Source organism: Streptomyces echinoruber (genome assembly GCF_014651135.1).
GTDB lineage: Bacteria > Actinomycetota > Actinomycetes > Streptomycetales > Streptomycetaceae > Streptomyces > Streptomyces echinoruber.
Map to the genome: position 1 here is coordinate 69,708 of NZ_BMWH01000003.1, position 57,671 is coordinate 127,378.

Sequence of the window (57,671 nt, forward strand, 5' to 3'; positions counted from 1 at the left end):
CCCCCCCCCCCCCCCACCGCCTTGTCCGCATACGTTCGTCCCGCTGCGAGCCGTCGGACCAACGACGGCTCCCCACACGGGAGATCGGGGGTGCACTCGTGCGCATCGGACTGGTGACGGAGGGTGGCTATCCGTACGTGGGCGGTGACGCCGGACCCTGGTGCGACCGGCTCGTGCGCGGGCTCGGGCAGCACGAGTTCGACCTCTACGCGCTCAGCCGCAGCCGGCGGCAGGAGGACGAGGGCTGGGTGCCGCTGCCGCCGCACGTCACCCGGGTACGCACCGCGCCGCTGTGGACCGCCGAGGACGACGGGGCAGCCCCGGGCCGACGCGCGCGCCGGCGCTTCACGGAGTGCTACGGCGAACTCGCGCAGGTGGTGTGCGCCACGCAGGCGGCGAGCGCGGGCCAGGAAGCGAGAGCCGGGGAAGCGAGAGCCGGGCAGGCGGCCAACGCGGGGCAGGCGGCGAGCGCCGGAGAGGCGACGAGTGCCGGAGAGGCGGCGAGCGCCGGGCACCCGGCGCACATCGGCCGTACGGCGCCCGGCGTCCCGGCCCGGGAGAGGTCCGCCGATCTGGCGGACCGTTTCGCCAGCGCGCTGTACGGCCTCGCCGAGCTCGCCCGCGACACCGGCGGACTCACCGGCGCCCTGCGCTCCGAGACCGCCGTACGCGCCCTGGAGCACGCCTGCCGCGCACCCGGCGCCCAGCGCGCCGCCCGCACGGCGCGCGTCCCCGACCTGCTCGCCGTCGCCGCCCACCTCGAACGCGCCCTGCGCCCCCTCTCGCTCGACTGGTACGAGGACGACGGCCTCGGCGCCGTCGACCTCTGCCACGCCACGGCCGGCGGCACCGCCGCCCTGCCCGGCCTGCTCGCCCGCCACTTCACCGGCACACCGCTGCTGGTCACCGAGTACGGGGTGCGGCTGCGCGCGCACTACCTCGCCTCCGGAACCGACGGCACTCCGCCCGCCGTACGCGCCCTGCTCACCGCCTTTCACAGCCGGCTCGGCGCGGAGGTCTACCGCCGGGCGGCGCTCATCACCTCCGGCAACGCCCACACCCGCCGCTGGCAGGAACGCTGCGGCGCCGACCGCGCCAAGCTGCGCACCGTCCACCCGGGCATGGACGCCGCCCCCTTCGCGGAGGTCGGCGAGCAGCCCCAGGACGGTGACCCGGACACGCTGGTGTGGGTCGGCCGCGTCGAACCGGCCAAGGACCTGGTGTCCCTGCTGCACGCCTTCGCCGAGGTGCGCCGGCAGCGACCGGCGGCACGGCTGCGGATCGTGGTCACGGGCACGGGCGCCGAGGGGGAGACCTACCTCGGCCACTGCCGGGCCCTGGCCGCGCAGCTCTTCCCGGACGAGGCCGACGGCCCGCACGCCGTCGGGGACAATCCCGTCTCCTTCGAGGAACTCGGCGGCCCGGAGGCGCCCACCTGCGCCGACGCGTACGCCGCGGGCGCCGTCGTCGTCCTCTCCAGCGTCGTCGAGGGCTTCCCGGCCGGCCTCGTCGAGGCCATGTTCTGCGGCCGCGCCACCGTCTCCACCGACGCCGGCGCGGTCGTCGAGGCCGTCGGCGGCACGGGCGTCGTCGTGCCGCCGCGCAACCCGCGGGCGCTCGCCGGGGCGTGCGTGGCACTGCTGCGCGACCCCGAGCGCCGTGCGCGCCTGGGAGCCGCCGCGCGCGCCCGGGCGCTCGAACTGTTCACCGTCGAGCAGAACATCGCGGCGTTCCACGGCCTGTACCTCGAGACCGTCGCGCGCTGCCCCGTCCGCCGGGCCGCCCTGGACCACGACGGCGAGCCCCTGCCGTTCGCCGTCCCCGCCGAGGCCCACGTCCCCGGCCACTGGGCGGCGGGGCCGCAGGAGAGGGCGGTCCCGGGCGGCGGGATCGCGGCGGTGCCGGGGGACGGGACCGCCGCGGTGCCGGATACCGGAGCGGCCGCAGCCACGCCGGCCCGGGAGGCGGCGCGATGAGCGGGATGAGCGGGCCGGGCGAGCCGTACCGCCCCGGCGCCCCGGCCGGCGCCGGTCCCTGGGACACGCGATCGGAGGCGTGGCTCACCGGGGAAACCGGTGAGGTCAGTGAGGCCGGGGAGACCGGGGAGGAACCTGCGGTGGAGGACGGCGCCGGGCGCGAGGAAGCGCGGTCGCACGGCACCGGCGGAGGCGCGGGCGACGGCGTACGTGCCGGCGCCCACGCCGGACGCTCCGGCACGTACGCCGGGCGCACCGACGTGGGCGCCATCGGGGAAGGCGTGAACCGGACGGACGCCGAGGGCCCGGCCGACGATGCCGGCCGGGCCGCGGAGACAGCGGCCGGGCAGTTCGCCGAGGCAACGGCCGGACAGCCCACCGAGACGGCCGCCGAATCCGGGACGCCGGGCCGCGCCCCCGCCGCCCGCCCCCGCACCGCCCGCCCCCCGGCCACCCCGCGCCGCGCCGGCGCGGACCCGGTCAAGACCCTGATCCACCGGCACCGTGAGCTGTGCGAACGTGCCGTCGACCCGCTGGAGATCGCCGCCGGCCTCGAGGCCCACGGCCTCACCGACCGCACCGCCGCCCGCTTCCGGCACCGGGACGTGTTCTCCCTCGCCGAGGAGATGTACGCGCGCGTGGCGGCCGGCCCGGAGGAGCCTCCGGCCCCCGAGGCCGCGCCCGCACCCCGCGTCCGCGCCGACTGGGCGGTCCGCTCCCTGCTGCCCGGCGCCCTCGCCACGGCCACCGTCGCGGCGCTGCACCTCACTCACGGCCGGACCCGTCTCACGGCCGCCGCCGTCGGCGTCCTCGCCGTCGCCGTCGGGCTGCGCGCCGCCCTGCGCCACGGCCCGCTCGGCATCCCCGGGCGGGCACCGGCCGGCTCCCGCCCGGCGGGAACCGGCACGTGCACCACGTGGCTGCTCGCCTACGCGCTCCTCGGCGACGGCCTCCTGCGCGCCGCCCTCGCCGGTGGCCCCCACCACCTCCCCGACGGCACCGCGGACGGACCCTGGCCCCTGGTCACCGCACCCGTCCTGGCCCTCGCCCTGGCCTGCGCTCCCGCCGCCTGGTGCGCCCACCTCCTCACCGCCCACGCCCGGCGCCGCCTCGCCGCCAGCCGCAACCTGGAGGACTTCACCGCCGGCGCACGACCGCTGCTGCTCGGCACCGTCGCCCTGTTCCTGGGGGCCTCGGCGGGCCTGCTCGCCCTGTGCGCGGCAGCCCTCGACCAGCCCTTTGCACACACCGAATACACCGAGGCATACGCCGAGACCCTCACCCTGGGCGCTCTGCTGCTGCTCGCCCGTCTCCTCGTCGTCCACGGCTTCGCGCACGCCCCGGCCGTCGCCCTGACCGCCGCGGCCGCCGCCGAGGCGACTGCCCTTGCCGTGGTGTTCGCCGCCCGCCTGCCCGGCTGCGCCGCCCTGGCCGTCCCCGTCCGGACGGTGACCGACGCCTGCGGCACGGGCGCCGTCCCGACGCTGGCCTGCGGCGCCGCGGCCCTGGCCCTGCTGCTCCACGCGAGCCGCAGCCTCACCCGCGCCTCCGCCCACACCCGCCACACGGAGGACGACGCATCGTGACCCCCGCCACCCGCCGGGCCCGCACCGCACCCCGCAGGGCCCGGGCCGGGCACGGACGACTCGGAAGCGCACCCGGGAAACGGGACGCAGGGCGCCGGTCCACGGCGGGCGCCTCGCGTCCCCGCCCGTCGGCGCCTCCCCGCCCGTCGGCGCCTCCCCGCCCGTCGGCGCGTCCCCGCCCGTCGGCACATCCCCGCCCGTCGGCACATCCCCGCCCGTCGGCACATCCCCGCCCGTCGGCACATCCCCGCCCGTCGGCACATCCCCGCCCGTCGGCACATCCCCGCCCGTCGGCACATCCCTGTCCCCTCCCACCCGCCCCCGGCGAGGCGCGCCCCGCCCCGCCGCCGCGGGCAACCGCATCACCCCGTTAAGGAGAACACCCAGATGATCACCTCCCGACCCGGAGACACGGCCCCGGGAGCCGCCCGATGAGGGTTCTGCTGATCGGAGCCAACGGCTTCCTCGGCCGGTTCGTCGCCGACCGCCTGCTCGCCGACCCGGCCGTCCAGCTCACCGCGCTCGGCCGCGGCGACGACGCCGACGTCCGTTTCGACCTCGCCACCGGCAGCCCCGGCGCGCTCACCCGCTTCCTCGACGCCGTCCAGCCCGGCGTCGTGATCAACTGCGCCGGCGCCACCCGCGGCGGCGCCCGTGAGCTGATCCGGCACAACACCGTCTCCACGGCCACCGTCTGCGAGGCCCTGCGCCGCAGCGGCTGCGGCGCCCGCCTGGTGCAGCTCGGGTGCAGCTCGGAGTACGGCCCCAGCCAGCCCGGTTCCTCCACCGCCGAGGACGCCGTGCCCCGGCCCGGCGGCCCCTACGGCGTGAGCAAACTCGCCGCCACCGAACTCGTCCTCGGCTCCGGCCTCGACGCCGTGGTGCTGCGCGTGTTCTCCCCGGTCGGGCCGGGCACGCCCGCCGGCTCGCCGCTCGGCCGCCTCGCGGAGGCGATGCGCCGCGCCATGCAGTCCGGCGACGGCGAGCTGAAACTCGGCGGCCTGGGCGCCCAGCGCGACTTCGTCGACGTCCGCGACGTGGCCCGCGCCGTGCACGCCGCCTCGCTCTCCGCCGCGCAGGGCGTCATCAACATCGGCTCCGGCCGGGCGGTGCGCCTGCGCGACGCCGTCGCCGTCCTCGCACGCGTGGCCGGATACGGCGGTGCGCTGCACGAACTGGACGGCCCGCCCGGCGGCCACCACCTCCGCCCCGTCATCGGCCACCCCCGCTCCGACCCCGACCACCCGGCCCCGGTCGCCCACCCCTACCCCGACGGCTGCGGCAGCTGGCAGCAGGCCGACGTGCGCACCGCCCGCGACCGGCTCGGCTGGCGGCCCCGGATCAGCCTCGAGGAATCCCTGGCCGACATCTGGATGGAGGCGGCATGCCGTATGTGACCTCCACCGCGGCCGGCACCGCGAGCACCGACGTCCGCACCGGCTTCGGCGTCCCGGGCCTGGCGCACCCGCTGCTCGCCCCCGCCGAGTGGCACGAACTCGCCCGCCCCGGCACCCCGCTGCACTGGGTCGTCCTCGACGTCGCCACCGGCCCCGGCGCCCACCCCGATCCGCACTGCCTGGAGGCGGCCGGCCGGCTCACCAACGCGGGCGTCCGCGTCCTCGGTCACCTCGATGTGACGAACGGCACCCGGGACCTGGCCGGGCTGGTCTCCGACGCGCACCGGTATCTCGACTGGTACCGGGTGGCCGGCTTCTACCTGGACCGCTGCCCGTCCACCCGCGCCGCCCTGCCCGGCATCCGGCGCGCGGTCACCGTCCTGCGCACGCTCGCCGGTGACGGCGCCCACATCGTCCTCGGACACGGCCGCCACCCCGATCCCGGATACGCCGGGTGCGGCGACCAACTGGTGACCTTCCGCGGCCGGTGGAGCGACTACCGCTGGTCGCAGACGCCCGAGTGGATCGCCGACCACCCGCCCGAGCGCTTCTGCCACTTCGTGCACGGCCTGCCGCGCCCCCACCTCGACGAGGCCCTGCGCATCGCCCGCTGGCAGGGCGCCGCGACGATCTACTTCACCGACCGCACCGGCCGCGGCGACCGCGCGGACCCGTGGACGGATCCCTGGGAGACCATGCCCGGCTACTGGGACGACCTTGTCTCGCGGCTTGGACCAGGTGTCTCGGAATGAAGAAGGCCGTGGCAGTGTTACGAGGAGACCAACCGTAGTGATCGACCGACCAACGGAGTCCCCGTGTCGCTGCCACCCCTGGTCGAGCTGGCTGACGAGCTCACCGTAGACGAGGTCCGCAGGTACTCCCGCCACCTGATCATTCCCGACGTGGGGATGGACGGACAGAAGCGGCTGAAGAACGCCAAGGTGCTCTGCGTGGGCGCCGGCGGCCTGGGCTCGCCGGCGCTGATGTACCTGGCCGCGGCGGGCGTGGGCACGCTCGGCATCGTGGAGTTCGACGAGGTCGACGAGTCGAACCTGCAGCGCCAGATCATCCACAGCCAGTCCGACATCGGTCGCTCCAAGGCCGAGTCCGCACGGGACACGGTCAAGGGCATCAACCCCTACGTGAACGTCGTCCTGCACGAGGAGCGCCTCGACGCCTCCAACGTGATGGACATCTTCAGCCAGTACGACCTGATCGTCGACGGCACCGACAACTTCGCGACCCGCTACCTGGTCAACGACGCCTGCGTGCTGCTGAACAAGCCGTACGTGTGGGGCTCCATCTACCGCTTCGACGGGCAGGCCTCCGTCTTCTGGTCCGAGCACGGCCCCTGCTACCGCTGCCTGTACCCGGAGCCCCCGCCCCCCGGCATGGTCCCCTCCTGCGCCGAGGGCGGCGTCCTGGGCGTGCTGTGCGCGTCCATCGGCTCCATCCAGGTCAACGAGGCGATCAAGCTCCTCGCGGGCATCGGCGAGCCGCTGGTCGGCCGCCTGATGATCTACGACGCCCTGGAGATGCAGTACCGCCAGGTCAAGGTCCGCAAGGACCCCAACTGCGCGGTCTGCGGCGAGAACCCGACCGTCACCGAGCTCATCGACTACGAGGCCTTCTGCGGCGTCGTCTCCGAGGAGGCCCAGGCGGCCGCCGCCGACTCCACGATCACTCCCAAGCAGCTCAAGGAGTGGATCGACGACGGCGAGAACATCGAGATCATCGACGTCCGCGAGCCGAACGAGTACGAGATCGTCTCCATTCCGGGCGCCAAGCTGATCCCGAAGAACGAGTTCCTCATGGGCAACGCCCTGGAGAAGCTCCCGCAGGACAAGAAGATCGTCCTGCATTGCAAGACGGGCGTCCGCAGTGCGGAAGTCCTCGCCGTGCTGAAGTCGGCCGGCTTCGCCGACGCGGTCCACGTGGGCGGCGGCGTCATCGGCTGGGTCAACCAGATCGAGCCGCACAAGCCCGTGTACTGACCCGCGTACTGATCGGCCTCCCCGCCGACCTCAGCGGGACATCGGAAGCCCACGGCTCCGACCGGTTCGGACGATTGGTTCGGACACCGTGGGCTTTCGCCGTCGTCGGCCGGCGACGGGCCTCCTCGCACGGTCCGGAGACGGCCCGAAGACGGCCCGGTCGGCCATGATCCGCCGAGGCCGGGCCGTGCCTCATCATTTCCGTCATGACACTGACCTTCGGACCCGACCGGCAGACCCGCGCATTCGAGTGCGACTGCTGCCACGCTCCCATCGAGCGGTCCTGGAACTTCATTCACTCGGACGGTGCGCCGTACGCGGTGTACTTTGCGAGCTGCTACCACCACCGGGACCGGGATCACGACGCGTGGATAGACGTGATCTTCGGAACCTGGGGTGCCGGACCCGACCAGTGGGACGATCATGTCTCGTTCGCCTGCCGGGTCGGTCCTGTCGTCGGCCAGGACGAGCCGGCCTCCACCCTGGTCATGGCGGGCCTTGCGCACCCCGACGGCCCGCTCTTCGGCCGCAAGCTCGACCGCGAGGCCGCCTTGGGGCATCCACGCCTGCCGGAGTTCTGGCAGGTGTCGGACTTCATCCTGGAGAACGACCCGCTGGTGCGAGGCCACATCTACGGGCGCTGAACGGCTGGACGACCGCTCGACCACCGCCGCCCCCTCCCACAGCCGCCGCCACCGCAGCGCATGGCAGGCGCTCCGGGGGAGGAAGAACGGGAACGCGTCCCGGGAACCGAGCCGTCCCGGTATGCGTGGTCTCGGGCCGGTGTGCCTCCCGGCCCCACGGATCGGTAGCGTCCTTCAGTGTCCGCGTTCATACAACAACTCCCCGCTCTGACAGGAGTTGTCATCGGTTCCCTGGGGTCGTACCTGGCGTGACGCTCAGCGATCGCTCCCGGTTCCGGCGTGAGCAGGCCGTCCGTCGGGAAGACCGACGGCTGACCGCCTGCTCGGCCAACGCTCCGTCCCGCCCCCAAGTCGCCGCCGACGAACGGAAACTGAGAAGGCTCGCCCGGCGGCCGCTGTCAGGGGCCTCCCGCAGTCTCCGGCCATGAGCATGATCGGCGAATACCTGCGCTCGGAGCGCCCGAGTGAGGGCGCCACTGGTACGACGGTCTGACGTAGTTCTTCGAGGCCGCCGCTGCGACGGATACGGATGACGCAATGCTCGTGTGGCTGGATTGAAGAACACGCCCGTTGAAGTTGAGTTGGCCGCCGTCGAACGGGTGCGGCATCTTGTCGCCCTCGGTCTCGTTCGGGGCCCAGTCGACTGCGAGCAGACGCCCGATGGGCGGAGTGATGCCCGACTCCTCCTGGACCTCGCGGATGGCAGCGTGCAGCCTGGACGTCCCGGCCGCTGCGGCAGCGGACGCCCCCGCTGCGGCCGACCCCGCGCGGAGTGAAACCCACCAGGTCGTACCGCTCGCGCAGCCGCGCCACCGTTGGGGCGTACGACGGCAGTGCCGGCACCCCGGGGGCGCCAAGGCCGCCGAAGTCGAACCGCAGCGAGCCGATGCGGTGGCCGTCGGTCGCCCGGACGTGGATCAGGGCGACGCCGATCGTCAAACCCGTCGGTCGCGTCCAGCCCAGCGGTACCTTCAGCGTCGTGCACCGCCACTCCGGCCTGGACGCGGGCGAATTGGCCGCGGTCCCGCACCGTCTCCGGGCGAGGTGCTGCCGTGTGAGCGGGGCGGGCGGCCGGGAAGGTGAGGGCGTGCCGGCAGTCGGTGGCGCTGTCGGCGGCGCGGACTCCTTCCTCCTCGCGTCGCGGCCCGCCCCGGCCGGTCCGCCGCCGCGGCCGGCCGGCAGCATCAGGGCCGCGAGTGCCGCCGTCCACCGCAGGAAACGCCTCATGCGCACATCCCCCCTCACGCGCTGCCCGCACCGGGTCGGCGGGAAGCGGTCAGGCCATCGTAGGGGGATCGCGCCGCGGCCGTGGTGGCCTGTGGATAACGCTCTGAGCAGGGGCTTCGGTGTCTCGGTGGTCAGGAGCAGACGGTCTTGGCGGGCGGTGTCCGGCCCTGGAGCAGATAGCGGTCGACCGCGTTTTGGACGCACGGGTTTCCGCTGTTGTATGCGCCGTGCCCCTGCCCCTTGTACGTCAGTTCCACGCCGACGCCCCGGCCCAGCGCGGCCGCCATCCTCCGCGCGCCCTCGTACGGCGTCGCCGGGTCGCCGGTGTTGCCGATGACGAGGACGGGCGGCGCGCCGGGGGCGCTGACGTCGGGGTGGTCGGCGGCGCCGGGCACGGGCCAGTCGGTGCAGGCGAGCAGGCTCCACGCCAGGTAGGGGCCGAACAGCGGGGAGGCGGCTTGGAATGCGGGGAGCTTCGCCCGCACCTGCCCGACGTCGTAGCGCGGCCTGTCGTCGGCGCAGGTGATGGCGGTGTTGGCGGCGATGATGTTGCTGTACTCGCCGTTCTGGTCGCGGCCGTTCATCGAGTCGGCCAGCAGCTGGAGGACCTCGCCGTCGCCGTTGTACGCCTGTTGGAGGCCCGTGGTGAGGTATTGCCAGAAGTCCTTGGAGTACAGCGCCTGTGCGATGCCGCTGGTGGCCGCGGTCTGGGTCAGCCGTCGTGGGAAGACGCCGGGGATCGGCCGGGCGTCGAGGTTCTTCAGCAACGTGGCGATGCGGCCCTCGACCTCCTGCACGGTGTCGCCGACCGGGCAGCCGCCGGCCTGCGAGGTGCAGCTGCGGGCGAAGTTGTCCAGGGCGTGCTGGAAGCCCTTGGCCTGCGCGAGCGAGGCCTGCTCAGGGGCCTGGGTGGGGTCGACGACCGCGTCGAGGACGGCGCGGCCCACCCGCTTCGGGAACAGGTGGGCGTAGACGCCGCCGAGTTCGGTGCCGTAGGAGATGCCGAAGTAGTACAGCTTGTCGTCGCCGAGCACGTGCCGCATCAGGTCCATGTCCCGGGCCGCGTCGGTGGTGCGCACGTGCGGGAGGATCTTCTGGGAGTGCTTCTCGCAGGCGGCGTTGAACGTTCTGGTGTTCTTCAGGAGTCGGCTGCGTTCGGCGGCGTCGTCGGGGGTGGCGTCCTGCTGGAGGTAGGCGTCCAGCCGGGCGTCGCTCTCGCACTCCACGGGCGCGCTGCGGCCGACGCCGCGCGGGTCGAAGCTGACCAGGTCGTAGCGGGTGCGCAGCTTGTCGTAGTCCCGGGCGAAGGAGGGCAGGGTGGCCACGCCCGAGGCGCCGGGCCCGCCGAAGTTGAACACGAGGGAGCCGATGCGCGGGCCCGGGCCGCGGGCCTTCGCGCGGATCAGTGCGAGGTCGATGGTGTCGCCCTTGGGCTTGTTCCAGTCCAGGGGCGCCTTGAGCGTGGCGCACTGCCATGTGCCGCCGTGCGGCAGCGGGGAAGGCGAGCCGCCGCCCTCGGCCTGGTTCGGGGCGGGGCAGTCCGTCCAGCTCAGCTTCTGCTCCATGGGGTCCCCACCGCTGTCGGAGTCGTCGCTGCATCCGGCCAGCGGGCCGCACAGCAGCAGGGTGGTCGCGGCCAGGGCGGCGGCGCGCGACTGGAGGCGGGAGCGCGGCCGGAGGCGGGGGTGCGACCGAAGGCGGGGGCGCGGCCGGAGGTGGGCGTACGGCCGAAGGCTGGGGCGCGGCCGGGGACGGATCGGCATGCCGCCATCCTGCGCCCGCGGCCGCGAGCCCGCACGCGCACGGAGTGAGGGCCGTCGAGCAGGCGCAGGACGAGACCAAGCAGCGCGAACCCGCAAGCGCGCGGAGTGAGGGGTGCGGGGCGCGCGGGCCGTCCGAGGGACCGCGGCCGCCGCCCCCGCACGCCGGGTGCGGTGCGCTACAGAGCGCCCTTGCGGGTCAGCTGGTTGAACGCCACCCAGCCCGGCAGCACCGGCAGCCACAGCGTCAGCAGCCGGAACAGCAGGACGGCGGGGGCGGCGACCTCCTTCGGCAGGCCGACGGCGATCAGACCGACGGTCAGGGTCGCCTCGACGGCGCCCACGCCGCCGGGGGTGGGGGCGGCCGAACCGAGCGCGTTGCCGGCCAGGAAGACGACGGCGACGCTGGCGATGCTCAAGGAGGTGGAGCCGTCGCCGAAGGCGCGGATCGACGCGTCCAGGCACATCACGAAGGAGGCGGTCAGCAGCAGGGTGCCGCCGATGCCGCTGATCAGCTTCTGCGGCCGCTGGAGCACGTCCAGCATGCGCGGCACGACACCCGCGAACAGCGACCTGACGCGCGTGGCGACGAACTTCCGCAGGAACGGCACGGAGGTCACCACGAGCACCAGCACCGCGACCGTCAGCAGCCCGGCGATGACGGTCCGGGACGGCGACAGGGACGGTGTCTTCTCGGTGCCGGTCAGGTAGCCGAACGACAGCAGCATCAGGATGTGGCAGCCGAGCCCGAACAGCTGCGACGCGCCCACACTCGCCACCGCCAGCCCGGGCCGCACCCCGGCGCGCTGCAGGAAACGCGTGTTGAGGGCGACACCGCCGACCGCGGCCGGCGCGACGATCTTCACGAAGGATCCGGCGACCTGCGCCGCCACCGTCCGTGGCAGCGGCACCCGCTCCGGCACGAAGCCCAGCAGCGCCATGGCCGCCGCCACATAGCTCAGCGCCGAGAACAGCACCGCCGCGGCCACCCAGCCCCACTGGGCGTTGGCGACGAGCGGGCCGAACTCGATGTGCGTGAGCTGCGTCAGCAGGAAGTACGCGCCGATCGCGCCCGCGATGAAGCTGATCAGCGTGCGCGGCCGCACCCGCTCCAGGCGGGCGGGCTCCACCGGCGCCTGCGGCCTGATCCGCAGCACCTGGCGGCGGATCTGGGTGAGCAGGTCCTCCTCGCGCGCCTCCTCCAGGGCCTCGTCGATGGCCCGCTTCTCGGCCCGCGCCTGCGCCCGCAAGACCTTCTTGTCGGGCTTCCCGCCGGGTTTTCCGGCCGTGTCCCCGGCGTGCTCCTGCGCCTCCTCCAGGCGGGTCAGCTTGACCTGCCGGGACGCCTCCAGCACCGCCTCGCGCTCCCGCTGCGCCCGCTCGCGGGCCAGCCGGCGCAGCTCCGCGCGCGTGGCGCGGGTCAGTGCGATCGGCTGCAGCATGGGCAGGCAGTCCGCGACGGCGTCGGGGCCGAGGACGCCCACCGCGGAGGCCACCGCACGCTCGGCACCCACCCGCAGGCCGAGCGTCACCAGCAGCTGGGCGACGTCCATGCGCAGCAGCAGGTCGCCGGCCGCGATCTCGCCGCCGCGCAGCTCGGTGAGGATCACCCTGCCGGAACGATCCACCAGGATCGCGTCACCCGCGAGCCTGCGGTGCGCGATCCGCCGCGACTGCAGCGCCTTGACCTGGTCCCAGGCGTTGCGCAGCAGCTCGTCGGTGATCTCCTCGTCCGGCAGCGAGTCCAGGGTGCGGCCGCCGGTGTGCTCGTAGACCAGCATCACCGCGTCGGGGCCGAGCTCGGAGGTCGCGATCAGCTTGGGCGCGTTCGCCCCGGCCGCGATGGCCGCGTACGCCAGCAGCGCCTCCTGCTCCAGCGCCTGGCGCAGCGACTGCAGGCTGCTGCGGGTGGCGAAGCCGCGCAGGGTGAGGTTGCGCCAGGCACGGTAGAAGAAGCCCTGCGCCTGCTGCTCGCGGTCCACGACCGTGACGTCGAGGGGCGGGCCGTCCTCCAGGGTGACGAAGTAGCGCCGGCCCCGGTCGCCGCTGTCCATGGTGTCCGGCGTCTCCTCGCGCGCGGCGGACACGGGACGGAAGCCGACGGTGCGCAGGCCCGCCATCAGCGTCCGCCCGGTGGGACGGACGTTGGGCGACCCGACGGCGTACAGCGTGCCGTAGGCGACCGTCCAGCCGATCAGCACCGTCAGGATGATCGAGAACGGTGTCGTGTAGCCCGTGACCAACATGGAGAACGCGTCCAGGAGCAGCACGATCCACAGCGCCGCGCGCCAGCGCGGTCTGCGGGACATGCCCACGGCCGTCATGTACGCGATCACCGGGGCGAGGTAGCCGTGCACCGGGTCGGTCAGGGCGTGGGTGTCGCCGGGGGAGGGCTGGGTGAGCGCGTCCTGGATCGACTGCGGGGCGGCCTTGGCGACCCACAGGTCGGTGGCGAGCGTCACCCCGTGCGCGAGGACCGCCGCGAGGACGCCGTCGGCGATGCGCAGCCCGTCGCGTTTGATCAGCCGTTCGATCGCGAAGGCCACCGGCACCAGCAGGATGGCGATGCTGGACACCAGTCCGGCGAGCTTGATCAGCAGGTCGGGCGCCTGTCCGGTGCCCTTGTTGATGTCCTGCTCCAGGCCCGAGGTGGTGCCGTGCGCGAACGCGGCGATCGCCAGCAGCACGCCGACGGCGAGCACGCCCACCAGGAGCCGCATCAGGTCGGAGGGACGGTGCACGCGCGCGGCGAGCAGCGGCTCGTCGCCCTCGACCTCGTCGACGACCTCTTCCGCCTCTTTCGCCTCTTCGGCCTTTTCCGCCGCTTTGGCTACTTCTGTCTCTTCAGCCTCTTTGGTTTCTTCGGTCTCTTTAATCTCTTCGGCTTCTTCGCGGTTCTCCTCGGCGTCCCTGGGGACCGCGGCGTCCCCGGGGTCCGCGGGGTCCGCGGGCCCCGCGGCGGTCCCTTCCCCGCCCCCCGTCGCCTCCGGGCCGGTGTCCGGGCCGGTGTTTGGGCCGGCGGTGTCCGGGCGCGACGAGGCCCCAGAGGTGCCCTCCGCGTCCTCGGGGTGCACACCCTGCTGCTTCATCGTCTCTTCTTGATCTCGTATCACCAGTCACCGCCCGCACGATGGTGGCATGCCGCACCGGCACACGGGGGCGTCAGGGTGCGAATGCGAGGGCGCACAGTCTGCCGGAAGCGCCGCCCCGGGGCGAGGGCCACGCACGGTAACGACTCCATCACACTGTCGGTGGGGTGCGGCAGGATGGGACGGATGAGGGACGAGAGCCTTGCCGGCGGGCCGCCGCCGGCGGACGCCCTGCCCGCGTACGCCGAGCGGGTGCTGGAGGTGGCCGAGCTGATACCACCGGGGCGGGTGATGACGTACGGCGACGTCGCCGAGTGGCTGGGGGAGGGCGGCCCCCGGCAGGTGGGCCGCGTGATGGCGCTGTACGGCGGTGCCGTGCCCTGGTGGCGGGTGGTCCGTGCGGACGGTGTGCTGCTGCCGGGGCACGAGCTGCGCGCGCTCGGTCACTACCGCGCCGAGGGCACGCCCCTGCGGGAGGCGGGCCGCGCGGCCGAGGGCCACCTGCCCCGCATCGACATGAGGCGGGCCCGGTGGGACGGGGGTCGGCAGGCGGCGGACGGTCACATCTGACAGCTTCCGCCACCGGACCGGGCCGTGGGGAGCCGGTGACCCGTCCGGGTGAACGGGGTGACGAACGGCACCGGCGGGGCATGTCGTACGTTCGTGGGTCGAGGGACGGGCGTGGTCCCGGAGCCCCGAGGGAAGATGCGGAACCCCCGCTTCCGCCGTGTTCGCCGGCGTAGCGTCGGCTGCACGCGTCCCCCTCGTCCCGCGGCCACCGCCCTTCCCACGCGGCCGACCGGCCACCCGTCTGCGGGCGCCCCGCGCCGGCAGCGTCAGACCCCAGTACACCCACCAGGACCGGCGAACCACGTGAGCTCCTCTTCCTCCCCCAGGCACCTGCCGCACCCCCCGGTGCGGCAGGGGAACCGTGGCGCTTACCGACTGGTCCGTACCCCGCCGGCCCGTCCGGATCCCCTTCGTCTGGACGCCGCACAGCGCGCCGTGGTTGACCACGACACCGGCCCGCTGCTCGTCCTCGCCGGTCCCGGCACCGGCAAGACGACCACGCTGGTGGAGTCGGTGGCCGCCCGGATCGCCCGCGGCGGCGACCCGGAGCGCATCCTGGTGCTGACGTTCAGCCGCCGGGCGGCCGTCGACCTGCGCGACCGCATGGCCCTGCGCATCGGCGCGGCCCGCGCCCCCCAGGCGACCACCTTCCACTCGTACTGCTACGCCCTGGTCCGCGCCCACCAGGACAGCGGCCTGTTCGCCGAACCGCTGCGGCTGCTGTCCGGACCCGAGCAGGACGTGGCCGTCCGGGAACTGCTCGCGGGCCAGCCGGAGCTGGAGCGCCTCGGCCTGGCGCACGTGCGCTGGCCGGACGACCTGCGCGCCTGCCTGACCACGCGCGGCTTCGCCGACGAGGTGCGCGCGGTCCTCGCCCGCAGCCGCGAACTCGGCCTCGGCCCCGACACCCTGGACGCCTTCGCCCGCCGCGTGGGCCGCCCGGACTGGCAGGCCGCGGCCGCCTTCCTCGCCGAGTACCTCGACGTCCTGGACCTGCGGGGCGTGATCGACTACGCGGAGCTGGTCCACCGCGCGGTCCTGCTCGCCCGCCGCCCCGCGGTCGCCGCGGAGCTCGCCGCCCGCTACGACGCCGTCTATGTCGACGAGTACCAGGACACCGACCCGGCCCAGGTGCGGCTGCTGCACGCCCTGGCCGGCGGCGGCCGCACCCTGGTCGCCTTCGGGGACCCCGACCAGTCGATCTACGCGTTCCGCGGCGCCGACGTGAACGGCATCCTCGACTTCCCGCACGCCTTCCGCCGCGCCGACGGCCGCCCCGCGCGCGTGGAGGTGCTGCGCACCTGCCGCCGCTCCGGTGCCGCCCTGCTGGCAGCCACCCGGCAGCTCACCCAGCGGATGCCGCTCACCCGGCTCCCGGCCGACAAGGTGCGCGCCCACCGGGAACTCGTCCCCGCGCGTGACGGAGGCCGCGTCGAGGTGTACACGTACCCGACGCCCGGCACCGAGCTGGACAACATCGCCGACATCCTCCGCCGCGCGCATCTGGAGGACAAGGTCCCGTGGAGCGAGATGGCCGTCCTGGTGCGCGCCGGCTCCCGCACGCTTCCCACGCTCCGCCGCGCCCTCACGGCGGCCGGCGTCCCCGTGGACGTCGACGGCGACGACGTCCCGCTGCGCCACGAACCGGCGGTGGCCCCGCTGCTGACCGCCCTGCGGGCGGTGGCCTCGGCGGAGGCGGAGATGTGCGGAGCGGCTGGGCGGGCCGGGGAGACGGAGGAGACGGAGGGGACGGAGGAGACGGAGGAGACGGAGGAGACCGAAGAGACCGAAGAGACGGAACAGCCCGCCGATGCCCCGCAAACCGACGCCCCGGGACGGCCCGCCGGCGCTCCTGAAGCCGACACCTCCGGGCAATCCGCCGACGCTTCTGAAGCCGACGCCTCCCGGCAACCCGCCCACACCCCCGCGGCCGACGCCTGCTGGCTCGACCCCGAGACCGCGCTCACCCTGCTCACCTCCCCGCTGGCCGGCATGGACGCCGCCGACCTGCGGCGCCTGGGCCGTGCGCTGCGCGACGAGGAGCGCGCGGCGGGCAACCCGCTGCCGCCGCCGTCGGACGTGCTGCTCGCGCGGGCGCTGGCCGAACCGGAGCGGCTGGCCGTGCACGACCCGGCGTACGCGCGCGGGGCCCAGCGCCTGGGCGCGCTGCTCAGGAAGGCCCGGGAGCGCCTGGCGGGCGGCGGCACGGCCGAGGAGGCGCTGTGGGACCTGTGGGAGGGCACGCCGTGGCCCGCGCGCCTGGCCAGGGCCGCCCGGCGCGGCGGCGCGGCGGGCCGCAACGCCGACCGCGACCTCGACGCCGTGTGCGCCCTGTTCGCGACCGCCGCGCGCGCCGAGGAGCGCACCGGCGGCCAGGGCGCTCTGAACTTCCTGGAGGAGATCGAGTCCGAGGACTTCGCCGCCGACACCCTCACCCGGCGCGTCGTACGTCCCGACGCCGTGCGTCTGATGACCGCGCACCGCTCCAAGGGCCTGCAGTGGCGGCTGGTGGTCGTCGCCGGCGTCCAGGAGGGCCTGTGGCCCGACCTGCGGCGCCGCGGCTCCCTGCTGGAGGCCGACCGGATCGGCCGCGACGGACTCGCCGAACCGCTGACCCAGGCGGCCCTGCTCGCGGAGGAGCGCCGCCTGTTCTACGTCGCCGCCACGCGCGCGCGTGAACGCCTGGTCGTCACCGCCGTCAAGGCGCCCGCGGACGACGGCGACCAGCCCTCCCGCTTCCTGACCGAGCTCGGCGTCGAACCCCGCGACGTCACCGGCCGCCCGCGCCGCCCGCTGTCCGTGGCCGCGCTCGTCGCCGAGCTGCGCGCCACGACCGTCGACCCGCGCGCCTCGGAAGCACTGCGCGCGGCCGCCGCGCGTCGGCTGGCCCGGCTGGCCGCACTCGTCGACGAGGACGGCCGCCCCCTGGTCCCGGCCGCCCACCCCTACCGCTGGTGGGGCATGTTCGAACCGACCGAGTGCAAGGTCCCGCTGCGCGACCGCGACAAGCCCGTGGTGCTCTCCGGCAGCGCCCTGGAGCAGCTCGCGAACACCTGCGCCCTGCAGTGGTTCCTCGGCCGCGAGGTCAAGGCGGACACGCCCGCCACGGCGGCCCAGGGCTTCGGCAACGTCGTGCACGTCCTGGCCGACGAGGTCGCCTCGGGCCGCACCCCCGCCGACCTCGCCGTCCTCATGGAGCGACTGGAGTCGGTGTGGGACGCGCTCGCCTTCGACGCGCCGTGGAAGTCGGCGCAGGAGCGGGAGAACGCGCGCGTGGCGCTCGAACGCTTCCTGAGGTGGCACGTCATGGACCGCGGCGGACGCACCCCGGTGGCCAGCGAACACGACTTCGATGTGACCCTGAAGGCCGGCGACTACGAGGTGCGCATCCGCGGCCGGATGGACCGCGTCGAGGCCGACGGCGACGGCCGCGCCTACGTCGTCGATTTCAAGACCGGCAAGCAGGCGCCCAGCGGCGCCGAGGTGGACCGCCACCCGCAGCTCGCCGTCTACCAGCTCGCCGTCCGCGAGGGCGCCGTGGACCGCGCCTTCGACGGGGTACGGCCGGAGCCCGGCGGCGCCGAACTCGTGCAGCTGCGCCAGGGCGCCGCCCGGCGCGACGGCGGCGACGGCCTGCCCAAGGTGCAGGCCCAGGGCCCCCTGGAGGGGGACTGGGTCGGCGAGTTGCTCGCCACCGCGGCCGGCAAGGTCCTCGACGAACGCTTCACCCCGACCACCGGCCAGCACTGTGCGCAGTGCTCCTTCCGGGCGTCGTGCAGCGCCCGCCCCGAGGGGCGGCACATCGTCGACTGACACCGGCACGCGGAGCCGGCCGGCAGGCGGTCGACAGCCGGTCGGCAGGCGAGGCCGGGGGAGGGACAGGCAAGGACAAGCGAGGGACAGGCGAGGACGAGCGCGGGACGGGCGAGGACAAACCTGGGGCAGGCGAGCGGCAGGTGAGGGGCGGCCGCGTGACACCGGGATGAGGGCGGCAGAATGACACCGGTGTGAGAAACCGCACCACGTCTGACGACCTGCGTGCCCCGCTCCCCGGAAGACGTTCCCGTACCGCTTGTCAGTGGCCGCCACTAGCCTCTCCGGCATGCCCGCTCGCATCACCGACCCCGAGCAGCTCAAGGAGCTCCTCGGCATCCCGTTCACCCCGGAGCAGACGGCCTGCATCACGGCACCGCCCGCTCCGCAGGTGATCGTGGCGGGAGCCGGTTCCGGCAAGACGACGGTGATGGCCGCGCGCGTGGTGTGGCTGGTCGGCACCGGCCAGGTCGCCCCCGAGCAGGTCCTCGGCCTCACCTTCACCAACAAGGCCGCCGGCGAGCTCGCCGAACGCGTCCGCAAGGCCCTGGTCAAGGCGGGCGTCACCGACCCGGACGCGTTCGACCCCGACCACCCGCCGGGCGAGCCGGTGATCTCGACGTACCACTCCTTCGCCGGACGCCTGCTGACCGACCACGGCCTGCGCATCGGGCTGGAGCCGACGTCCCGCCTGCTCGCCGACGCCACCCGCTACCAGCTCGCCGCCCGCGTCCTGCGCGAGGCCCCGGGCCCCTACCCGGCACTCACCCGCTCCTTTCCGGACCTGGTCAGCGACCTGCTCGCCCTCGACGCCGAACTCGCCGAGCACCTGGTCGACCCGGAGCGGCTGCGCGCCTGGGACGGCGAGCTGCTGCGCACCCTGGAGGGTGTCAGGCTCACCAACGCCGACCTGCGCAAGGTGCACGAGGCGGCCGCCGCCCGCCGCGAACTGGCCGAGCTGGTGCAGCGCTACCGGGCCGCCAAGCGCGAGCGGGACCTGCTCGACTTCGGCGACCAGATCGCTCTGGCCGCCCGGCTCGCCGGACTGCCCGAGGTGGGCCGCATCCTGCGCGACGAGTTCCGGGTCGTCCTGCTCGACGAGTACCAGGACACCTCGGTGGCCCAGCGCGTGCTGCTGGCCGGCCTGTTCGGCGGCGGCACCGGCCACCCCGTCACCGCCGTCGGCGACCCCTGCCAGGCCATCTACGGCTGGCGCGGCGCGTCCGTCGCCAACCTCGACGACTTCCCCGCGCACTTCCCGCACGCCGACGGCCGCCCCGCCACCCGCCAGGCGCTCAGCGAGAACCGCCGCAGCGGCGGCCGCCTCCTCGACCTCGCCAACGGCCTCGCCGCACCCCTGCGCGCCCTGCACGCGGGCGTGGAGGCGCTGCGCCCGGCCCCCGGCGCCGAGCGCGACGGCCTGGTGCGCTGCGCCCTGCTGCGCACCCACGCCGAGGAGATCGAGTGGGTCGCCGACTCCATCGCCCACCTCGTGCGCACCGGCACCCCGCCCGGCGAGATCGCCGTGCTGTGCCGTACGGCGAACGACTTCGCCGAGATCCAGGGCGCGCTGGTCGCCCGCGACGTCCCCGTCGAGGTGGTCGGCCTCTCCGGTCTGCTGCACCTGCCCGAGATCGCCGACCTGGTCGCCATGTGCGAGGTCCTGCAGGACCCGGGCGCCAACGCCGCCCTCGTCCGCATCCTCACCGGCCCCCGCTGGCGCATCGGCCCGCGCGACCTCGCCCTCCTCGGGCGGCGGGCCCGGCTCCTCGTGGCGCGCACGCGCGTGGACGCCGGCGACGACCCGGAGCGCCGGCTCGCCGAGGCCGTCGAGGGCACCGACCCCGCCGAGGTGATCTCGCTCGCCGACGCCCTGGACACGTTCCTGGAGACCCCGCTGGACGGCAGCGGGGACGACGACGGGCTGCCGTTCTCCCCGGACGCGCGCGTGCGCTTCGCGCGGCTCGCCGCCGAACTGCGCGACCTGCGCCGCTCCCTCGCCGACCCGCTCATGGACGTCCTGCACCGCGTCCTCGCCGTCACCGGCCTGGAGGTGGAGCTGTCGGCGTCCCCGCACGCCCTGGCCGCCCGCCGGCGCGAGACCCTGTCGAACTTCCTCGACATCGCCGCCTCCTTCGCCGCCAACGACAGCGAGGCGAGTCTGCTGGCCTTCCTCGGCTTCCTGCGCACCGCCGCCCAGTACGAGAAGGGCCTCGACAACGCCCTGCCCGGCGGGGAGAACACCGTCAAGGTGCTCACCGCCCACAAGTCCAAGGGCCTGGAGTGGGACGTCGTCGCCGTCCCCGGCCTGGTCACCGGCACCTTCCCCAGCACCCAGGGCCGCGAGAGATGGACCGCCCAGGGCCGGGTCCTGCCGCACGCGCTGCGCGGCGACGCCGACACCCTGCCCGACGTCGTCGACTGGGACGCGCGCGGCCTGAAGGCCTTCCAGGAAGCCATGAGGGAACACCAGCACACCGAGGAACTCCGCCTCGGCTACGTCACCTTCACCCGCCCCCGCACCCTGCTGCTGGGCTCCGGCCACTGGTGGGGCCCCACCCAGAAGAAGCCCCGCGGCCCCTCCGCCTTCCTGCAGGCCCTGTACGACCACTGCGCCGCGGGGCACGGCGAGATCGAGGTCTGGGCGGACGCGCCAGAGGAGGGCGAGGAGAACCCCGCCCTGCACCGGGAGACCGCCAACACGGTCTGGCCGCTGCCTTTGGACGAGGCCGCCCTGGCCCGCCGGCGCGCGGCCGCCGAGACGGTCCTGGCCCACCTGGAGGAGGTCGCCTCCCCCACGGACGGCCACCGCCACCCCGCGGCCGTGGACGACCCCGTCGCCTGGGAGGACCCCGACTGGCCGACACCGCCGAACGACGACGAGTTCCCCCACGGCTTCCACCCCGAGGACGCGCCGGAACCGCACGACCCGACCGAACTCCACGACCCGGCCGATCTCCACGAGCCGGCCGGTCACCACGACCCGGCCGAGCCCTATCTCCACGACCCGGCCGAGCCCTACGTCGAAGACCCCGCGCTCCACGACCGGGTCCCGTTCGACCAGGACCTGTCCGACCAGGACCTGTCCGACCAGGACCCGTTCGACCAGGACCCGTTCGACCAGGATCCCCCCGACCGGAACCCATGGCCGGCGCGGCGTCCCGCCGTCCCCCACCCGACGCCCGTCCCGGAGGCGCCCTCCCGCCGCCCACGCCCCACCGAGCCGGAACCCGAGCGGCTCACCCCCGAGGAGGCCCGCCTCGTCGCCTCCTGGGACCGTGACCTGGACGCGCTCACCGGCGAACTCCTGCGTGCCCGGCAGCACGTCACCGACGTGCCCCTGCCGGTGTCCCTGACCGCGTCGCAGCTGCTGCGCCTGGCGCAGGACCCCGACGGCCTCGCCCAGGAGCTCGCCCGGCCCATGCCGCGCCCGCCGCAGCCCGCGGCGCGTCGCGGCACCCGCTTCCACGCGTGGGTCGAGTCCCGCTTCGAGGAACTGCGCCTGCCCCTGCTGGAACCCGACGAACTGCCCGGCACCGACGCCGAGATCGCCGACGAACGCGACCTGGAGGCCCTCAAGGAGGCCTTCGAGCGCACCGAGTACGCCCACCGCACGCCCTACCGCGTCGAGGCCCCCTTCCAGCTCGCACTCGCCGGGCGCGTGGTGCGGGGCCGCATCGACGCCGTCTACAAGACGGGCGACGGCGACACGGCGACGTACGAGATCGTCGACTGGAAGACGGGCCGCAGCGGCAGCGGCGACCCGCTGCAGCTCGCGGTGTACCGGCTCGCCTGGGCCGAACAGCAGGGCGTGCCGCTGGAGTCGGTCACGGCCGCCTTCCTGTACGTGCGCACCGGCGAGGTCGTACGGCCCGAGGGCCTGCCGGACCGGGCGGCCCTGGAGCGCCTGCTCGCGCCGGATGCGGCCCCCGGCGGGGCGGACGGGGAACCGCCGGACGGGCACGCCGGGGCGGGCCGATAGGCTCGAGGACATGAGCCAGTCCGTTGACAGTGCCGTCAGCGCCGTCCGTGCCGTCCGGGCCGTTCGCGCCCACATCGAGCGGCACCGCGCCGCCTTCCTCGCCGACCTCGCCGCGTGGCTGCGCATCCCGTCGGTGTCGGCCCTGCCCGAGCACGCCGCTGACGTCCGGCGCAGCGCCGACTGGCTCGCCGCCCACCTGAAGGAGACCGGCTTCCCCACCGCCGAGGTGTGGGAGACGCCGGGCGCCCCGGCCGTGTTCGCCGAGTGGCCCTCCGACGACCCCGGCGCCCCCACGGTCCTCGTGTACGGCCACCACGACGTGCAGCCCGCCGCCCGCGAGGACGGGTGGGACACCGAACCGTTCGAGCCCGTGGAACGGGACGGGCGGCTCTACGCGCGCGGGGCCGCTGACGACAAGGGCCAGGTGTTCTTCCACACACTCGGCGTGCGCGCCCACCTCGCCGCCACCGGCCGCACCAGCCCCGCCGTGCACCTGAAGATGCTGGTGGAGGGCGAGGAGGAGTCCGGCTCCCCGCACTTCCGGGCCCTGGTCGAGCGGCACGCCGACCGGCTCGCCGCCGACGCGGTGATCGTCTCCGACACCGGCATGTGGTCCGCGGACACGCCCACGGTGTGCACCGGCATGCGCGGCCTGGCCGAGTGCGAGATACGGCTGTACGGCCCGGACGAGGACATCCACTCCGGTTCCTTCGGCGGCGCCGTGCCCAACCCGGCCACCGCCGCCGCCCGCCTCGTCGCCGCCCTGCACGACGAGCACGGGCGCGTGGCGATCCCCGGCTTCTACGACGGTGTGGCCGAGCTCAGCGACCGCGAACGCGCCCTCTTCGCCGAGCTGCCCTTCGACGAGCGGCAGTGGCTGCGCACCGCCAGGTCCCACGCCACCCACGGCGAGGCCGGATACACCACCCTGGAGCGCATCTGGGCCCGCCCCACCGCCGAGGTCAACGGCATCGGCGGCGGCTACCAGGGCCCCGGCAGCAAGACGGTCGTCCCGGCCACGGCCCTGGTGAAGCTCTCCTTCCGCCTGGTCGCCGGGCAGGACCCCGACCACGTGGAGAAGGCCGTGCGCGCCTGGGCCGCCGACCGGCTGCCCGCCGGCATCCGGCACGAGATCACCTTCGGCGCGGCCACCCGCCCCTGCCTGACCCCCCTGGACCACCCCGCCCTGCAGTCCGTCGTCCGCGCCATGGGCCGCGCCTTCGGCAAACCCGTCCTCTTCACGCGCGAGGGCGGCTCCGGCCCGGCCGCCGACCTGCAGGACGTCCTCGGCGCCCCGGTCCTCTTCCTCGGCATCTCCGTCCCGTCCGACGGCTGGCACGCCCCCAACGAGAAGGTCGAGCTCGACCTGCTCTTCAAGGGCGTCGAGACCGCCGCGTACCTGTGGGGCGACCTGGCCGAGCACTGGCGCGGCACGCCATGACCCGCCCACGCCGCACCGGCCGGCAGCCCGTGCGAGGCACACTGTAAAGGCCGCCCCGCACACCCAGGCCCCGCCGCACGCGGTCGTCCGCCCGCCGTACGTCCCGCCGACCCGCCGCCGAAACACCGTTCCCTGGGGGAGTTGGAAGCATCTTGACCACCTGGACCGACCACACAGCCGACCGGCCGATCTCGCTCACCGCCCCGAGCGGCATCGACCGGGCCGCCCACCACCGGCTCGACGAGGCGTGGCTCGCCGCGGCATGGAGCCACCCGTCGACGCGCTGCTTCGTGGTCTCCGGCGGCCAGGTCCTCATCGACGAGACGCCCGACGGCCGCACCGAGCTCGTCATGACCCCCTCCTTCGAGGCCCCCCTCACCGAGGCGCACCGCTACTTCCTCGGCACGGACGAGGACGGCGTGAGCTACTTCGCCCTCCAGAAGGACTCCCTGCCCGGCCGCATGGACCAGTCGGCCCGCCCGGCCGGCCTGCGCGAGGCGGGCCTGCTGCTCTCACCCCGGGACACGGCGCTGATGGTGCACGCCGTCGCCCTGGAGAACTGGCAGCGCCTGCACCGCTTCTGCTCCCGCTGCGGCGAGCGCACCGTGATCGCCGCGGCCGGCCACATCCGCCGCTGCCCCGCCTGCGGCGCCGAGCACTACCCGCGCACCGACCCCGCCGTGATCATGGCGGTCACCGACGAGGACGACCGCATCCTGCTCGGCCGCCAGGTCCACTGGCCCGAGGGCCGCTTCTCCACGCTCGCCGGCTTCGTCGAACCCGGCGAGTCCGTCGAGCAGTCGGTGCGCCGCGAGATCCACGAGGAGGTCGGCATCACCGTCGGCCACGTCGAGTACGTCGCCAGCCAGCCCTGGCCCTTCCCGTACAGCCTCATGCTCGGCTTCATGGCCCGCGCCACGTCCACCGAGATCAGGGTGGACGGCGACGAGATCCACGAGGCCCGCTGGTTCACCCGCGACGAACTGACGGCCGCGTTCGACTCCGGCGAGGTCATGCCGCCGTACGGCATCTCGATCGCGGCCCGCCTGATCGAACTGTGGTACGGCAAGCCCATGCCGACACGCGGCATCTAATAGGCGTGACAACTGATACGCGCGGCACCTGAGACACGGGTGAGGTACGAGGCGGTACGACCGGCCCGTCCCCGCCTCGTGCTCGCGGAAGCAGGGGACGCCTCACGGAAGCAGGGGACGCCTCACGGAAGCAGGGGGCGCCCCTCCGTCGCGGCCTCGATGTGCTCGTCCCTGAGCGCGTCCTCGCCGTGCTCGACGATGAAGGCGAGCACGCGACCGAGGGGGGTGTCCGGTGCCGGCGGCTCCTCGACGATCGTGAAACCGAGGATCTGGGCCCAGAAGGCCGCGGCCACGTCTTGGGGATCGTTCATGTCCATGCCGTGCACAGTAAGGGGAGGGTCTGACAGCCGGGCGGCCGGCGGTCCGCCGGGCCGGGCACGGCATCCGATGCGCTCGAAACACGGCATCCGGTGCGCTCGAAAGGAGCAGGCGGCGGGAGCGCACAGGGCACACAAAACCCCCGATCGCCGTCGAGGCCGTCGGGGGTCGTGCGGTGCGGGATCAGGCGGTGCGGGGTCAGGCGGTGAGGGCCTGCTTCACCTGGGCAAGGCTCGGATTCGTCATCACGACCTCGTCACCGCCGTTGGCGGGAACCACCCGGACCGTCGGCACCGTGCGGTTTCCGCCATTCGCCTTCTCGACGAACGCCGCGGACTCCGGGTCCTGCTCGATGTTGATCTCTTCGTACGTGATGCCCTCGCGGTCCAGCTGGCTCTTGAGCCGACGGCAGTAGCCGCACCACGTGGTGCTGTACATCGTCACAGTGCCCGGCATGTCTCTCGTGCTCCTTCTGCGACTGGGAATGTGGGGTCGCAGTGGAAGAACGCGGACGTCAGGGCCCGCATTCCCGCCCGGAGGCCGCCGGGCGTGCGGCATGCCGCACACCTGTCGTACCAGTACGACCGCGAGGCCCTCCCTGTGGACAACCGGCTCACCCGTCCCCGGCGACCTGGCAGCATGGCGGTGTGACAGCAGCAACGCACTCCCCCCTCTTCCCGCTCGCACCGGACTCGGCCGACGCGGTACTCGAAGGGCTCGACCCCGAGCAGCGCGAGGTGGCCACCACCCTGCGCGGCCCGGTGTGCGTGCTGGCGGGCGCCGGCACCGGCAAGACCCGGGCGATCACCCACCGCATCGCCTACGGGGTGCGCGCCGGCATCCTGCAGCCCTCCAGCGTACTCGCCGTCACCTTTACCAACCGCGCCGCCGGCGAGATGCGCGGCCGGCTGCGCCAGCTCGGGGCGCACGGCGTCCAGGCCCGCACCTTCCACTCCGCGGCCCTGCGCCAGCTGCAGTACTTCTGGCCGAAAGCCATCGGCGGCAGCATGCCCCGGCTCGCCGACCGCAAGATCCCCCTCGTCGCGGACGCGGCCGCCGCCTGCCGCATCCGCCTGGACCGCAACGAGCTGCGGGACGTCGCCGCGGAGATCGAATGGGCCAAGGTCACCCAGACCGTCCCCGCCGACTACCCGCTCGCGGCGGCGCGGGTGGGCCGCGAGACGTCGCGCGACGCCGCCGAGATCGCCCACCTCTACAGCGCCTACGAGGACGTGAAGCGAGACCGGGCGGTCATCGACTTCGAGGACGTGCTGCTGCTGACGGTCGCCGTCCTGCAGGACCGGCACGACATCGCCGAGCAGGTGCGCGCCCAGTACCAGCACTTCGTCGTCGACGAGTACCAGGACGTCAGCCCCCTGCAGCAGCGCCTGCTGGAGCTGTGGCTCGGCGACCGGGACGACCTGTGCGTCGTGGGCGACGCCAGCCAGACGATCTACTCCTTCACCGGCGCCACCCCCGACCACCTCCTCGACTTCCGCCTGCGCCACCCCGGCGCCACCGTCATCAAACTGGTCCGCGACTACCGCTCGACCCCGCAGATCGTCCACCTAGCCAACGGCCTGCTCGCCCAGGCCCGCGGCCGTGCCGCCGACCACCGACTGGAACTGGTCTCCCAGCGCCCCACCGGCCCCGAACCCGTCTTCACCGAGTACGCCGACGAGCCCGCCGAGGCGGAGGGCGTCGCCCACCGCATCCGCGACCTGATCGACTCCGGCGTCCGCGCGAGCGAGGTCGCGGTGCTGTTCCGCACCAACGCCCAGTCCGAGACCTACGAGCAGGCCCTGGCCGATGCCGGCGTCCCCTACCAGCTGCGCGGCGCCGAGCGCTTCTTCGACCGGCCCGAGGTGCGCAAGGCGGGCATCGCCCTGCGCGGGGCCGCCCGCTTCGGCACCAACGACTCCGCCCTCGACGATGCCGTCGACCTGCCCTCCCAGGTGCGCGCCGTGCTGTCCGGCGAGGGCTGGACGCCGGAGCCGCCGGCCGGCTCCGGCGCGGTCCGGGAGCGCTGGGAGTCGCTCGCCGCCCTGGTCCACCTCGCCCAGGACCTCGCCGCGGCCCGGCCCGGGGCCACCCTCGCCGACTTCGTCGCCGAGCTCGACGAGCGCGCCGGCGCCCAGCACGCCCCGACCGTGCAGGGCGTCACCCTCGCCTCCCTGCACGCGGCCAAGGGCCTGGAGTGGGACGTCGTCTTCCTGGTCGGCGTCGCCGAGGGCATGGTGCCCATCACCTACGCCCGGACCGACGAGCAGATCGAGGAGGAGCGCCGCCTGCTGTACGTCGGCGTCACCCGGGCCCGGCAGCGGCTGCACCTCTCCTGGGCACTGTCCCGGTCGCCGGGCGGCCGCCCCAGCCGGCGCCCCAGCCGCTTCCTGGACGGGCTGCGCCCCGGCTCCCCGCAGCGCGCCGACCGCCCCACGGCGGGCGCCGCCGGCGGCGTCGACCGCGGCACGGGCGGCACGGCCGCGGCGCCGCCGGCGACGGCCGCGCCGCGGCCCCGGCGCCGCACCCCGGCCCGCTGCCGGGTCTGTGGGCGCACGCTCACCGACGCGGGCGAGATGAAGCTGATGCGCTGCGAGGACTGCCCCTCCGACATGGACGAGGGCCTCTACGAGCGGCTGCTGGCGTGGCGGGAGGTGCAGGCACGGCGCAGCGGGCAGCCCGGTTTCTGCGTGTTCACCGAGAAGACCCTCATGGCGATCGCCGAGTCCGTCCCCGGCGACGAGGGCGAGCTGGCCCGCATCCCGGGGGTGGGAGTGCGCAAGGTCCGCCGTTACGGGACCGAAGTTTTGGCCATCTGCGCAGGCCGGGAAGTCGACTTGGGGGAGGGCGAGGACTGATGCGAACTCGTCGAAAAAATAGTTTGCGCATGCCCCGGCAATCCCCATAGGTTCTTAGCCACGGGAACAGCGGCCTTCTCGGAGGCACTGATTCCGTGTTGTACTTGCACATCCACCGAACCGGGACGACCGGTCCCCGAGACGCCGAGAGGAGGCGAGTCCAGTGATCAGCATCAACACCAGCTCCACCGTGAAAATGACCGATCCCTCGACCGTCTCCCTGTGCCTGTTCGGCGGCTCGAACCCGGGCACCGGTATGTCCGGCATCCGTGCCGTGCTTCCGGCGTCCGCCGCGTCCCTCGCCGGTTCCTTCGCGGGCCTTCCCGTCCGTGAGCGCGACGAGCGACCGACCAAGGCACTGGAAGCCGTAGTGGCGCAGGCGCACGCCTATGCCTTCGCGGCGGCCGGTGCCGGAATCCGGAAGCAGGAAACGCAGCACCACCTGATGTGGGCCTTCCGTGGGCCGAAACCCTGGAGTGATCCAGCCTGATCGCCGATCAGGCCGGCGCCTTCAGGGCCGCGGAACCCCATCCGGGATCCGCGGCCCTTCTGTTTTCCCCGCACACCGGGGGCGACGGAACGAAGGGGCCTCGGGACAGCAGAACACCCGGTACCAAGCCGCCTCCCGGCCAACCGGCCGGACCGACCAGACGAGGAAGACAACCGTGCAACTCGAAGCGCACGCCCCGTCCGTACCGCCTTCCGAAACGATCCCCAAGCCCGGCCCCACGGAGGACCCCGCTTTGACTCCGCTCACCGCGCTGACCGCGCTCGACGACGCCATCGAGAACCTCGGCGAGCCCGTTCCGTGCCGCTCCTACGACCCGGAGGTGTTCTTCGCCGAGTCGCCCGCGGACGTCGAGTACGCCAAGTCGCTGTGCCGCACCTGCCCGCTGATCGAGGCCTGTCTCGCCGGCGCCAAGGAGCGGCGCGAGCCCTGGGGCGTCTGGGGTGGCGAGCTGTTCGTCCAGGGTGTCGTCGTCGCCCGCAAGCGGCCGCGTGGCCGCCCGCGCAAGAACCCGGTCACGGCATGAACACCGCAGGCACGATCAACCGTCCCCTCACGCACGACCCCGCGAAGCAGGCCCCGATGAAGCCGTCCGCCAGTGAGCCGATCGGCTCCGCGCACACAGACGTCACGACCACCGGCGCGCACGAGTCGCGCCAGAACAGGACCCGCGAGATGCAACTCATCCCAGAAGCCCTGGCACGTGCGCATATGCACGAGCGACTGCGGGAGGCCGAGCGGGAGCGCCGGGCCGTGCGCCTGGCGGTCGCCCGCCGGATGCAGCGCCGGGCGGAACGCGCCTCGCTGCGTGCCCGCCGCGCGCTCGCCATGGCGGTGATGCAGTAACCGCCGACCGCACCCCGGTACACCCGCGCCCTCCCCGAGGGCCGCAACCGCCCGCGGGGGCCGGTCCGTCCAGCGGACCGGCCCCCGCGCCGCGTTCCCCGCGCCGCGTTCCCCGCGCCGCGTTCCCCGCGCCGCGTTCCCCGCGCCGCGTTCCCCGCGCCGCGTTCCCCGCGCCGCGTTGGACCGGCCGCGTGCCGTGTCGTCCGGCACCGTGCCCGCCCCGGCGTCACCGCCACGGGACGACGGCCCGGACGACGGCCCGGCCGGCACACCGCACCTCGCGCCTGCGCCGCCTCACGCCTGTGCCGCGGGTTCCTCCTCGTCGAACGTGTCCCCCGGCACGAACCCCGGCAGCCACCGCTCCAGCTCCTCCCGCAGCCGCACGGTCGCACCCAGCTGGCACAGCACACCGATGGTGCTGAGCGTCACACGGTGGATCAGCAGGTAGGCCGGGGGCAGGTTGAGCTGCCTGCCCAGCTGGTGGGCGGGGGAACGGGGATCGGCGATGCGGGCCGCCTGGCTGCGCATCCAGCCGCGGGTGAAGGTGAACTCGTCCACCTGCGCCGGTTCGATGATCGGCAGCAGGTAGTCGAGCACGGCGTCGGGGTCCAGCTCGATCGACTCCCTGACGAAGCCCTCCGCGCACAGCATGTCGTAGACCGCCTCCGCCTCGCCCTGCAGGGTCAGCCGCAACGCCTCGCCGATCTGTGTGGGCAGGCCGCCGGGCAGCCGGTCCACCGTGCCGAAGTCCAGCACGCCCAGCCGCCAGTCGTCCTCGCCGTCCGGGCCGCCGGGGAGCAGGCGGAAGTTGCCCGGGTGCGGGTCGGCGTGCAGCAGGCCGGTGCGGGCCGGGCCGGAGAAGAGGAACCGGGACAGCAGCTGGCCCGCCCGGTCGCGCTGCTCCCGGGTGCCCTTGGAGATCACCTCCGACAGGGGGACGCCCTCGATCCACTCGGTGACCAGCACCTGCTCGCACTGGTGCACCACGGCCGGCACCACCACGTCCGGGTCGCCGGCGAACTCCTCCGCGTGCGCCTGCTGCGCCTGTGCCTCCAGGCCGTAGTCCAGCTCCTCCGAGACGCGGTCCCTCAGCTCGGAGATCAGGGGCTTGATGTCCATGCCGGGAATGAGCGGTCCCAGCAGCCGCGCGAACCGGCTCAGCTGGTTGAGGTCGGAGAGCAGGGCCTCACCGGCCCCCGGGTACTGCACCTTGACGGCCACCTCGCGCCCGTCGTGCCACACGCCCCGGTGCACCTGGCCGATGGAGGCCGCGGCGGCCGGCTTGTCCTCGAACTCCAGGAACAGCTCGCGCCAGTCCGCGCCGAGCCGCTCGGCCAGCACCGTGTGCACGGTACGGGTCGGCATCGGCGGCGCGGCGTCCTGCAGCTTGGTGAGCGCCGCCCGGTAGGGGCCGGCGATCTCCTCGGGCAGCGCCGACTCGAAGACGGACAGGGCCTGCCCGAACTTCATCGCCCCGCCCTTCAGCTCCCCGAGAACCTTGAACAACTGCTCGGCGGTGCGCTGCTGCAGTTCGCGGCCGACGAGTTCCGCGGACTCGCCGACGATCCGTTTGCCCAGTCCCCAGGTCGCGCGCCCGGCGAAACCGAGCGGGAGCGCGGCCAGCTTGGCGGTCCGGGTGACCGCCTTCCGGGGAAGATCAGACATGCGCCCTCCAAGTCCCAGCAGGCCGTGCCGCGTCCACCCGGCGGCGTAGCTCCGTGTTCGGCCGGTGCACCGCCATTGTCCCCCGTGTCCCCCCACCGGTTGCGGCCTGTTCCCCTTTAGCTTTCTCCACGGCACCGCACGGGCATGCGGGATGCGGCCGCATCGACCGCGCGTGCCAGGTCAGCGCGGGTACGGCGATCTCCCACCGGACGTCCGCGGCGGCGGGCCGCTGCCCGTCGAGGAAGGCGAGCGCGTGCGCCGCGGCCAGCCCGGCCACGGTACCGGCCAGCGTCAGGTCGCAGGCCCGGACCCGGCGTGGCTTGGCGGAGCGCCACTGTGCGACCAGCCGCGGCCAGGCCGGGTCGGCGTCGACGCGGGCCGCCTGCAGACACCCCGCGCAGCTCGTCTCACCGGGCAGGACCAGGGGGCCGACCACGCCCGTGCCCTCCACCACCCCGGCATACAGGTGGGGTGTCCCGGAGGCGAGCAGCGGCTCGGCCGACAAGGGGTCGGGGGCGTGTACGGCCACGTCGTCCCGCGGGGCCATCACCACCAGGGACCAGGCCGGTGCACCGTCCCCGCCTGTTTGCCGCATCCGCCGCGTCCGCCCCGGGCCGCGGCGGGCCGGGCGGTCCGGGGCGGCGGCGCGCACCATCCGGCGGGCGGCCTCGTCCCGGCGGGTGCCGACGGACTCGGCGGGCAGCCCGCCCGGGGAGACGTCCCACGGCTCGACGCAGCCCACGTCGCGGACGTCGACCTCCCCCACGCCGGCGCCCGACAGCAGGGCGGCCAGCGTGGCCCCCACCCGGCCGGCGCCCCTGACCTGCACCCGCAGTGCGCGGCGGGCGGCGAGCCGGGCCATCGCGTCCCCCGGTGCGCGGACGGCCAGGGAGAGCGAGGCGAGGTCGGGCCGCAGTCGGTCCAGCACCTCCCGCTTCTCGCGCAGGGCCTCGGCGGCCGGTCCGCCACCGCGGGCGTCGTCGAGCAGCCCGGCGCGGGACAGGCGCTCCACGACCGTGTCGACGTGTCCGTCGGGCAGATCCATCCGCCGCCCTTCCGCACGCAGCAGGGCGAGTCCCCGGGTGCCGTCGAGGAGCTCCAGGAAACTGCCCGTGGCGGTGTCGACGGGCCCCAGCGTCAGGGCGTGCGCCGGAGTCATCCCGAACTGCACGGTGTTCAGGTCGCGCCAGCCGCGCCTGAGCGCGGGTTTCAGTGCCGGGTGCATGTCGGTCCCCCGTGGTCTGGTCGGTGGTGGGTGGTCGGTGGTCGGAGGGCGGTGGTGCGTGTCGCCGAAATGCCTCGTGGCACCCGTGACGCACCATGACACCCCGTGACGTCGCGTGACGTCGCGTGACGGCTCGTGCGCCGGTGGAGCGGACGACGGTCCGGAAACCGGTGGCCGCTGTGCCGACGAGTGCCAGCATGCCCCCGGCGGCCCGGAGGCCGTCGTGCGTTGTCCACAGGCGGACGGATTCGTCGTACGAATCAGTCGTCCGTGCTCCCGGGCCGTCACACGGGCGGTGAAGCACAACCGATCCGTTCCGGAGCCGGGACTTCCCGCGCGTGCAGCGGGTAACGTCGGGGCGTGTCCGCCGACCCACTGCACAGCTCCCGAACGCCTCAGCGCAGCACGACGAGCCCCCCGTCCAGCGGCACCGGGGCCGACGCGATCGAGGTGCGCCGGAGTGCCCGTCGCCGCAGGACGGTCTCCGCGTACCGCGAGGGCGACCGCACGGTCGTGCTCATCCCGGCCCGGATGTCCCAGGCCGAGGAGCAGCGCTGGGTGAGCGTCATGCTCGACAAGCTCGCCGCCCAGGAGAGCCGGCGGCAGCTCGGTGACGCCGAGCTGGCCGAACGCGCCGCGCGACTGTCGGACCAGTACCTCGGCGGCCGGGCCCGGCCCGCGTCGGTGCGCTGGGTGACCAACCAGAACACGCGCTGGGGCTCGTGCACCCCGGCCGAGGGCAGTATCCGCCTCTCCCACCGGCTGCGGGGCATGCCCGAGTACGTCGTCGACTACGTCCTGCTGCACGAGCTGGCGCACCTTCTGGTACCCGGCCACGGGCCGCGCTTCTGGCGGCTGCTGGAGACCTATCCGCGCACCGAGCGGGCCCGCGGCTACCTGGAGGGTGTGGCCGCGGCCGCCCGGCTGCCGCATCCGCCGGGCGCGTCCGGCGAGTGACCCCTGCCGGGCGCACCCACGTTCCCTGCCGGGCGTACCCACGCCCCCTGAGGGGCGTGCGGCACGGCCGGCAGGGGATTGTGTACCGGGTCCGTACCGGTTTCTTCCGGTGCCGGAGTTTGCCGCTAGCCTGGCGCGACGCACTCACATTCGGGATGGGGGACGGTCGGAACGCATGGCCAGGCAATTCCAACGCGGCCACAAGGCCAGGATCAGTGACCTCACCGCGGGCACGGATCTGTACGTAGGCGTGCAGATCTCCGGCCCCGGACTGACCTTCGACATCAGCTGCTTCGGTCTCGACGCGGACGAACGCCTCTCGGACGACCGGTACTTCGTCTTCTACAACCAGCCGAAGTCTCCCGAAGAGGCGATCCAGTTGCTGGGTCCCCAGGCGGGCGACACGGAGTCCTTCCGGGTCACCCTGGACCGCGTTCCGCCGCAGATCCACAAGCTGTCGTTCACCGCGACCCTCGACGGCGCCGGGCAGATGTCCCAGGTCGGTCCCGGATACCTGCGCATCGTCGCCGGTGGTGAGGAGGTGGCCCGCTACGCCTTCGACGGCTCGGAGTTCAGCACCGAGCGGGCCGTGATGCTGGGCGACCTCTACCGCAAGGACGGGTGGCGGTTCGCCGCGGTCGGGCAGGGCTTCGACGGCGGCCTGGAGGCCCTGCTGCGCAACTTCGGCGGCGAGGTCCTGGAGGAGGAGCAGGAGGCCGCCCCGCAGCAGCCCGGCAGCAGCTCCGCGCCGGGCTTCGCTCCGCCCGCGCAGCCCTCCCCGCCGCCCGCGCAGTCCTTCGCGCCACCGGCGCAGCCCTCTCCGCCCTCCCCGCCGCCCGCGTTCGGCGTGCCCTCCGCCCCGGCGCCGGCGTCCCCGCCGGCCCCGGCACCGGCCCCGACTCCGGTACCGGAGCCCGCTCCGCAGGGCTTCGCCCCGCCGCAGGGCAGCACCCCGCCGCCCGCGCCGGTGCCGTCCCCGCAGGTGCACGCGGCGCCCACCGTCGTCGCCCCCATGACCCCGCCCGGCGGCACCGCGCCCCCGCCACCGCCCGCTCCCGCGCCCTACGGTCAGGTCCCGGCCCAGGCGCCCCCGCCGCCTCCGGGCTACGCCCAGCCCGCCGCGCCGCACGCCCCCGCGCCGCCGCCCGGATACGGGCAGCCGACCCCGCCCCCGGGCTACGGTCAGCAGCCTTCCTACGGCCACCAGGTCCCGGGGCCGCCCGCCGCCCACGGGGTTGCCCAGACCGTTCCTCAGGGCGCCCCGCAGGCTCCCGGCGTGGCGGCCGCGCTGCAGAAGTACCGGGAGGCGCCCACCGGACAGCGCTGGACGCTGCAGAACAGCAAACTCGTGCGCGTCGACCTCGGCATCGGCGGCCGGCCGGTGCTGGCCCGGCAGGGCAGCATGGTCCTCTACCAGGGCAAGGTCGACTTCGCCTACAAGGGTGCCGGGTTCGCCGGGCGGATCGTCGGCAACGCCACCGGCCAGGAGATGCAGTTGATGCGCTGCACCGGCCAGGGCCAGGTGTTCCTCGCCGAGAACTCCGCCCACCTGCACCCCGTCGAGCTGCAGGGCGACGCGCTCTGCGTCTCCGCGGAGAACGTCCTCGCCTTCGACGAGAGCCTGCAGTACGAGGTGCGCCGCATCGAGGGCCACGGCATCCCCGGCGGCGCCCTGTTCACCATGCAGTTCCAGGGCACCGGCACCCTCGTCGTCAAGACGCACGGCATGCCCGTGGTGCTGCCGGTGACGCCGACGACGTTCGTCGACTCCAACGCCGTCGTCGCCTGGTCCGCCGCCGCCCAGGTGATCGTCTCCAGTCAGGTGCGGATGCGCCGCAACGCCTATCCCGGTCACACCGGGGAGGGCGTCAACCTGCAGTTCCGGGCCGCGCCCGGCAACTTCGTCGTCGTCCAGCCGTACGAGGTCTAAAGGGAGCCCGTCATGACCCAGCAGCTCGCGGGCTACGTCCCCGCACCCGTCACCGCCCGCATGGAGAACCACGGCAGCCACATGCTCAAGGTCGCCCTGCAGACCGGACACGACCTCCTCGCGCGCGTGGGGTCGATGGTCGCCTACGAGGGCTTCATCCAGTACGAGCCCAACCCGCCCGCCGTCCGCCAGATCGCCCGCGACTGGCTCACCGGCGAGGGCGCGCCCCTGATGAAGTGCTCCGGCGACGGCCTGCTCTACCTCGCCGACTACGGCGCCGACGTCGTCGTCATCAACCTCAACGGCGACGCGATCTCCGTCAACGCCACCAACCTGCTCGCCTTCGACGCGCACCTGACCTGGGGCGTGGAGCGGGTCAAGGGCCTGGCGAAGTTCGCCGGGCAGGGCCTGTGGAACACCAAAATCTCCGGGCAGGGGTGGGTCGCGCTGACCTCCCGGGGCGAGCCGATCGTCGTCGACTGCGGCGGCGGCGAGGACGAGACGTACGTCGATCCCGACGCGCTCGTCGCCTGGTCCCCGAACCTGAAGGTGAAGGGCAAGCGCAGTTTCAAGGCGCAGTCGCTCATCGGCCGGGGCAGCGGCGAGGCCTTCCAGATCGCCTTCTCCGGCCAGGGCATCGTCGTCGTCCAGCCCAGCGAGGACAGCACCGACCGCATCCGGTTCCGGGGCTGAGGGGGAGTCACACCACCATGCAGAGCCCGCTTTTCGCCTTCACCGACCAGCAGACCCAGGAGCGCTGGAGCCTGCAGAACAAGCAGCTGCTCCGCGTCACCCTCCAGGGCCACGACGACATCCTCGCCCGCAAGGGCACCATGGTCGCCTACCAGGGCCTCGTCGAGTTCGACGCCGAGTACCAGCACAGCGGCCAGGCACGCGCGCGTGCCCACACCGGCGAGGGCCTGGACCTGATGCGCTGCCACGGTCAGGGCACCGTCTACCTCGCCAACCTGGCCCAGCACGTCCACATCATGGATGTCGAACAGGACGGGCTGACCGTCGACAGCAGCTACGTGCTGGCGATGGACTCCTCGCTCCACCACGAGGTCGTCGCCGTCGACAGCCTCTACGGCATCTCCGGCTCGGGGAAGTACCAGCTCAACATCACCGGCCGCGGCAAGGTCGCCCTGATGACCTCCGGCGCGCCGCTGATGCTGCAGGTGACGCCCGATAAGTACGTCAACTGCGACGCGGACGCGATCGTCGCCTGGTCGACCGGGCTGCGCGTGCAGATGCAGGCCCAGACGCACTCCTCCGGGGTGTGGCGGCGCCGCGGCAACACCGGCGAGGGCTGGGAGCTCAGCTTCATGGGCAGCGGCTTCGCCCTGGTGCAGCCCAGCGAGCTGCTGCCGCCGCAGAACGCCGTCATCGGCCAGGGGCTGGCCGCCCAGTTCGGGATGGGGCAGCAGGGGGCCCGGGGGATGAACCAGGGCAACGTCTGGAGCTGACCGCGCGAGCAGACCGCGCGAGCGGACCGGGACCAGGACCGGTGAGGGGCGTCGGCCACTGCGGACGCCCCTCCCACGTCACACGTGCCGTTCGGGCACCCCTCGTGCGTGTGTGTCGGTCGAGAGGCCCCTGCGCGTACGGGGTGGTACGCCCCGTGCCCTGCGCGCCGGCCGTACGCCCCGCGCGCCGTCCGGCCGGGCCGGGCCCTCCCACCCGGCCCGGCCGGCTCCCTGCGCCGTCACAGCCTCGCTCGGGTCGCCTCCAGCAGGCGTACGACCGACTCGTCGGCGACGTCCGCCACCTCGTCGTAGGGGAACCAGCGCAGGTCGAGCGACTCGTCGCTGATCGCCTCGACGGCGCCGGAGGGGGCCAGCACCGCGTACTGGACGTCCAGATGCCACGCGCAGGGCGTCAGGTGCCGGTCGAGCCGCACCGGGCCGCCCGGCAGCAGGGCCAGGCCCGGGACGCCGGACTCCTCGGTCGCCTCCCGCAGGGCGGCCGCCGCCAGCGTGGGGTCACCCGGCTCGCAGTGGCCGCCCGTCTGCAGCCACCTGCGCAGCTTGCGGTGCAGCGTCAGCAGCACCCGGCCCCGCTCCGGGTCGACCACCAGGGCGCTGGCCGTGACGTGCCCGTCCGCGCAGGACTTCCACATGCCGTCCGGGTGCGCCGACAGGTGGTCCAGATAGGCCTGGCGCAGCTCGTCCTGGCCCTCGTAGCCCTTCAGGACGAGGACCGCGTCGTCGTGCAGGCTCACTCGGCGCCGTCACCCTTGCCGTCGCCCTCGCCCTTCTCGCCCTTCTCGTCCTTCTTGCGCAGGTCCGGCCCGTCGGCCGCCTCGCCGAGCATCCTGTCCAGCTCGGAGAAGTCCGGCTGCTCCCGGTGCACGAAGCCGTCCGGGTCGTCCAGGTCGGTCGCCGTCGGCAGCATGTCCGGGTGGGACCACAGGCCGTCACGGCCGTCGACGCCGCGCGCGTCGGTGAGCGAGGCCCACAGGCGGGAGGCGTCCCGCAGCCGGCGCGGGCGCAGCTCCAGGCCGATCAGCGTGGCGAAGGTCTGCTCGGCCGGGCCGCCCGAGGCACGGCGGCGGCGCAGCGTCTCGCGCAGGGCGTCCGCGGAGCCCAGGCGCGGCTTCGCGGCGGCGTGCACCACGGCGTCCACCCAGCCCTCCACGAGCGCCAGGGCGGTCTCCAGGCGCGCGAGGGCGGCCTTCTGCTCCGGGGTGTCCTCGGGCTGGAACATGCCCTGCTGCAGCGCGTCCTGCAACTGCTCCGGGTTCTGCGGGTCGAACTGGCCGACCACGTCCTCCAGCTTGGCCGTGTCCACCTTGATGCCGCGCGCGTAACCGTCGACTGCTCCGAACAGGTGAGAGCGCAGCCACGGCACGTGTGCGAACAGCCGCTGGTGGGCCGCCTCGCGCAGCGCCAGGTACAGCCGCACCTCCTCCATCGGCACGCTCAGGTCCCGGCCGAACACCTCGATGTTCACCGGCAGCAGCGCGGCGCGCCCGGCCGGCCCCAGCGGCAGGCCGATGTCGGTGGAGCCGACCACCTCGCCGGCGAGCACGCCCACGGCCTGGCCGATCTGCGTGCCGAACATGGCGCCGCCCATGGAGCGCATCATGCCGATCAGCGGGCCCGCCATGGCCTGCATCTCCTCCGGCAGCACGTCGCCCATGGCCGTGCCGACCCGCTCGGCGACCGGGTCGACCAGCTCCCGCCACGCCGGCAGGGTCGCCTCCACCCACTCCGCGCGGCTCCACGCCACCGCGGAGGCGGCACCGGACGGCAGGGACGTCACGCCGTCCAGCCACAGGTCGGCCAGGCGGACGGCCTCCTCCACGGCCCGGCGCTCGGCGGGGCCGACGCTGGCGTCCTTGGTGCCGTCCGGGGTGCCCTGGGAGACCGTCTGGCGGGCGATCTGCTTGGCCATGTCCCAGTTCACCGGGCCGCCCTCGTAGGAGAGCATCTGGCCGAGCTGCTGGAAGGCGGCGCCCAGGTCGGTGGGGTTCAGCGAGCCGAAGATGGCTGCGAACGGGTTCTCCCCGGCGGGGCCGCCGGCGCCGGGCAGGCCGAAGCCGAACGGGTTGGCCGGACCCTGCCCACCGCCGCTCTGCTGGTCCTTCTTCTTGCCCTCGTCGCCGTTCTCCGGCTCCTCCGGCGGAAGGCCGAATCCGAATGGGGTGTCACTCACGGGATTCCTCGGCTGGTAGGGCCGCCGGTTCTCTCCCGGCGGCGGGCTGCCCGACAACACCACCCAGCGTAGACACCGGAACCCGATCGGGCCTCGGTGCTCCGCCGACTCCTGTCCTGCGGCAGGATGGATGCCACCTGGTACGTACGCGTCACTCGCGCCCGTATGCGCTCGTATGGAAGACAACCGCTGGAGACGCCCGGTGAGTTCCCCGAATCCGCAGGTTCGCGCAGCGCGAAACCCGTCCGCCCCGCCCGCCGCGCGCGGACCCGTCGTCGCGGTCACCGGCGCCGCCACCGGGGTCGGCGCGCTGCTCACCCGGCGCCTCGCCGCATCCGACGAGATCAGGCAGGTCATCGCCATCGACGAGCGGCGCGGGGAGTGCGCGGCCGCGCAGTGGCACATCCTCGACGTGCGCGACCCGGCGATCGCCGACCGGCTGCGCGGCGCGGACGTCGTGGTGCACCTCGCGCTCGACCTCGACCTGGAGACCGACCCGGCGGCGCGCACCGCCTACAACGTCCGGGGGACCCAGACCGTGCTGACCGCCGCCGCCGCGGCCGGCGTGCACCGGGTGGTGCTGTGCACCTCCGCCATGGTCTACGGCGCGCTGCCGGACAACGAGCTGCCGCTGTCGGAGGACGCGGAGCTGCGGGCCACCGCCGAGGCCACCGGGGTCGGCGACCTGCTGGAGATCGAGCGGCTGGCGCGGCGCGCACCCCGGGCGCATCCCGGGCTCAATGTCACCGTCGTCCGGCCCGCCGTGCTCGTCGGGGGCACCGACACGGCGCTGACCAGGTACTTCGAGTCGCCCCGGCTGCTCGTCGTCGCCGGGTCGCGGCCCGCGTGGCAGTTCTGCCACGTCGAGGACCTGTGCAGCGCGCTGGAGTACGCCGTCCTGGAGAAGGTCGAGGGGGAACTCGCCGTCGGGTGCGACGGCTGGCTGGAGCAGGAGGAGGTCGAGGAGCTCAGCGGGATCCGGCGCATGGAGCTGCCGTCGGCGGTCGCGCTCGGCGCGGCGGCGCGGCTGCACCGGATCGGGCTCACGCCGTCCCCGGCCGGGGACCTCGCCTACACCATGTACCCCTGGGTGGTGAGCGGGAGCCGGCTGCACGACGCCGGGTGGCGGCCCAAGTGGACCAACGAGGAGGTCCTCGCGGCGCTGCTGGAGGAGGTCGCCGGACGGCACACCGTGGCCGGGCGGCGGCTGGGACGCAAGGACGCGACGGCGGCGGGCGCGGCCGGCGCGACGGTGGCCCTCCTGGGCGCGGCCGCGGTGGTGCGGCGGGCGCGCAAGGCCCGGCGGCGGTGAGGCGTGCCGGGCGCGCAAGGCCCGGCGGCGGTGAGGCGCGGTGGGACGGGGCGCGGTGGGACGAGGCGCGGTGGAACGGGGCGCGTCCTTCCGCGGAACATCCGTAGATCGGAACATCCGTAGAGCGGAACGTTCGTAGAGCTCGTGGAGCTCGTGGGGTTCGTGGAACTCCCGGAACCCTCCGGCGCCCGCCCGCGCGCGTGCCCGCGGAAACGCGCGTGCCCGCGGAAACCCGCGTTCCTCCCGCACCGGGCGTACGGCACGATGGACGCATGGCATCCTCCGTATCCGCCCCCGGCCACCCCGGCGAGCAGGCGGCCCCCGACCCCGTCAAGCTGATCGCCGTCCGGGACACGCCGTTGTCCCTGGACGAGGTCTTCCAGGCCCTGGGGGACGCCGCGGCCGGGGGGACCGCGCTGTTCGTGGGGACCGTGCGCAACCACGACGGGGGAGCCGACGTCGACGCGCTCGGGTACTCGTGCCATCCGACCGCGGAGGCGGAGATGCGGCGGATCGCGGAGAAGGTCGTCGCCGAGTACCCGGTGCGGGCGCTGGCGGCGGTGCACCGGGTGGGCGACCTCGGGGTCGGGGACCTCGCCGTGATCGTCGGGGTGTCGTGCCCGCACCGGGGCGAGGCCTTCGCGGCGTGCCGGAAGCTGATCGACGACCTGAAGCACGAGGTGCCGATCTGGAAGCACCAGAGGTTCAGCGACGGCACGGAGGAGTGGGTCGGCGCCTGCTGATCCGGGCCGGCCCCGCCGGCCCGCCGTGCTCGGCCCGGCCGTTGCTCCCTCCGCCGTATTCCTGGTTGCGTAACCGCCCCCCTGACGTGAGCGTTGTCACTGCGGACGGTTAATCTGCTGATCGTTCAGGTGCGGATGCTCGGTCGGGTTGGGAGGTCGGCATGGCGGCGCTCGCCTGGTTGCTGATTCCGCTGGTGGCGGCGATCGGCGCCGGTCTGTGGGGAAGCTGGGCGAACCGGAACCGCAAGGCACGCGGCGACGGACCCGAACTGGACGGGTACGCCCGGTTCCGCGCGGCCATGGAGAAGACCCACTCGCGCGGCTGAGACCGCGGCCGGGACGGCCCTGCCGGTCCCGTACGGACGGCCCTGACGGTGCGCCGACAGACGCGTCCCTTACTGTCGAGGCATGCCACGCCGCACCGCGACGATGCTCGCCTCCACTCTGATGCTGATTGCGCTGCTGTGCGCGGGAGTGTTCCTGCCCGTGCCGTACGCGGAGATGTCGCCGGGGCCGACGGTGAACACCCTGGGCGAGCACGACGGCGAGCCGGTGCTGAACATCACGGGGCACAGGACGTACCCGACGACGGGTCACCTCAACATGACCACGGTGCGCGTCACCAGCGCCGACTACAGGATGAACCTGGTCGAGGCCGTCTACGGCTGGCTCGCCCACGACACCAAGGTCGTCCCGCACGACACGCTCTACCCCGACGGCCAGACGGAGGAGCAGTCCACGCAGGAGAACGCCGAGGAGTTCAGCCAGTCCCAGGAGAGCGCGAAGGTCGCCGCGCTGAAGGAGCTCGGCATCAAGGTGCCGTCCTGGGTCGTCGTCTCCACGGTCGTCAAGGGCTCCCCGGCCGAGGGCCGGCTGCACGCCGGTGACGTGGTCAAGGAGGTCGACGGCACGGCGGTGAGGCAGCCCGCCGACGTCGCCAAGCTGGTCACCAGGCACACGCCCGGCCAGAAGGTCGTCTTCACGGTCGTCCCCGCCAAGGAGCAGGCCGCGGCCGAGAAGCAGCACCGGACGGCGAAGACCGAGAAGGTCACGATCACCACCGCGCAGTCCGACGACGACGGCCGGAAGCGGGCCATCGTGGGGATCTCCGCCGGCACCGGGCACAGCTTCCCGTTCCCCATCGACATCAAGCTCGCCGACGTCGGCGGCCCCAGCGCCGGCCTGATGTTCGCCCTCGGCATCTACGACAAGCTCACCCCGGGCAGCCTCACCGGCGGCAGGTTCGTCGCCGGCACCGGCACCATCGACGACAGCGGCAAGGTCGGGCCGATCGGCGGCGTCGAGATGAAGACCGTCGGCGCACGCGACAAGGGCGCGCGGTACTTCCTGACGCCCGCCGACAACTGCGCGGCCGCCGCCAAGGACACCCCGGCCGGGCTCACCCTGGTCAAGGTCGGCACCATGGACGACGCCCTGGACGCCCTGAAGGACATCCGCCGCGGCCGCACCGCCGACCTGCCGAAGTGCACCGCCAAGGGCTGAGCGGCCGCACGACGGGAGGAAGAACGCGGCAGGGGGCGCCCGGAACTCCGGGCGCCCCCCTGCCGCGTACAAGACGGACTCAGTCCGCGAACGTCGCCGACAGCGCCTCCGCCAGCCCCGGCACCAGGTCCGGGCCGGTGAGCACCTCGGTCGGCGAGTCCTTCTCCCGCAGCCGCAGCGCCGACTCGCGGGCGCCGTCCCGCAGCACCGCCACGGTCATGCGCACCTCCTGCCGCTCCGGGTGCTCCGCCACCCACCGTGCCAGCGCCGCCTCGTCCAGCTCCTGCGGCACCTGCGCCTCGGCGGACGCCGGCAGCATCAGGCGCTCCACGGTCAGCGCGCAGCCGGCCACCGCCTCCGGCCAGGCGATCGTGCCCAGGAACTCGTCGAGCGGCCGGTCCGTTGGAATCTCGTCCTGCTCGATCGGGGTGAAGCCGGCGCTCGCCTGCTCGTCCAGGCCGAGCCGGTCCGCGAGCGAGGGCTGCTCGGCCCGCAGGCGTGCGGTGTCGACGAGGGCGAAGAGACGGGCGGGCTGGTCCCAGCCGAGGCCGGAGACGTACTCGTCGATCTCGAGCACGGCCCGGGTGAGCGGGCTCGCCGCCATGGGAGTGTTGGACATGGTCACAATCCTGCCTCGTTCCCGGCCCGAACCGGGAACCGAGTAAACGGTGAGTAAGTTGCATAGATGTGGGCCCACGATCACCCGGGCGCACGCACGGTCCACGAACGCGCGGGCCTGACCGATCAACAGCGAACTTCGAGGTGCGCACCTTGGCTTTCCAGATGCCGGACCGCGGCGGAGGCCCGACGGGGCCGCGGATCAGAGCGGGCCGCCCGTCCCGGCGCGTCCGGACCCTGCTGACGACGCTGGGCGTTCTCGCCGTGCTCGGCATGGCGTTCACCATGTTCGCGGGCTTCTGGACGGACTGGCTGTGGTACCGGTCGGTGAAGTACTCGTCGGTCTTCACCACCACCCTCGTGACGAAGATCGGCCTCTTCTTCGTCTTCGGCCTGCTGATGGCGCTCGCGGTCGGCTTCAACATCTGGCTGGCCCACCGGCTGCGGCCCCCGCTGAGCGCGATGTCCCTGGAACAGCAGAACCTGGACCGCTACCGCATGGGCATCGCGCCCTACAAGAAGTGGCTGCTGCTCGGCATCACCGCCGTGGTGGGCCTGATCGCCGGCGCCTCGGCGGCCGGCCAGTGGCGCACCTGGCTGCAGTGGGTCAACGGCGTGCCCTTCCACCAGAAGGACCCGCAGTTCCACCTCGACGTCTCCTTCTACGCCTTCGACCTGCCCTGGTACCGCTTCCTGCTGGGCTTCGGCTTCGCCGCCGCGATCCTGTCGGTGATCGCCGCCGCGCTCACCCACTACCTGTACGGCGGGCTGCGGATCACCAGCCCCGGGGCGCGCGCCACGGCCGCCGCCACCGGGCACCTGTCGGTGCTGATCGGCGTCTTCGTCGCCCTCAAGGCGGTCGCCTACTGGCTGGACCGCTACGGGCTGGCGGTCAAGTCCAGCGACTTCCGCGCCACCGACAACTGGACCGGCCTGCGCTTCACCGACGCCAACGCCTACCTGCCGGCCAAGACGATCCTGTTCTGCATCGCCGTCATCTGCGCGCTGCTGTTCTTCGCCACCCTGTGGCGGCGCACCTGGCAGCTGCCCGTGATCGGCTTCGGCCTGATGGTCCTCTCCGCCATACTCATCGGCGGCCTGTACCCGGCGATCGTGCAGAAGTTCCAGGTCCAGCCCAACGAACAGGCCAAAGAAGCCCCGTACGTCGCGAAGAACATCAAGGCCACGCGCGAGGCGTACGGCATCGACGACACCGAGGTCAGCGAGTACCCCGGCGAGAGCACCAGCAAGAACAGGGCGCGGCTGCGCGACGACGCCGGCAGCACGGCGAGCATCCGGCTGATGGACCCGAACATCATCTCGCCGACCTTCCAGCAGCTGCAGCAGGTGCGGAACTACTACGGCTTCCCGTCCAACCTCGCCGTCGACCGCTACCGGACGAAGGACGGCAAGACCCAGGACACGGTCATCGGCCTGCGGGAGCTCAACCTCAACGGCATCCCGAAGCAGAACTGGATCAACGACCACTTCCGCTACACGCACGGCTACGGCGTGGTCGCCGCCAAGGGCACGCAGGCCGACGCGAAGGGACGCCCGGTCTTCACCGAGTACAACCTGCCCTCCAAGGGCGACCTCGGCAGCTACCAGCAGCGGATCTACTACGGCGAGAAGACCACGCAGTACTCGATCGTCGGCGGCCCGCAGAAGGAGGTCGACTACTCCGACGACAAGGGGGAGAAGACCACCAGCTACCGGGGCAGGAGCGGTGTCGACATCGCCAATCCGCTCAACCGGGCGGCGTACGCGGTGGCGTTCGGGGAACCGCAGATCCTGTACTCGGGCGCCATCGGCGAGGGTTCGCGGATCCTGTACAACCGCACCCCCAAGGAGCGCGTCGAGGCGGTCGCGCCGTGGCTCACCATCGACGGCGTCGTCTACCCGGCCGTGGTCGACGGGCGCATCCAGTGGATCGTCGACGCCTACACGACGACCAACGGCTACCCGTACTCGTCGCGCACCACCCTCGGGGACACGACGACGGACTCGCTCACCGCCGCCAACAACCAGCGCGTCGTGGCCCAGCAGAACCAGGTCAACTACATCCGCAACTCGGTCAAGGCGACCGTGGACGCCTACACCGGCGAGGTCAGGCTGTACCAGTGGGACACCCATGACCCGGTCCTGAAGACCTGGATGAAGGCGTTCCCCGGCACGGTGAAGCCGAAGAAGGACATCTCGCCGGAGCTGATGGCCCATCTCCGCTACCCGCAGGACCTGTTCAAGGTCCAGCGGGAGCTGCTGACCCGCTACCACGTCCAGGACGCCCAGACGTTCCTCAGCGGCAGCGAGGTGTGGCAGATCCCGGACGACCCGACCAACAGGTCGGGCAACGCTGTCCCGCCGTACTACCTGAGCCTGAAGATGCCCGGCGAGACGTCGCAGGCCTTCTCGCTGACGACCACCATGACGCCCAACGGCCGCGACAACCTCAGCGCGTTCATGGCCGTCAACGCCGATCCGGGCACCCGCGACTACGGCAGGATCACCATTCTGAAACTGCCGACGGGCAAGACGATCGACGGGCCGAAACGCGTCCAGAGCCAGTTCAACTCCGAACCGGACATCGCCGAGTCCATCCGCCTGCTGAAGGGCGGCGACTCCGACATCGAGTACGGCAACCTGCTCACGGTGCCCCTCGACGGCGGACTGCTCTACGTGGAGCCGGTGTACGTGCGCGGCGGCGACCTGAAGTATCCGCTGCTGAAGAAAGTGCTGGTCACCTACGACGGCAACACCGCGTTCGAGGACACCCTCGACCAGGCCCTGAACAAGGTGTTCGGGACGGCCGCCTCGACCAGGCCGCCGGGCGAGGACGGCGGCAACCCGCCGTCGTCGTCCAACCCGACGGTCCGGCAGGCGCTGCAGGACGCCCAGAAGGCCTTCGAGGACGGCCAGGAGGCGCTGAAGAAACCCGACTGGGGCGCCTACGCCCGGGCCCAGAAGGAACTCGAGGACGCGCTGAAGCGGGCCGAGGAGGCCCAGACGAAGGCGGACCGGGCCAGCGGCAGCGGCGGTTCGGGCGCCGGCAGCCCGAGCGCGCGCCCGAGCACGAGCGCCAGTCCCAGCCCCGGCTCCGGTTCGGGCGGGGGGTGACGGACAGGCGTCCCTCGCGCCGTGGTACGGTGAACGAACAGCGGCGCGGGGTGGAGCAGCTCGGTAGCTCGCTGGGCTCATAACCCAGAGGTCGCAGGTTCAAATCCTGCCCCCGCTACTGATGAAGAAGGAACCACGCCGAAGGCCCGGACCCCGCAAGGGGATCCGGGCCTTCGTGCTGTACGGGCGTGCTGTACGGGCGTGCTGTACGGGCGTGCTGTACGGGTGTGCTGTGCGGGGAGGGATCGGGGGAAGGGGCGTGGGAAGACGTGTGCCGCGCACACCGGGCGAACGCATGTGCCGACGGCCGGGACGGCCGCGCCGCCGCAGGGAGTTGGGCCGTTTGTGTTTGACTTGTCTCTCTGTGGGCATGTCGACAAAACGCTGAAGTGACCTCACTGGCTGCGGTATACCAGGTGTACCCGGGTTGCAGGTGGTGCGACGATGGACGTTATGGGGGACAAGACGACTCTGTTCGGGACAGGGCGATTTGTGCAGCCTTCGGGCCAGGAGGACACGCGCGACGAGGCCGACGAGGCCGGGCAGGCGGCGGAAGAGGCGGAGGAGGCGCGGCAGCGCGCCGCCGCCGAGGCCGGTGACGTGCAGGCGATGAGCGTCCTGGGCAGCATGCTCCTGCGCCGCGGCGATCTCGACGGAGCCGAACCCCACCTGCGTGCCGCCACCGCGGCCGGCGACCGCGCCGCCGCCAACAACCTGGGTGTCCTGCTCCACCAGCGCGGCTACGCCGAGGAGGCCGCCGGATGGTGGCGCGTCGCCGCCGTCGCCGGCTCCGCCGCGGCCGCGCACGCGCTCGGCCGGCACCACCGCGAGCGCGGCGACGAGCCCGCCGCCGAGTACTGGCTGCGCCAGTCCGCCGAACAGGGCCACGTGCTCGGCGCCTACGCCCTCGCCGACCTCCTGGAGCACCGGGGCGAGGACGCCGCCGCCGAGCACTGGATGCGCGTGGCCGCCGAACACGGGCACCGCGAGGCCGCGTACCGGCTCGCGCGCGCCCTCGACCGCCGGGCCGCGCGGGAGTCCGACGGGGACGCCGGCGTGCCGCTGCTGGAGGAGGCCGAGCAGTGGTACCGGCAGGCCGCCGCCCGCGGCCACCGGCGCGCCGCGCTGCACCTGGGCGCGATCCTGGAGCGGCGCGGCGAGCTCAAGGAGGCCGGGCGCTGGTACTTGACCTCCGCCAAGGACGGCGAGCCGCGGGCCGCCTGCGCCCTTGGCTTCCTGCTGCGCGACGCCGGGGACACCGAGAGCGCCGCGGTGTGGTGGCTGCGCGCCGCCCAGGAGGGCGACGGCAACGCGGCCAATGCGCTGGGCGCGCTGCACGCCGAGCGCGGTGAGACGCAGACCGCCGAGCGCTGGTACCGGGCCGCGATGGACGCCGGCGACGTGAACGGCGCGTACAACCTGGGGCTGCTCTGCGCCGAGCAGGGCCGCACCGCGCAGGCCGAGCAGTGGTACCGGCGCGCGGCCTACGCCGGGCACCGGGAGGCCGCCAACGCGCTGGCCATCCTGCTGCTGCAGGGCGGCGACGCGGCCGGGGCCGAGCCGTGGTTCTCCAAGGCCGCGGAGGCCGGCAGCGTCGATGCCGCCTTCAACCTCGGCATCCTCTACGCCAAGCGCGGCGAGGACGCCAAGGCGCTGCGCTGGTACGAGCGGGCCGCGGCCGCCGGGCACACCGAGGCGGCGCTGCAGGTCGGCATCGCGCGGCTGAGAGAGGGCGACGAGCAGGAGGCCGAACGGCATCTGCGCTGCGCGGCGGGGGGCGGCAGCGCGGAGGGCGCGTACCGGCTGGCCACCCTGCTGGACGCGCGGCGGCCGCCGGAGCCGGCCCACGAGCTGGGGCACGTCGTGCACGAGAAGACCGAGTGCGAGGAGTGGTACGAGCGGGCCGCCTCGCAGGGGCACCGGCGGGCGCAGGTGCGGGTGGGCATGCTCGCCGCGGCCCGGGGCGACGTGGAGGAGGCGGCGCGGTGGTACCGGGAGGCCGCCGAGGCCGGGTCGCGCAACGGGGCGTTCAACCTCGGGCTGCTGCTCGCCCGGGAGGGGCGGGAGCCGGAGGCCCTGATCTGGTGGAAGCGGGCGGCCAACGCCGGGCACGGGCGGGCGGCGCTCCGCCTCGCCCTCGTCTACGCGCGCCGCGGCGAGCTGGTCGAGGGACAGCGGTGGGCCGACCACGCCGTGGCCGCGGGACCGGCGGAGGTGGCCGAGCGGGCGGGGAGGCTGCGGGACGCGCTCCGGGAGGAGCTGTCGGCCTGAACTCCCCGCGCGGACCGTGGGCGTCCGGCGCCCTGCCGCCCATCGATTTGCATCCGTGCGCGGTGTTGACGTAATGTTCAGGACGTCGACGCGGGGTGGAGCAGCTCGGTAGCTCGCTGGGCTCATAACCCAGAGGTCGCAGGTTCAAATCCTGTCCCCGCTACTGAAGGCCGAGGGCCGGAATCCGGAAGGGTTCCGGCCCTCGGTGTTTTCCCAGGTGTTTTCCCAGGTGTTTTCGCGGGCGGTCTCCGCGGGCGCGGCTCCCGGTGTGCGAAGGCTCCGGGACACGCGAAAGCCCCGGCCCGCGCGGGCGGGCCGGGGCCATCAGGTCGCTGGGGGCCGCCGGGGCGGTGGCGGCTACGCCTTCGTGCAGTCCGGGCAGACCCCGCGGTAGGTCACCTCGACGTCGGAGACCATGAAGCCGAAGCGCTCGGAGGCCGGCAGGTCGGCGAGCGGGTCGCCGGTCGGGTGGACGTCGCGGATCGCGCCGCACCGGGAGCAGACCAGGTGGTGGTGGGGGCGGTGCGCGTTCGGGTCGTACCGCTTGGCGCGGTTGTCCGTGGTGACCTCGAGGACCTCACCGAGGGAGACGAGCTCGCCCAGGGTGTTGTAGACGGTCGCCCGGGAGATCTCGGGCAGCTTGGCGACGGCCCGCGCATGGACCTCGTCGGCTGTCAGGTGCACGTGCTCGCCGTCGAGGACCTCGGCCACGACGCGCCGCTGCGCGGTCATGCGCCATCCGCGTCCACGCAGCCGTTCCAGAAGGTCGCTCATACGAACCAGCCTAACAGCAACGGGCCCAGATTCCGAACAGGTGTGACTTTGGAGCATTCCTTGACTTGGACTAAGTCCAATGTAGGATCGGGAACGGCTTTGGTCATGGAACAACTTTGGTATGCAGTGACGCAGGAGGCGCCAGTGACGCAGGGACCGCTCACGACGGAGGCCGGGGCACCCGTGGCCGACAACCAGAACAGCGAGACCGCGGGTGTCGGCGGCCCGGTCCTCGTGCAGGACCAGCTTCTGCTGGAGAAGCTGGCGCACTTCAACCGCGAGCGCATCCCCGAGCGCGTGGTGCACGCCCGCGGCGCCGGCGCCTACGGCACCTTCACGGTCACCGCCGACGTCACCGGGTACACGCGCGCCAAGTTCCTCTCCGAGGTCGGCAAGCAGACCGAGGTCTTCGTGCGCTTCTCCACCGTGGCGGGCAGCCTCGGCGCCGCGGACGCCGTCCGCGACCCGCGCGGATTCGCGGTGAAGTTCTACACCGAGGAGGGCAACTACGACCTCGTCGGCAACAACACCCCGGTGTTCTTCATCAAGGACGCCATCAAGTTCCCGGACTTCATCCACACCCAGAAGCGCGACCCGTACACCGGCAGCCAGGAGCCGGACAACGTCTGGGACTTCTGGAGCCTGTCGCCGGAGTCCACGCACCAGGTGACCTGGCTGTTCGGCGACCGCGGCATCCCGGCGTCGTACCGCCACATGGACGGTTTCGGCTCGCACACCTTCCAGTGGAACAACGAGGCCGGCGAGGTCTTCTGGGTCAAGTACCACTTCAAGACCGACCAGGGCATCAAGTGCCTCACCCAGGAGGAGGCCGACCTCCTGGCGGGCAAGGACCCCGACTCCCACCAGCGGGACCTGCGCGAGGCGATCGAGCGCGGCGAGTACCCGAGCTGGACGGTGTACGTCCAGATCATGCCGGCGGCCGAGGCGGCGACGTACCGCTTCAATCCGTTCGACCTGACCAAGGTGTGGCCGCACGGCGACTACCCGCTGATCGAGATCGGCAGGATGGAGCTGAACCGCAACCCGCGGAACATCTTCGCCGAGGTCGAGCAGTCGGTCTTCTCGCCGGCCCACTTCGTGCCGGGCATCGGCCCGTCCCCGGACAAGATGCTCCAGGGCCGCCTCTTCGCCTACGGCGACGCCCACCGCTACCGCGTCGGCGTCAACGCCGACCAGCTCCCCGTGAACCGCCCGCACGCCACCGAGGCGCGCACCCATGGCCGGGACGGCTTCCTGTACGACGGCCGGCACGGCGGCGCGAAGAACTACGAGCCGAACAGCTTCGGCGGCCCGCTCCAGACGAACCGCCCGCTGTGGCAGCCGTTCGACGGCTTCACCGCCGGCACCGGCAACCACGCGGCGCCGGTGCACGCCGAGGACGACGACTTCGTCCAGGCGGGCAACCTCTACCGGCTGATGTCGGAGGAGGAGAAGGAGCGCCTGGTCGGCAACCTGGCCGGCTCCCTCGCCAAGGTCTCGCGCGAGGACGTCGTCGAGCGCGCGGTCGACAACTTCCGGCAGGCCGACGCCGACTTCGGCAAGCGGCTGGAGAACGCGGTGCGGGCGCTGCGCGGCTGACCCGCCCGTACCCGGGAGGACGACGGGCCGGACCCGTGCTCAGGCCGGGACCCGCCGGCGGGCCGGGGCCCAGCAGCGGATGATGTCGCGGACCGAGACGATGCCGGCCGGCTCGCCGCCGTCGAGGACGATCAGGTGGCGGAAGCCGCCGTGCGCCATGGCGCGGGCCGCCTCGTCCAGGGTCCAGGTCGGGGTGGCGAAGACGACGTCGGTGGTGGTGTGGGCGTGGGCGGGTTCGGCGTCCGGGTCCTGGCCGAGGCCGACGGAGTTGAGGATGTCGCGTTCGGTGAGGATGCCGATGCCGCCGGCGTCGGGGTCGAGGACGACGGCGGCGCCGACACGGCGGGCGGACATCAGGGCGGCGGCCTGGCGGAGGGTGTGTGCGGGACCGACGGTGAGGACCACCGTGCTCATGGCGTCACGGACGAGCATGGACAAAAGCCACCTCCTTCGGAACCCGGGCAGCGGAGCCCACACCGGGACCCGCGGGGGCTCACAAGTTCACAAGTGGGGGAGTCCTCAGCGTGACAGGCAAAGCGGGGGTCAACAAGGGGGCGCGCGCGGCCGGTTGGCGGCGCGCGTGCGGGAAACGTGCGTTCAGCGGCGCGCGTTGAGGTACGCCAGCAGATCGTCGTGGAGCAGGCCGTTCGACGCCGCCGCGTTGCCGCTGTGCGGGCCCGGGCGGCCGTCCAGGCCGGTGAAGGTGCCGCCGGCCTCCGTCACGATGATCGCATTCGCGGCCATGTCCCACAGGGACAGCTCCGGCTCCGCGCACATGTCCACCGAGCCCTCGGCGACCATCATGTACGGCCAGAAGTCGCCGTACGCGCGCGTGCGCCACACCGCGCGGGTCAGGTCCAGGAAGCCGTCCAGGCGGCCCTGCTCCTCCCAGCCGCCCAGCGAGGAGTACGCGAACGACGCGTCCGCCAGCTTCGACACCCGCGAGACGTGCAGGCGCGTCGAGGAGGACAGGCTGCGGCCGGTGAAGGCGCCGTGGCCCTTCGCCGCCCACCAGCGGCGGCCGAGGGCGGGCGCGGAGACGACGCCGACGACCGGCTGGTAGCCGCCCTCCGCCGCCTCCATCAGGGCGATCAGGGTGGCCCAGACGGGAACGCCGCGGACGTAGTTCTTCGTGCCGTCGATCGGGTCGACGACCCAGCGGCGGGGCCCGGTGCCCTCGACGCCGTACTCCTCGCCCAGGATCGCGTCCCGCGGGCGGGCCCGCTTCAGGTGGCCGCGGACGAGTTCCTCCGCGGCCCGGTCCGCCTCGCTCACCGGAGTCATGTCCGGTTTCGTCTCCACCTTCAGATCGAGCGCCTTGAAGCGGTCCATGGTGGTGGCGTCGGCGGCGTCCGCGAGGACGTGGGCGAAGCGGAGGTCGTCGAGGTAGTCGGGCATGCAACGAACGGTATCCGCCCCGGCCGGAAACAGACCACACGGGGGCCGGTGCGCCAGGCTCCCGGCACCGGCGCGAGGGCCGCCCGCCGGCTGGTCCGCCGCGGCCGTCGCACCCACTTGACAGCCCCCGAGGCCCCGTCAACTCTGGGCGCAGAGCCGCTCGCCCCGAGGGAGGCGGAGGATGCCTGCAGCGCGGGAGTCGCTACTGGAGGCCGCTTGCGCGGCACTGGCGCGCCGGCCGTGGCCGGCGGTGCGGATGGTGGACGTGGCCGCGACGGCGGGGGTGTCCCGGCAGACGCTGTACAACGAGTTCGGCAGCAAGGACGGACTGGCGCGGGCGCTGGTGCGCCGAGAGGCGGACGGCTTCCTCGCCGGGGTCGACCGGGCGCTGGCGGGGCACGGCGACGCCCGGGAGCGGCTGGTGGCGGTGGCCGAGTGGACGGTGTCGGCGGCACGGGACAGCGCGTTGGTGCGGGCCCTGCTGACCGGATGCTGGAGCGAACGGCTGCCGGCGCCGGCGCTGACGGCGGTGCCGTCGTCCTCACCGGTGCCGGCGCAGCGGCGCGCGGACGGGCCCCTGCCCTCGCCCGGCGATCTGGTGGCGGCCGTCCGGGACCGGTCCGCGGCGGCGCTGTCCGGGCCGGGAGCCGGCGCGGCGGAGACCGGTGAGGCCGCCCGGAGCTGCGAACTGGTCGTCCGGCTCGCCCTGTCCTGCGTCGCGGCCCCGCCGGACGAGGGCGTCGCCGAGCTGGTGCGGGGCGTCCTGCACCGGCAGCAGGGGGCGTAGCCGCGCGGGCGGCGGGCCCCGGCGCGCCGAACCCGGGTGCGCAGGGCCTCTGAGTGCGCCGAACCCGGGTGCACCGGGCCTCTGGGCGCACCGAGCCTGGTGCGCCGGATGTCGGCGCGCCGGACTTCAGTGCGCCGGACTTCAGTGCGCCGAGCCGGACAGCTGCAGCCCGATGATGCCGACGATGACGAAGGTGATGGAGACGATCTTCAGCGTGGAGACCACGTCGCCGAGGAAGACCATGCCGTACACGGCGGTGCCGGCGGCGCCGATGCCGGTCCACACGGCGTAGGCGGGCCCCACGTCGAGCTTGCGCAGGGACAGGGTGAGCAGGCCGAAACTGCCGAGGGCGAAGGCGCAGAAGGCGACGGTCGGCCAGACCCGGGTGAAACCGTGGGACAGCTTGAGGCAGACGGCGAAGCCGGTTTCGAGCAACCCGGCCACTATGACCAGCAGCCACGCCATGTGCTGTCCTCCCGTTTCGCCGCGCTCCGTGACCGCCTGGCCGGGCCCCGGCGGGACCCGCCGGGGCGGCCCCGGCGTCCGGCTCGGTGCGATTATGCCCTTGCCACGGTCCCGTCCCCGCAAACAACGCGGAGGTCAGTCGCCCTCCCGCAACGCGGAGGTCAGTCGCCCTCCCGCCGCTCCCGCGTGGCCAGCAGCCGGCGCAGGGAGTTCAGCCGTGCCGGGTCGGCGTGGCCCTCGGCGACCCACGCGTCGAGCGCGCAGTCCGGCTCGTCGTGGCTGCAGGCGCGCGGGCAGTCCTCGGTGCCCGGCTCCAGGTCGGGGAAGGCGTGGATGACCCGGGACGGGTCGACGTGCGCGAGGCCGAACGACCGTACGCCCGGCGTGTCCACGACCCAGCCGTCCGCGCCCGTGAGCGGCAGTGCCAGCGCCGAGGTCGTGGTGTGCCGGCCGCGGCCCGTCACCGCGTTGACGTGCCCCGTCGTACGGCGCCGGTCCTGTGGGACCAGCGCGTTGACCAGGGTGGTCTTGCCGACGCCGGAGTGGCCGACGAACGCGGTGACCTTGCCGGCGAGGTGTGCGCGGACACGGTCGGCGGCGTCGCCGTTCTCCAGCTCCTCGCGGTTGGTGACGACGTACGGGATGTCCAGGGCGCCGTACAGTTCCAGCAGCTCGTCGGGCGGGGCGAGGTCGGACTTGGTCAGCACCAGCAGCGGCTCCAGGCCGCCGTCGTAGGCCGCGACCAGGCAGCGGTCGACGAGGCGCGGGCGCGGCTCGGGGTCGGCGAGGGCGGTGACGATGGCGAGCTGGTCGGCGTTGGCGACGATGACGCGCTCGAAGGGATCGTCGTCGTCGGCGGTGCGGCGCAGCACCGAGCGGCGCGGCTCGATGCGGACGATGCGCGCGAGGGTGTCCTTGTCGCCGGACAGGTCGCCCACCAGGGCCACCCGGTCGCCGACCACGGCGGCCTTGCGGCCCAGTTCGCGGGCCTTGACCGCCATCACCGTGCGGCCGTCGACGAGGCAGGTCAGGCGGCCGCGGTCGACGGTGAGCACCATGCCCTCGGCGGCGTCCTCGTGCTTGGGCCGGATGTGGGTGCGCGGCCGGTTGCCCCGGCGGTTGGGGCGGGTGCGGATGTCGTCCTCGTCGGTGTGCTTGCCGTAGCGACGCATGCCCTGTCCCTATGGTCCCTACGCCTCGAGCATCCCGGTCCACAGCTCGGGGAACTCCGGCATGGTCTTCGCCGTCGTCGCCACGTTCTCGATCTGCACCCCCTCCACCGCGAGGCCGATGACCGCGCCGGCCGTCGCCATGCGGTGGTCCTCGTAGGTGTGGAAGATCCCGCCGTGCAGGCGGCGCGGGCGGATGCGCAGGCCGTCGGCGGTCTCGGTGACGTCACCGCCGAGCTCGTTGATCTCCTTGGTCAGCGCGGCCAGGCGGTCCGTCTCGTGCAGCCGCAGGTGCGCCACCCCGCGCAGGGTGGAGGGGGAGTCGGCCAGGGCGGCCACGGCCGCGATGCCGGGGGTCAGCTCGCCGACGTCGCTCAGGTCCACGTCGATCCCGTGGATCTCACCCGAACCGGTGAACACCAGCCCCTGCTCGGTCAGTTCGCAGGAACCACCCATCTCGGTGAAGATCTCCCGCAGCCGGTCGCCGGGCTGGGTGGTGTGCGCCGGCCAGTCCGGAATGACGACCCGGCCGCCGGTCACCAGCGCGGCCGCCAGGAAGGGCTGCGCGTTGGACAGGTCGGGCTCGATGGTCAGGTCCCGGCCGAGCAGGGCCCCGGGGGTGACCCGCCAGACATGGGGCTCGCCGCCCGACTCGGGCGTGACCACCTGCACCCCGGCCGCGCGCAGCATGTCGACCGTCATCCGGATGTGCGGCAGCGACGGCAGCGAGGGGCCGACGTGCCGCACCTCGACGCCCTGGTTGAAGCGCGGGCCGGACAGCAGCAGCGCGGAGACGAACTGCGACGAGGCGGAGGCGTCGATCTCCACCGTCCCCCCGTCCAGCGCACCGCCGCCGTGCACCGTCATCGGCAGTCGGCCGCGGCCGTCGTCGTCGATCCGGGCACCCAGCGCGCGCAGCGCGTCGATCACGGCGTGCAGGGGACGCTCGTGCGACCGCGGGTCGCCGTCGAAGTGGACGGGACCGTCGGCGAGCGTGGCCACCGGGGGCAGGAACCGCATCACCGTGCCCGCGTTGCCCACGTCGACCGTGGCCGGGCCGTGCAGGACGGCCGGGATCACCCGCCAGAACTCGCCGGTGCCGTCGGGGCCGACCCCCTCCTCGATGCCCACGCCCATCGCACGCAGGGCCTGGGCCATCAGCAGCGTGTCGCGGGAGCGCAGCGGACGGCGCAGCCAGCCCGGCTCGGAGGCCAGCGCGGCCAGCACCAGGGCGCGGTTGGTGACCGACTTGGACCCGGGCACGTGGACCGTCGCGTCGACGGCTCCGCTCGCGTGCGGGGCGGGCCAAAGGGCGGTGTGTGCGGGGTTCGGGGCCATGGGCCCACTCTATAAGGAGGCGATTGGGCGGACCGTCCGTCGTTCGGGTGCGGCTCCGCCGCCCGGTCACAGCCCCAGCAGCCACCGGCCCCCGCCGGCCAGCGAGCTCAGCGACACCGCGTGGAACAGGAACAGCCACAGCCCCGCCGGCACGTGCGTCAGCCGCGACAACTGGTCCGCGTCGGAGTCCCCGGCGCCCCCGCGCGCCCGCTTGGCCTGCAGTTCGAACGCCGGGCGCACCCCGCCCAGCAGCAGGAACCACACCCCCGCGTACGCGAACGCGGCCTGCACCTGCGGCCCCGCCAGCCACGACACCAGCAGGAACGTGCCGCCGGTCAGGACCACGGTCAGCGCGCCGTAGGCGTTGCGGATCATCACCAGCATCGCCAGCAGCAGGGCCGTCGCCGCCCACAGCAGCAGCGTGATGCGGCCGGCGGCGAGCAGCGCGGCGCCGCCCAGGCCGAGCAGGGAGGGGGCGGTGTAGCCGGCCGCCGCGGTCAGGATCATGCCGAGGCCGTACGGCTTGCCGCGGCTGACGGTCAGGCCGCTGGTGTCGGAGTGCAGCCGTATGCCCGTCAGGGTGCGGCCGGTGAGCAGGGCGACCAGGCCGTGGCCGCCCTCGTGCGCGATGGTGATCGCGTTGCGCGCGATGCGCCACGGGCCGTGCGGGACGACGAGGACCAGCGCCGCGGCCAGGGTGGCGAGCACCACCCACAGGTCGGGGGCGGGCTGCGTGCCGGTGAGGCGGTCCCAGAGATCGGGCAGCGCGGCCGGGACGGTGCCGGCCAGGTGGGTCGGGCTGGTCGAACTGGTCGAACTGGTCGAACTGTCCATGGGGTTCGGGGTTGCTCCCTCCGGGTCGTGCGGCGTCTGGCAGGGTTGCACACATGTGCGGACGGTATGCAGCGAGTCGCAGACCCGAGGAGCTCGCAGGGGTCTTCGGGATTGAGATGGGGGTCCCCCCTGCTCGAGCGGAGCCGAGAGCTTGGGGGAGGGAGCCCGAAGAGGCCCTGGGACCCGACTACAACGTGGCGCCCACCAAGGAGGTCCCCGTCGTCCTCGACCGCCCCCTGAAGGACGCCGGCGATCCGCGGCCGGTTCGGCAGCTGCGCCGGCTGCGCTGGGGCCTCGTGCCGTCCTGGGCCAAGTCGCCCGACGGCGCCGCCCGGATGATCAACGCCCGCGCGGAGACCGTGCACGAGAAGCCGGCCTACCGGCGGGCCTTCGCCGCCCGGCGGTGCATCCTGCCCGCCGACGGCTACTACGAGTGGGTCACCGGCAAGGAGGAGCGGGACCTGGAGGTCGAGGGCAGGCGCAAGCGGCCCCGCAAGCAGCCCTACTTCGTGACACCGGCGGACGGATCGGTGTTCGCGATGGCCGGCCTGTACGAGTTCTGGCGGGACCGGACGCTGCCCGACGACCATCCGCGGGCCTGGTGGGCGACGTGCACGGTGATCACCACCGAGGCCGAGCAGACCCCCCTCGCGGTCGCCCCCGCCGAGGGGCCGCGCTCCCTGGCCGACATCCACCCCCGGATGCCGCTGATGCTCACCCCGGACCGCTGGGACGCCTGGCTGGACCCGGCGCGCACCGACCCGGACGAGCTGCGCGCCCTGCTGGCGCCCCCGCCGCCGGGTCTCCTGCGGGCCTACCCCGTCTCCACGGCGGTCAGCAACGTCCGCAACAACGGGCCGGAGCTGCTGAAGGAGCTGCCGGCGCCGGAAGAGGGCACACTCTTCTGACGTGACCTCCTCTCCCGACCCGACCCCGACCCCTGCCCCTGCCCCTGCCCCTGCCCCGGCCGCGACCGCCGACCCGGTCCCCGCCGTGAGCGAGACCGTCGACACCGACGCCGGCACCGCGCGCATCACCTGGCACCGGGCGCGGCGGTCCCGGCTCGTGCTCGCCGTGGGCCACGGCGCCGGCGGCGGCGTCGAGGCACGCGACCTCCAGGCGCTGGCGCGGGTGCTGCCCGGGCACGGGGTCACCGTCGCCCTCGTCGAGCAGCCCTGGCGGGTGGCCGGGAAGAAGGTGGCACCGGCG

45 protein-coding genes and 2 tRNA genes (1 of these 47 only partly in view) are annotated in these 57,671 nt (G+C 73.6%); 31 read left to right on the forward strand and 16 right to left on the reverse strand.

Annotated elements, in window-relative coordinates; all coding sequences use genetic code 11:
- The first annotated feature begins 98 nt into the window (after window positions 1-98).
- The 6 genes from IE225_RS05415 to IE225_RS05440 all read left to right on the forward strand — a co-directional run bounded on the left by IE225_RS05415 (window position 99) and on the right by IE225_RS05440 (window position 7,597).
- Window positions 99-1,976, forward strand: coding sequence for a DUF3492 domain-containing protein (locus tag IE225_RS05415; RefSeq protein ID WP_190056175.1), 1,878 nt, complete (start codon window positions 99-101; stop codon window positions 1,974-1,976).
- Window positions 1,973-3,562: a hypothetical protein gene (locus tag IE225_RS05420; protein WP_229879267.1), complete on the forward strand. Its 1,590-nt coding sequence runs from the start codon at window positions 1,973-1,975 to the stop codon at window positions 3,560-3,562. Before IE225_RS05415 ends, IE225_RS05420 begins: the two co-directional genes overlap by 4 nt.
- 431 nt (window positions 3,563-3,993) lie before the next feature.
- Window positions 3,994-4,959, forward strand: coding sequence for an NAD-dependent epimerase/dehydratase family protein (locus IE225_RS05425; protein ID WP_190056176.1), 966 nt, complete (start codon window positions 3,994-3,996; stop codon window positions 4,957-4,959).
- A complete protein-coding gene (locus IE225_RS05430) occupies window positions 4,947-5,711 on the forward strand; it encodes a spherulation-specific family 4 protein (protein ID WP_190056177.1) in 765 nt (254 codons plus the stop codon). The genes IE225_RS05425 and IE225_RS05430 overlap by 13 nt, the downstream gene beginning before the upstream one ends.
- A 63-nt stretch (window positions 5,712-5,774) precedes the next feature.
- A complete protein-coding gene (gene moeZ / locus IE225_RS05435; RefSeq protein ID WP_190056178.1) occupies window positions 5,775-6,953 on the forward strand; it encodes an adenylyltransferase/sulfurtransferase MoeZ in 1,179 nt (392 codons plus the stop codon).
- A 206-nt stretch (window positions 6,954-7,159) separates the two neighbouring features.
- Window positions 7,160-7,597 (forward strand): hypothetical protein, encoded by a 438-nt coding sequence (locus IE225_RS05440; RefSeq protein ID WP_190056179.1) that lies wholly within the window; start codon window positions 7,160-7,162, stop codon window positions 7,595-7,597.
- A 1,358-nt stretch (window positions 7,598-8,955) separates the two neighbouring features.
- Here the strand turns inward: IE225_RS05440 and IE225_RS05445 are convergent.
- Window positions 8,956-10,587 (reverse strand): alpha/beta hydrolase, encoded by a 1,632-nt coding sequence (locus IE225_RS05445; RefSeq protein ID WP_190056180.1) that lies wholly within the window; start codon window positions 10,585-10,587, stop codon window positions 8,956-8,958.
- A gap of 176 nt (window positions 10,588-10,763) precedes the next feature.
- Entirely contained in the window at window positions 10,764-13,673 is a 2,910-nt protein-coding gene (locus IE225_RS05450; RefSeq protein ID WP_190056181.1) for a lysylphosphatidylglycerol synthase domain-containing protein, read from the reverse strand.
- 186 nt (window positions 13,674-13,859) lie between these two features.
- Here IE225_RS05450 and IE225_RS05455 point away from each other — a divergent pair, with 186 nt between their 5' ends.
- The 5 genes from IE225_RS05455 to nudC all read left to right on the forward strand — a co-directional run bounded on the left by IE225_RS05455 (window position 13,860) and on the right by nudC (window position 24,573).
- Window positions 13,860-14,243: an MGMT family protein gene (locus IE225_RS05455; RefSeq protein WP_190056182.1), complete on the forward strand. Its 384-nt coding sequence runs from the start codon at window positions 13,860-13,862 to the stop codon at window positions 14,241-14,243.
- Window positions 14,244-14,546: 303 nt separating this feature from the next.
- Window positions 14,547-18,056: an ATP-dependent helicase gene (locus tag IE225_RS05460; RefSeq protein WP_190056183.1), complete on the forward strand. Its 3,510-nt coding sequence runs from the start codon at window positions 14,547-14,549 to the stop codon at window positions 18,054-18,056.
- 289 nt (window positions 18,057-18,345) lie between these two features.
- A complete protein-coding gene (locus tag IE225_RS05465) occupies window positions 18,346-22,038 on the forward strand; it encodes an ATP-dependent DNA helicase (RefSeq protein ID WP_190056184.1) in 3,693 nt (1,230 codons plus the stop codon).
- Window positions 22,039-22,048: 10 nt separating this feature from the next.
- A complete protein-coding gene (locus IE225_RS05470; RefSeq protein WP_190056185.1) occupies window positions 22,049-23,479 on the forward strand; it encodes a dipeptidase in 1,431 nt (476 codons plus the stop codon).
- A gap of 152 nt (window positions 23,480-23,631) precedes the next feature.
- Window positions 23,632-24,573 carry an NAD(+) diphosphatase gene (gene nudC, locus IE225_RS05475; protein WP_190056186.1) on the forward strand — a complete coding sequence of 314 codons (942 nt, stop codon included), beginning with the start codon at window positions 23,632-23,634 and terminating at the stop codon, window positions 24,571-24,573.
- Between the two features lie 122 nt (window positions 24,574-24,695).
- Here the strand turns inward: nudC and IE225_RS05480 are convergent, their stop codons facing one another.
- Both IE225_RS05480 and IE225_RS05485 read right to left on the reverse strand, forming a co-directional pair.
- A complete protein-coding gene (locus tag IE225_RS05480; RefSeq protein WP_190056187.1) occupies window positions 24,696-24,890 on the reverse strand; it encodes a hypothetical protein in 195 nt (64 codons plus the stop codon).
- A 199-nt stretch (window positions 24,891-25,089) separates the two neighbouring features.
- Window positions 25,090-25,347 (reverse strand): mycoredoxin, encoded by a 258-nt coding sequence (locus tag IE225_RS05485; RefSeq protein ID WP_190056188.1) that lies wholly within the window; start codon window positions 25,345-25,347, stop codon window positions 25,090-25,092.
- Window positions 25,348-25,538: 191 nt separating this feature from the next.
- Here IE225_RS05485 and IE225_RS05490 point away from each other — a divergent pair, with 191 nt between their 5' ends.
- The 4 genes from IE225_RS05490 to IE225_RS05505 all read left to right on the forward strand — a co-directional run bounded on the left by IE225_RS05490 (window position 25,539) and on the right by IE225_RS05505 (window position 29,103).
- Window positions 25,539-27,749, forward strand: a complete 2,211-nt coding sequence (locus IE225_RS05490; protein WP_190056189.1) for an ATP-dependent DNA helicase UvrD2 — start codon at window positions 25,539-25,541, stop codon at window positions 27,747-27,749.
- A gap of 163 nt (window positions 27,750-27,912) precedes the next feature.
- A complete protein-coding gene (locus IE225_RS05495; RefSeq protein ID WP_190056190.1) occupies window positions 27,913-28,239 on the forward strand; it encodes a hypothetical protein in 327 nt (108 codons plus the stop codon).
- Window positions 28,240-28,414: 175 nt separating this feature from the next.
- Window positions 28,415-28,783 carry a WhiB family transcriptional regulator gene (locus tag IE225_RS05500; RefSeq protein ID WP_190056191.1) on the forward strand — a complete coding sequence of 123 codons (369 nt, stop codon included), beginning with the start codon at window positions 28,415-28,417 and terminating at the stop codon, window positions 28,781-28,783.
- Window positions 28,780-29,103, forward strand: a complete 324-nt coding sequence (locus IE225_RS05505; protein WP_190056192.1) for a putative WhiB-interacting protein — start codon at window positions 28,780-28,782, stop codon at window positions 29,101-29,103. Before IE225_RS05500 ends, IE225_RS05505 begins: the two co-directional genes overlap by 4 nt.
- Window positions 29,104-29,397: 294 nt before the next feature.
- On the opposite strand, the gene IE225_RS05510 is transcribed toward IE225_RS05505, so the two are convergent.
- Window positions 29,398-30,768 carry an ABC1 kinase family protein gene (locus tag IE225_RS05510; protein ID WP_190056193.1) on the reverse strand — a complete coding sequence of 457 codons (1,371 nt, stop codon included), beginning with the start codon at window positions 30,766-30,768 and terminating at the stop codon, window positions 29,398-29,400.
- Window positions 30,761-31,993: a TOMM precursor leader peptide-binding protein gene (locus tag IE225_RS05515; protein ID WP_190056194.1), complete on the reverse strand. Its 1,233-nt coding sequence runs from the start codon at window positions 31,991-31,993 to the stop codon at window positions 30,761-30,763. Before IE225_RS05515 ends, IE225_RS05510 begins: the two co-directional genes overlap by 8 nt.
- 360 nt (window positions 31,994-32,353) lie before the next feature.
- On the opposite strand from IE225_RS05515, the gene IE225_RS05520 reads away from it, so the two are divergent.
- The 4 genes from IE225_RS05520 to IE225_RS05535 all read left to right on the forward strand — a co-directional run bounded on the left by IE225_RS05520 (window position 32,354) and on the right by IE225_RS05535 (window position 36,346).
- Window positions 32,354-32,950, forward strand: coding sequence for a M48 metallopeptidase family protein (locus IE225_RS05520; RefSeq protein WP_190056195.1), 597 nt, complete (start codon window positions 32,354-32,356; stop codon window positions 32,948-32,950).
- Window positions 32,951-33,125: 175 nt separating this feature from the next.
- Window positions 33,126-34,880, forward strand: coding sequence for a TerD family protein (locus IE225_RS05525; RefSeq protein WP_190056196.1), 1,755 nt, complete (start codon window positions 33,126-33,128; stop codon window positions 34,878-34,880).
- A gap of 12 nt (window positions 34,881-34,892) precedes the next feature.
- Window positions 34,893-35,573, forward strand: a complete 681-nt coding sequence (locus IE225_RS05530; protein ID WP_190056197.1) for an AIM24 family protein — start codon at window positions 34,893-34,895, stop codon at window positions 35,571-35,573.
- Window positions 35,574-35,590: 17 nt separating this feature from the next.
- The gene (locus IE225_RS05535) at window positions 35,591-36,346 is read left to right on the forward strand and encodes an AIM24 family protein (protein WP_190056198.1); all 756 of its coding nucleotides are present in this window, start codon (window positions 35,591-35,593) and stop codon (window positions 36,344-36,346) included.
- A gap of 239 nt (window positions 36,347-36,585) precedes the next feature.
- Here IE225_RS05535 and IE225_RS05540 read toward each other — a convergent pair whose 3' ends face one another.
- Together IE225_RS05540 and IE225_RS05545 are read right to left on the reverse strand one after the other, a co-directional pair.
- Window positions 36,586-37,101 carry an NUDIX hydrolase gene (locus tag IE225_RS05540; protein WP_190056199.1) on the reverse strand — a complete coding sequence of 172 codons (516 nt, stop codon included), beginning with the start codon at window positions 37,099-37,101 and terminating at the stop codon, window positions 36,586-36,588.
- A complete protein-coding gene (locus IE225_RS05545; protein WP_190056200.1) occupies window positions 37,098-38,537 on the reverse strand; it encodes a zinc-dependent metalloprotease in 1,440 nt (479 codons plus the stop codon). Before IE225_RS05545 ends, IE225_RS05540 begins: the two co-directional genes overlap by 4 nt.
- A gap of 202 nt (window positions 38,538-38,739) precedes the next feature.
- Here IE225_RS05545 and IE225_RS05550 point away from each other — a divergent pair, with 202 nt between their 5' ends.
- From IE225_RS05550 to IE225_RS05565, 4 genes are all read left to right on the forward strand, one after another.
- Window positions 38,740-39,849, forward strand: a complete 1,110-nt coding sequence (locus IE225_RS05550; RefSeq protein ID WP_190056201.1) for an SDR family oxidoreductase — start codon at window positions 38,740-38,742, stop codon at window positions 39,847-39,849.
- Between the two features lie 272 nt (window positions 39,850-40,121).
- Window positions 40,122-40,592: a molybdenum cofactor biosynthesis protein MoaE gene (locus IE225_RS05555; protein ID WP_190056202.1), complete on the forward strand. Its 471-nt coding sequence runs from the start codon at window positions 40,122-40,124 to the stop codon at window positions 40,590-40,592.
- A 161-nt stretch (window positions 40,593-40,753) separates the two neighbouring features.
- Window positions 40,754-40,918, forward strand: coding sequence for a hypothetical protein (locus IE225_RS05560; protein WP_190056203.1), 165 nt, complete (start codon window positions 40,754-40,756; stop codon window positions 40,916-40,918).
- A gap of 82 nt (window positions 40,919-41,000) precedes the next feature.
- A complete protein-coding gene (locus IE225_RS05565; protein ID WP_190056204.1) occupies window positions 41,001-42,095 on the forward strand; it encodes a YlbL family protein in 1,095 nt (364 codons plus the stop codon).
- 79 nt (window positions 42,096-42,174) lie between these two features.
- Here the strand turns inward: IE225_RS05565 and IE225_RS05570 are convergent, their stop codons facing one another.
- Window positions 42,175-42,714 carry a PPA1309 family protein gene (locus IE225_RS05570; RefSeq protein WP_229879270.1) on the reverse strand — a complete coding sequence of 180 codons (540 nt, stop codon included), beginning with the start codon at window positions 42,712-42,714 and terminating at the stop codon, window positions 42,175-42,177.
- A 143-nt stretch (window positions 42,715-42,857) separates the two neighbouring features.
- On the opposite strand from IE225_RS05570, the gene IE225_RS05575 reads away from it, so the two are divergent.
- The 4 genes from IE225_RS05575 to IE225_RS05590 all read left to right on the forward strand — a co-directional run bounded on the left by IE225_RS05575 (window position 42,858) and on the right by IE225_RS05590 (window position 48,261).
- Window positions 42,858-45,827 carry a UPF0182 family membrane protein gene (locus IE225_RS05575; protein WP_229879271.1) on the forward strand — a complete coding sequence of 990 codons (2,970 nt, stop codon included), beginning with the start codon at window positions 42,858-42,860 and terminating at the stop codon, window positions 45,825-45,827.
- A gap of 44 nt (window positions 45,828-45,871) precedes the next feature.
- A tRNA-Met gene (locus IE225_RS05580) sits at window positions 45,872-45,945 on the forward strand.
- A 326-nt stretch (window positions 45,946-46,271) separates the two neighbouring features.
- Window positions 46,272-48,098: a tetratricopeptide repeat protein gene (locus IE225_RS05585; protein ID WP_190056205.1), complete on the forward strand. Its 1,827-nt coding sequence runs from the start codon at window positions 46,272-46,274 to the stop codon at window positions 48,096-48,098.
- 89 nt (window positions 48,099-48,187) lie between these two features.
- Window positions 48,188-48,261: transfer RNA gene (locus IE225_RS05590), tRNA-Met, on the forward strand.
- Between the two features lie 194 nt (window positions 48,262-48,455).
- Here the strand turns inward: IE225_RS05590 and IE225_RS05595 are convergent.
- Entirely contained in the window at window positions 48,456-48,872 is a 417-nt protein-coding gene (locus IE225_RS05595; RefSeq protein WP_190056206.1) for a Fur family transcriptional regulator, read from the reverse strand.
- Window positions 48,873-49,016: 144 nt separating this feature from the next.
- On the opposite strand from IE225_RS05595, the gene IE225_RS05600 reads away from it, so the two are divergent.
- Entirely contained in the window at window positions 49,017-50,471 is a 1,455-nt protein-coding gene (locus IE225_RS05600; RefSeq protein ID WP_190056207.1) for a catalase, read from the forward strand.
- Window positions 50,472-50,510: 39 nt separating this feature from the next.
- Here the strand turns inward: IE225_RS05600 and IE225_RS05605 are convergent, their stop codons facing one another.
- Window positions 50,511-50,903 (reverse strand): CBS domain-containing protein, encoded by a 393-nt coding sequence (locus tag IE225_RS05605; RefSeq protein WP_190056208.1) that lies wholly within the window; start codon window positions 50,901-50,903, stop codon window positions 50,511-50,513.
- A gap of 165 nt (window positions 50,904-51,068) precedes the next feature.
- Window positions 51,069-51,869 (reverse strand): histidinol-phosphatase, encoded by an 801-nt coding sequence (gene hisN, locus IE225_RS05610; protein WP_190056209.1) that lies wholly within the window; start codon window positions 51,867-51,869, stop codon window positions 51,069-51,071.
- A 181-nt stretch (window positions 51,870-52,050) separates the two neighbouring features.
- Here hisN and IE225_RS05615 point away from each other — a divergent pair, with 181 nt between their 5' ends.
- Window positions 52,051-52,656, forward strand: a complete 606-nt coding sequence (locus IE225_RS05615) for a TetR/AcrR family transcriptional regulator (RefSeq protein WP_190056210.1) — start codon at window positions 52,051-52,053, stop codon at window positions 52,654-52,656.
- A gap of 141 nt (window positions 52,657-52,797) precedes the next feature.
- Here the strand turns inward: IE225_RS05615 and IE225_RS05620 are convergent, their stop codons facing one another.
- From IE225_RS05620 to IE225_RS05635, 4 genes are all read right to left on the reverse strand, one after another.
- Window positions 52,798-53,121 (reverse strand): DMT family transporter, encoded by a 324-nt coding sequence (locus IE225_RS05620; RefSeq protein ID WP_190056211.1) that lies wholly within the window; start codon window positions 53,119-53,121, stop codon window positions 52,798-52,800.
- A gap of 161 nt (window positions 53,122-53,282) precedes the next feature.
- Window positions 53,283-54,293, reverse strand: coding sequence for a ribosome small subunit-dependent GTPase A (gene rsgA / locus IE225_RS05625; protein WP_190056212.1), 1,011 nt, complete (start codon window positions 54,291-54,293; stop codon window positions 53,283-53,285).
- Between the two features lie 18 nt (window positions 54,294-54,311).
- Entirely contained in the window at window positions 54,312-55,628 is a 1,317-nt protein-coding gene (aroA, locus tag IE225_RS05630) for a 3-phosphoshikimate 1-carboxyvinyltransferase (protein WP_190056213.1), read from the reverse strand.
- 66 nt (window positions 55,629-55,694) lie between these two features.
- Entirely contained in the window at window positions 55,695-56,462 is a 768-nt protein-coding gene (locus IE225_RS05635) for a M50 family metallopeptidase (protein WP_229879272.1), read from the reverse strand.
- A gap of 53 nt (window positions 56,463-56,515) precedes the next feature.
- Here IE225_RS05635 and IE225_RS05640 point away from each other — a divergent pair, with 53 nt between their 5' ends.
- Window positions 56,516-57,370, forward strand: coding sequence for an SOS response-associated peptidase (locus IE225_RS05640; RefSeq protein ID WP_190056214.1), 855 nt, complete (start codon window positions 56,516-56,518; stop codon window positions 57,368-57,370).
- Window positions 57,371-57,455: 85 nt separating this feature from the next.
- Window positions 57,456-57,671, forward strand: the 5' end (the start) of a protein-coding gene (locus tag IE225_RS05645; RefSeq protein WP_190056215.1) for an alpha/beta hydrolase family protein. Its footprint extends 411 nt past the window's final position; only the first 216 of its 627 coding nucleotides appear in the window; it begins with the start codon at window positions 57,456-57,458; the stop codon falls past the right edge of the window.

Coding starts and splice junctions, on each gene's coding strand:
- IE225_RS05420 (WP_229879267.1), top strand. CDS start 1,973: ATGAGCGGGATGAGCGGGCCGGGCGAGCCGTACCGCCCCGGCGCCCCG.
- IE225_RS05425 (WP_190056176.1), top strand. CDS start 3,994: ATGAGGGTTCTGCTGATCGGAGCCAACGGCTTCCTCGGCCGGTTCGTC.
- IE225_RS05430 (WP_190056177.1), top strand. CDS start 4,947: ATGCCGTATGTGACCTCCACCGCGGCCGGCACCGCGAGCACCGACGTC.
- IE225_RS05440 (WP_190056179.1), top strand. CDS start 7,160: ATGACACTGACCTTCGGACCCGACCGGCAGACCCGCGCATTCGAGTGC.
- IE225_RS05445 (WP_190056180.1), bottom strand. CDS start 10,587: ATGCCGATCCGTCCCCGGCCGCGCCCCAGCCTTCGGCCGTACGCCCAC.
- IE225_RS05450 (WP_190056181.1), bottom strand. CDS start 13,673: ATGAAGCAGCAGGGTGTGCACCCCGAGGACGCGGAGGGCACCTCTGGG.
- IE225_RS05455 (WP_190056182.1), top strand. CDS start 13,860: ATGAGGGACGAGAGCCTTGCCGGCGGGCCGCCGCCGGCGGACGCCCTG.
- IE225_RS05465 (WP_190056184.1), top strand. CDS start 18,346: ATGCCCGCTCGCATCACCGACCCCGAGCAGCTCAAGGAGCTCCTCGGC.
- IE225_RS05470 (WP_190056185.1), top strand. CDS start 22,049: ATGAGCCAGTCCGTTGACAGTGCCGTCAGCGCCGTCCGTGCCGTCCGG.
- IE225_RS05480 (WP_190056187.1), bottom strand. CDS start 24,890: ATGGACATGAACGATCCCCAAGACGTGGCCGCGGCCTTCTGGGCCCAG.
- IE225_RS05485 (WP_190056188.1), bottom strand. CDS start 25,347: ATGCCGGGCACTGTGACGATGTACAGCACCACGTGGTGCGGCTACTGC.
- IE225_RS05505 (WP_190056192.1), top strand. CDS start 28,780: ATGAACACCGCAGGCACGATCAACCGTCCCCTCACGCACGACCCCGCG.
- IE225_RS05510 (WP_190056193.1), bottom strand. CDS start 30,768: ATGTCTGATCTTCCCCGGAAGGCGGTCACCCGGACCGCCAAGCTGGCC.
- IE225_RS05515 (WP_190056194.1), bottom strand. CDS start 31,993: ATGCACCCGGCACTGAAACCCGCGCTCAGGCGCGGCTGGCGCGACCTG.
- IE225_RS05525 (WP_190056196.1), top strand. CDS start 33,126: ATGGCCAGGCAATTCCAACGCGGCCACAAGGCCAGGATCAGTGACCTC.
- IE225_RS05530 (WP_190056197.1), top strand. CDS start 34,893: ATGACCCAGCAGCTCGCGGGCTACGTCCCCGCACCCGTCACCGCCCGC.
- IE225_RS05535 (WP_190056198.1), top strand. CDS start 35,591: ATGCAGAGCCCGCTTTTCGCCTTCACCGACCAGCAGACCCAGGAGCGC.
- IE225_RS05555 (WP_190056202.1), top strand. CDS start 40,122: ATGGCATCCTCCGTATCCGCCCCCGGCCACCCCGGCGAGCAGGCGGCC.
- IE225_RS05560 (WP_190056203.1), top strand. CDS start 40,754: ATGGCGGCGCTCGCCTGGTTGCTGATTCCGCTGGTGGCGGCGATCGGC.
- IE225_RS05565 (WP_190056204.1), top strand. CDS start 41,001: ATGCCACGCCGCACCGCGACGATGCTCGCCTCCACTCTGATGCTGATT.
- IE225_RS05570 (WP_229879270.1), bottom strand. CDS start 42,714: ATGTCCAACACTCCCATGGCGGCGAGCCCGCTCACCCGGGCCGTGCTC.
- IE225_RS05585 (WP_190056205.1), top strand. CDS start 46,272: ATGGACGTTATGGGGGACAAGACGACTCTGTTCGGGACAGGGCGATTT.
- IE225_RS05595 (WP_190056206.1), bottom strand. CDS start 48,872: ATGAGCGACCTTCTGGAACGGCTGCGTGGACGCGGATGGCGCATGACC.
- IE225_RS05605 (WP_190056208.1), bottom strand. CDS start 50,903: ATGCTCGTCCGTGACGCCATGAGCACGGTGGTCCTCACCGTCGGTCCC.
- hisN (WP_190056209.1), bottom strand. CDS start 51,869: ATGCCCGACTACCTCGACGACCTCCGCTTCGCCCACGTCCTCGCGGAC.
- IE225_RS05615 (WP_190056210.1), top strand. CDS start 52,051: ATGCCTGCAGCGCGGGAGTCGCTACTGGAGGCCGCTTGCGCGGCACTG.
- IE225_RS05620 (WP_190056211.1), bottom strand. CDS start 53,121: ATGGCGTGGCTGCTGGTCATAGTGGCCGGGTTGCTCGAAACCGGCTTC.
- rsgA (WP_190056212.1), bottom strand. CDS start 54,293: ATGCGTCGCTACGGCAAGCACACCGACGAGGACGACATCCGCACCCGC.
- aroA (WP_190056213.1), bottom strand. CDS start 55,628: ATGGCCCCGAACCCCGCACACACCGCCCTTTGGCCCGCCCCGCACGCG.
- IE225_RS05635 (WP_229879272.1), bottom strand. CDS start 56,462: ATGGACAGTTCGACCAGTTCGACCAGTTCGACCAGCCCGACCCACCTG.
- IE225_RS05640 (WP_190056214.1), top strand. CDS start 56,516: ATGTGCGGACGGTATGCAGCGAGTCGCAGACCCGAGGAGCTCGCAGGG.